General features: G+C 63.4%; 53 protein-coding genes and 1 other RNA gene (1 of these 54 cut by a window edge). 18 read left to right on the top strand and 36 right to left on the bottom strand.

Annotated features, from left to right (window positions below):
• The 4 genes from VNZ93_RS08985 to VNZ93_RS09000 all read right to left on the bottom strand — a co-directional run.
• Positions 1–527 (bottom strand): tripartite tricarboxylate transporter permease (locus VNZ93_RS08985; protein ID WP_325703165.1); only part of this gene is annotated, 527 nt, incomplete at its 3' end.
• A 6-nt stretch (positions 528–533) separates the two neighbouring features.
• Positions 534–1,019 carry a tripartite tricarboxylate transporter TctB family protein gene (locus VNZ93_RS08990; protein WP_325703168.1) on the bottom strand — a complete coding sequence of 162 codons (486 nt, stop codon included), beginning with the start codon at positions 1,017–1,019 and terminating at the stop codon, positions 534–536.
• 117 nt (positions 1,020–1,136) lie between these two features.
• Complete coding sequence (locus VNZ93_RS08995; protein WP_325703171.1) at positions 1,137–1,667, bottom strand: chromate transporter; 531 nt, start codon at positions 1,665–1,667, stop codon at positions 1,137–1,139.
• Complete coding sequence (locus tag VNZ93_RS09000) at positions 1,664–2,242, bottom strand: chromate transporter (RefSeq protein ID WP_325703174.1); 579 nt, start codon at positions 2,240–2,242, stop codon at positions 1,664–1,666. The genes VNZ93_RS08995 and VNZ93_RS09000 overlap by 4 nt, the downstream gene beginning before the upstream one ends.
• 206 nt (positions 2,243–2,448) lie before the next feature.
• Here VNZ93_RS09000 and ssrA point away from each other — a divergent pair.
• From ssrA to VNZ93_RS09025, 5 genes are all read left to right on the top strand, one after another.
• Positions 2,449–2,815: a transfer-messenger RNA gene (gene ssrA, locus VNZ93_RS09005) on the top strand.
• A 109-nt stretch (positions 2,816–2,924) separates the two neighbouring features.
• Entirely contained in the window at positions 2,925–3,461 is a 537-nt protein-coding gene (locus tag VNZ93_RS09010; RefSeq protein ID WP_325703175.1) for an SspB family protein, read from the top strand.
• 71 nt (positions 3,462–3,532) lie between these two features.
• Entirely contained in the window at positions 3,533–4,969 is a 1,437-nt protein-coding gene (gene fumC / locus VNZ93_RS09015; RefSeq protein ID WP_325703177.1) for a class II fumarate hydratase, read from the top strand.
• Between the two features lie 211 nt (positions 4,970–5,180).
• Positions 5,181–5,429 (top strand): DUF4169 family protein, encoded by a 249-nt coding sequence (locus VNZ93_RS09020; protein WP_325703180.1) that lies wholly within the window; start codon positions 5,181–5,183, stop codon positions 5,427–5,429.
• On the top strand, positions 5,365–5,604 hold the full coding sequence (locus tag VNZ93_RS09025) for a ribbon-helix-helix domain-containing protein (protein ID WP_325703183.1): 240 nt from the start codon (positions 5,365–5,367) through the stop codon (positions 5,602–5,604). The genes VNZ93_RS09020 and VNZ93_RS09025 overlap by 65 nt, the downstream gene beginning before the upstream one ends.
• A gap of 163 nt (positions 5,605–5,767) precedes the next feature.
• Here the strand turns inward: VNZ93_RS09025 and VNZ93_RS09030 are convergent, their stop codons facing one another.
• Positions 5,768–9,403: an AsmA-like C-terminal region-containing protein gene (locus tag VNZ93_RS09030; protein ID WP_325703186.1), complete on the bottom strand. Its 3,636-nt coding sequence runs from the start codon at positions 9,401–9,403 to the stop codon at positions 5,768–5,770.
• Positions 9,404–9,582: 179 nt separating this feature from the next.
• Entirely contained in the window at positions 9,583–11,004 is a 1,422-nt protein-coding gene (locus VNZ93_RS09035) for an FAD-binding oxidoreductase (RefSeq protein ID WP_325703189.1), read from the bottom strand.
• Between the two features lie 244 nt (positions 11,005–11,248).
• Between VNZ93_RS09035 and VNZ93_RS09040 the strand changes: the two genes are divergently transcribed.
• Positions 11,249–11,752, top strand: a complete 504-nt coding sequence (locus VNZ93_RS09040; protein ID WP_325703317.1) for a thioesterase family protein — start codon at positions 11,249–11,251, stop codon at positions 11,750–11,752.
• A gap of 12 nt (positions 11,753–11,764) precedes the next feature.
• Here the strand turns inward: VNZ93_RS09040 and VNZ93_RS09045 are convergent, their stop codons facing one another.
• Entirely contained in the window at positions 11,765–12,187 is a 423-nt protein-coding gene (locus VNZ93_RS09045) for a hypothetical protein (RefSeq protein WP_325703192.1), read from the bottom strand.
• Positions 12,188–12,345: 158 nt separating this feature from the next.
• On the opposite strand from VNZ93_RS09045, the gene VNZ93_RS09050 reads away from it, so the two are divergent.
• The 4 genes from VNZ93_RS09050 to VNZ93_RS09065 all read left to right on the top strand — a co-directional run bounded on the left by VNZ93_RS09050 (position 12,346) and on the right by VNZ93_RS09065 (position 18,265).
• Positions 12,346–13,290, top strand: a complete 945-nt coding sequence (locus VNZ93_RS09050; RefSeq protein ID WP_325703195.1) for a virginiamycin B lyase family protein — start codon at positions 12,346–12,348, stop codon at positions 13,288–13,290.
• 32 nt (positions 13,291–13,322) lie between these two features.
• The gene (locus tag VNZ93_RS09055; RefSeq protein ID WP_325703197.1) at positions 13,323–14,054 is read left to right on the top strand and encodes a dienelactone hydrolase family protein; all 732 of its coding nucleotides are present in this window, start codon (positions 13,323–13,325) and stop codon (positions 14,052–14,054) included.
• 286 nt (positions 14,055–14,340) lie between these two features.
• Positions 14,341–15,327: a tripartite tricarboxylate transporter substrate binding protein gene (locus tag VNZ93_RS09060; RefSeq protein ID WP_325703200.1), complete on the top strand. Its 987-nt coding sequence runs from the start codon at positions 14,341–14,343 to the stop codon at positions 15,325–15,327.
• 163 nt (positions 15,328–15,490) lie between these two features.
• Positions 15,491–18,265: an ATP-dependent helicase gene (locus tag VNZ93_RS09065; protein ID WP_325703203.1), complete on the top strand. Its 2,775-nt coding sequence runs from the start codon at positions 15,491–15,493 to the stop codon at positions 18,263–18,265.
• A 6-nt stretch (positions 18,266–18,271) separates the two neighbouring features.
• Here the strand turns inward: VNZ93_RS09065 and VNZ93_RS09070 are convergent, their stop codons facing one another.
• Entirely contained in the window at positions 18,272–19,948 is a 1,677-nt protein-coding gene (locus VNZ93_RS09070) for a CHAT domain-containing protein (RefSeq protein WP_325703206.1), read from the bottom strand.
• 132 nt (positions 19,949–20,080) lie between these two features.
• Between VNZ93_RS09070 and VNZ93_RS09075 the strand changes: the two genes are divergently transcribed.
• Positions 20,081–20,380, top strand: coding sequence for a ParB N-terminal domain-containing protein (locus VNZ93_RS09075; RefSeq protein ID WP_414710025.1), 300 nt, complete (start codon positions 20,081–20,083; stop codon positions 20,378–20,380).
• 18 nt (positions 20,381–20,398) lie between these two features.
• On the opposite strand, the gene VNZ93_RS09080 is transcribed toward VNZ93_RS09075, so the two are convergent.
• Complete coding sequence (locus VNZ93_RS09080; RefSeq protein WP_325703210.1) at positions 20,399–20,572, bottom strand: hypothetical protein; 174 nt, start codon at positions 20,570–20,572, stop codon at positions 20,399–20,401.
• A gap of 270 nt (positions 20,573–20,842) precedes the next feature.
• Here VNZ93_RS09080 and VNZ93_RS09085 point away from each other — a divergent pair, with 270 nt between their 5' ends.
• Positions 20,843–21,055, top strand: a complete 213-nt coding sequence (locus VNZ93_RS09085) for a hypothetical protein (protein WP_325703213.1) — start codon at positions 20,843–20,845, stop codon at positions 21,053–21,055.
• Positions 21,056–21,174: 119 nt separating this feature from the next.
• On the opposite strand, the gene VNZ93_RS09090 is transcribed toward VNZ93_RS09085, so the two are convergent.
• Positions 21,175–21,363 (bottom strand): hypothetical protein, encoded by a 189-nt coding sequence (locus tag VNZ93_RS09090; RefSeq protein ID WP_325703216.1) that lies wholly within the window; start codon positions 21,361–21,363, stop codon positions 21,175–21,177.
• A 164-nt stretch (positions 21,364–21,527) separates the two neighbouring features.
• Positions 21,528–21,860 (bottom strand): hypothetical protein, encoded by a 333-nt coding sequence (locus tag VNZ93_RS09095; RefSeq protein ID WP_325703219.1) that lies wholly within the window; start codon positions 21,858–21,860, stop codon positions 21,528–21,530.
• Between the two features lie 390 nt (positions 21,861–22,250).
• Here VNZ93_RS09095 and VNZ93_RS09100 point away from each other — a divergent pair, with 390 nt between their 5' ends.
• Positions 22,251–22,988 carry a L,D-transpeptidase gene (locus tag VNZ93_RS09100; RefSeq protein ID WP_325703222.1) on the top strand — a complete coding sequence of 246 codons (738 nt, stop codon included), beginning with the start codon at positions 22,251–22,253 and terminating at the stop codon, positions 22,986–22,988.
• Positions 22,989–23,075: 87 nt separating this feature from the next.
• A complete protein-coding gene (locus VNZ93_RS09105; protein WP_325703225.1) occupies positions 23,076–24,080 on the top strand; it encodes a YidB family protein in 1,005 nt (334 codons plus the stop codon).
• Between the two features lie 184 nt (positions 24,081–24,264).
• Here the strand turns inward: VNZ93_RS09105 and VNZ93_RS09110 are convergent, their stop codons facing one another.
• A complete protein-coding gene (locus VNZ93_RS09110; RefSeq protein ID WP_325703228.1) occupies positions 24,265–24,564 on the bottom strand; it encodes a hypothetical protein in 300 nt (99 codons plus the stop codon).
• A gap of 183 nt (positions 24,565–24,747) precedes the next feature.
• Complete coding sequence (locus VNZ93_RS09115) at positions 24,748–25,056, bottom strand: polyhydroxyalkanoic acid system family protein (RefSeq protein ID WP_325703231.1); 309 nt, start codon at positions 25,054–25,056, stop codon at positions 24,748–24,750.
• A gap of 295 nt (positions 25,057–25,351) precedes the next feature.
• Here VNZ93_RS09115 and VNZ93_RS09120 point away from each other — a divergent pair, with 295 nt between their 5' ends.
• Positions 25,352–26,251 carry a 50S ribosomal protein L11 methyltransferase gene (locus VNZ93_RS09120; RefSeq protein WP_325703234.1) on the top strand — a complete coding sequence of 300 codons (900 nt, stop codon included), beginning with the start codon at positions 25,352–25,354 and terminating at the stop codon, positions 26,249–26,251.
• Positions 26,252–26,308: 57 nt separating this feature from the next.
• Here VNZ93_RS09120 and VNZ93_RS09125 read toward each other — a convergent pair whose 3' ends face one another.
• The gene (locus VNZ93_RS09125) at positions 26,309–26,551 is read right to left on the bottom strand and encodes a hypothetical protein (protein ID WP_325703237.1); all 243 of its coding nucleotides are present in this window, start codon (positions 26,549–26,551) and stop codon (positions 26,309–26,311) included.
• Between the two features lie 392 nt (positions 26,552–26,943).
• On the opposite strand from VNZ93_RS09125, the gene VNZ93_RS09130 reads away from it, so the two are divergent.
• Positions 26,944–28,779 (top strand): aminopeptidase P family protein, encoded by a 1,836-nt coding sequence (locus VNZ93_RS09130; protein WP_325703240.1) that lies wholly within the window; start codon positions 26,944–26,946, stop codon positions 28,777–28,779.
• 40 nt (positions 28,780–28,819) lie between these two features.
• On the top strand, positions 28,820–30,019 hold the full coding sequence (locus tag VNZ93_RS09135) for a multidrug effflux MFS transporter (protein WP_325703243.1): 1,200 nt from the start codon (positions 28,820–28,822) through the stop codon (positions 30,017–30,019).
• Between the two features lie 7 nt (positions 30,020–30,026).
• On the opposite strand, the gene VNZ93_RS09140 is transcribed toward VNZ93_RS09135, so the two are convergent.
• On the bottom strand, positions 30,027–30,242 hold the full coding sequence (locus VNZ93_RS09140; protein ID WP_325703246.1) for a hypothetical protein: 216 nt from the start codon (positions 30,240–30,242) through the stop codon (positions 30,027–30,029).
• A gap of 154 nt (positions 30,243–30,396) precedes the next feature.
• On the opposite strand from VNZ93_RS09140, the gene VNZ93_RS09145 reads away from it, so the two are divergent.
• A complete protein-coding gene (locus VNZ93_RS09145) occupies positions 30,397–30,528 on the top strand; it encodes a hypothetical protein (protein WP_325703249.1) in 132 nt (43 codons plus the stop codon).
• A gap of 7 nt (positions 30,529–30,535) precedes the next feature.
• Here the strand turns inward: VNZ93_RS09145 and VNZ93_RS09150 are convergent, their stop codons facing one another.
• From VNZ93_RS09150 to rsmH, 21 genes are all read right to left on the bottom strand, one after another.
• Positions 30,536–30,772 (bottom strand): hypothetical protein, encoded by a 237-nt coding sequence (locus tag VNZ93_RS09150; RefSeq protein ID WP_325703252.1) that lies wholly within the window; start codon positions 30,770–30,772, stop codon positions 30,536–30,538.
• 253 nt (positions 30,773–31,025) lie between these two features.
• Entirely contained in the window at positions 31,026–33,155 is a 2,130-nt protein-coding gene (gene ligA, locus VNZ93_RS09155) for an NAD-dependent DNA ligase LigA (protein ID WP_325703255.1), read from the bottom strand.
• Between the two features lie 118 nt (positions 33,156–33,273).
• Complete coding sequence (gene recN, locus VNZ93_RS09160; RefSeq protein ID WP_325703258.1) at positions 33,274–34,944, bottom strand: DNA repair protein RecN; 1,671 nt, start codon at positions 34,942–34,944, stop codon at positions 33,274–33,276.
• A gap of 156 nt (positions 34,945–35,100) precedes the next feature.
• Positions 35,101–36,006, bottom strand: coding sequence for an outer membrane protein assembly factor BamD (locus VNZ93_RS09165; RefSeq protein ID WP_325703261.1), 906 nt, complete (start codon positions 36,004–36,006; stop codon positions 35,101–35,103).
• 206 nt (positions 36,007–36,212) lie between these two features.
• On the bottom strand, positions 36,213–37,157 hold the full coding sequence (gene lpxC / locus VNZ93_RS09170; protein WP_325703264.1) for a UDP-3-O-acyl-N-acetylglucosamine deacetylase: 945 nt from the start codon (positions 37,155–37,157) through the stop codon (positions 36,213–36,215).
• Between the two features lie 419 nt (positions 37,158–37,576).
• Positions 37,577–39,277 carry a cell division protein FtsZ gene (gene ftsZ / locus VNZ93_RS09175; RefSeq protein WP_325703267.1) on the bottom strand — a complete coding sequence of 567 codons (1,701 nt, stop codon included), beginning with the start codon at positions 39,275–39,277 and terminating at the stop codon, positions 37,577–37,579.
• A gap of 88 nt (positions 39,278–39,365) precedes the next feature.
• Positions 39,366–40,688: a cell division protein FtsA gene (gene ftsA / locus VNZ93_RS09180; RefSeq protein ID WP_325703270.1), complete on the bottom strand. Its 1,323-nt coding sequence runs from the start codon at positions 40,686–40,688 to the stop codon at positions 39,366–39,368.
• Positions 40,685–41,584, bottom strand: a complete 900-nt coding sequence (locus VNZ93_RS09185; RefSeq protein ID WP_325703273.1) for a cell division protein FtsQ/DivIB — start codon at positions 41,582–41,584, stop codon at positions 40,685–40,687. The genes ftsA and VNZ93_RS09185 overlap by 4 nt, the downstream gene beginning before the upstream one ends.
• Positions 41,585–41,910: 326 nt before the next feature.
• Positions 41,911–42,828 (bottom strand): D-alanine--D-alanine ligase, encoded by a 918-nt coding sequence (locus tag VNZ93_RS09190; RefSeq protein ID WP_325703276.1) that lies wholly within the window; start codon positions 42,826–42,828, stop codon positions 41,911–41,913.
• Positions 42,825–44,027, bottom strand: coding sequence for an FAD-dependent monooxygenase (locus tag VNZ93_RS09195; protein WP_325703279.1), 1,203 nt, complete (start codon positions 44,025–44,027; stop codon positions 42,825–42,827). The genes VNZ93_RS09190 and VNZ93_RS09195 overlap by 4 nt, the downstream gene beginning before the upstream one ends.
• On the bottom strand, positions 44,024–44,941 hold the full coding sequence (gene murB, locus VNZ93_RS09200; RefSeq protein ID WP_325703283.1) for a UDP-N-acetylmuramate dehydrogenase: 918 nt from the start codon (positions 44,939–44,941) through the stop codon (positions 44,024–44,026). The genes VNZ93_RS09195 and murB overlap by 4 nt, the downstream gene beginning before the upstream one ends.
• 17 nt (positions 44,942–44,958) lie before the next feature.
• On the bottom strand, positions 44,959–46,362 hold the full coding sequence (gene murC, locus VNZ93_RS09205; protein WP_325703286.1) for a UDP-N-acetylmuramate--L-alanine ligase: 1,404 nt from the start codon (positions 46,360–46,362) through the stop codon (positions 44,959–44,961).
• 71 nt (positions 46,363–46,433) lie between these two features.
• Positions 46,434–47,570: an undecaprenyldiphospho-muramoylpentapeptide beta-N-acetylglucosaminyltransferase gene (gene murG / locus VNZ93_RS09210; protein WP_325703289.1), complete on the bottom strand. Its 1,137-nt coding sequence runs from the start codon at positions 47,568–47,570 to the stop codon at positions 46,434–46,436.
• 77 nt (positions 47,571–47,647) lie between these two features.
• Entirely contained in the window at positions 47,648–48,802 is a 1,155-nt protein-coding gene (gene ftsW / locus VNZ93_RS09215; protein WP_325703293.1) for a putative lipid II flippase FtsW, read from the bottom strand.
• A 146-nt stretch (positions 48,803–48,948) separates the two neighbouring features.
• A complete protein-coding gene (gene murD / locus VNZ93_RS09220) occupies positions 48,949–50,319 on the bottom strand; it encodes a UDP-N-acetylmuramoyl-L-alanine--D-glutamate ligase (RefSeq protein ID WP_325703296.1) in 1,371 nt (456 codons plus the stop codon).
• On the bottom strand, positions 50,316–51,404 hold the full coding sequence (mraY, locus tag VNZ93_RS09225; RefSeq protein ID WP_325703299.1) for a phospho-N-acetylmuramoyl-pentapeptide-transferase: 1,089 nt from the start codon (positions 51,402–51,404) through the stop codon (positions 50,316–50,318). Before mraY ends, murD begins: the two co-directional genes overlap by 4 nt.
• Before the next feature lie 7 nt (positions 51,405–51,411).
• Positions 51,412–52,851 carry a UDP-N-acetylmuramoylalanyl-D-glutamyl-2,6-diaminopimelate--D-alanyl-D-alanine ligase gene (locus tag VNZ93_RS09230; RefSeq protein WP_325703302.1) on the bottom strand — a complete coding sequence of 480 codons (1,440 nt, stop codon included), beginning with the start codon at positions 52,849–52,851 and terminating at the stop codon, positions 51,412–51,414.
• On the bottom strand, positions 52,848–54,293 hold the full coding sequence (locus tag VNZ93_RS09235) for a UDP-N-acetylmuramoyl-L-alanyl-D-glutamate--2,6-diaminopimelate ligase (protein ID WP_325703305.1): 1,446 nt from the start codon (positions 54,291–54,293) through the stop codon (positions 52,848–52,850). The genes VNZ93_RS09230 and VNZ93_RS09235 overlap by 4 nt, the downstream gene beginning before the upstream one ends.
• Positions 54,294–54,451: 158 nt before the next feature.
• Positions 54,452–56,146, bottom strand: coding sequence for a peptidoglycan D,D-transpeptidase FtsI family protein (locus VNZ93_RS09240; RefSeq protein WP_414710026.1), 1,695 nt, complete (start codon positions 56,144–56,146; stop codon positions 54,452–54,454).
• A 44-nt stretch (positions 56,147–56,190) separates the two neighbouring features.
• Entirely contained in the window at positions 56,191–56,568 is a 378-nt protein-coding gene (gene ftsL, locus VNZ93_RS09245) for a cell division protein FtsL (protein ID WP_414710027.1), read from the bottom strand.
• Positions 56,565–56,671 carry the 3' end of a 16S rRNA (cytosine(1402)-N(4))-methyltransferase RsmH gene (rsmH, locus tag VNZ93_RS09250; protein ID WP_414710028.1) on the bottom strand. It continues 925 nt past the right edge of the window, so 107 of the gene's 1,032 nt are visible here — the last part of the coding sequence; its start codon lies off the right edge, out of view; it ends in the stop codon at positions 56,565–56,567. The genes ftsL and rsmH overlap by 4 nt, the downstream gene beginning before the upstream one ends.

Here is a 56,671-nt window from a genome sequence, read left to right on the forward strand (position 1 = left end):
ACCAGGATCATGGCGATCGCCTTGACGACAGATCCCTTCGCCAACACGACGGCAAAGATCAGGCCGAGCACCATCAGCGAGAAGTATTCGGCCGGTCCGAACAGCAACGCGATGCTGGTGAGCGGAGCCGCCGCCGCAGCGATGACCACCGTCGCAACGCAACCGGCAAAGAACGAACCGATCGCAGAGATGGCCAGCGCAGGGCCGGCACGTCCCTGCAACGCCATCTGGTGACCATCGAGCGTTGTCACCACGGATGCTGACTCGCCCGGTATGTTGACGAGAATCGCGGTGGTCGAGCCGCCATACATCGCGCCGTAATAGATGCCGGCCAGCATGATCAGCGCGCCAACCGGCGGCAGACCATAGGTGATCGGCAGCAGCATCGCGATGGTCGCGACCGGACCAAGGCCCGGAAGCACGCCGATGAGCGTGCCGACAAGCGCACCGATCAAACACAGCAGCAGGTTCTGCGGCGTTGCCGCGACGCTGATGCCGAAAGCAAGGTTGTTAAGAAGATCCCACATGACAGATCACCGCGGCCAGAGCTGGAGTGGAAGGTTGAGGCCGTAGATGAACAGCGCCACGCAGCCAACCGTCAGGACGGCCGACCAGATGGCGCTCTCGACCCAGCGCACTTCTTTCGAAGCGGCAGCGGCAATCATCAGCGTGAAGAAGCTCGCAATGATCAAGCCCAGCGGTCGCACCGTTGCGCCGAAGAACACCACGGACGCGAGGAACAGCACCGGCGCGCGTATTCCCCATCTTTCCAGCGGCGGTCCCTGCGTGATGAGACCATTGACGGCAATGATCAACGAAACGCCGACCAGCAACCATCCGAACAGCCGCGGTGCCGTTCCCGGCCCGAATGCAAACCCGCGAAGTCCCGGAAGATCGCTGCCCGCCCATAATGAAAACAATGCAAAGACTGTGAGCGCTACCCCGCCCCAGAAGTCTTGCGGATTGCGGATGAGTCCAGTTGATTGCCCACCCGTTGGCTGTCCGATGCCTTCGGCCATACGCCCTCCCACGCCCGTAAAACTACAGTGGTCCCCGCGTTGGGTCTTTCGCCCAAGCTGAGCCTCTTGTCTAGCAAATCGCTGACAGGAACCTAGAGAAAAACTGCGTCCGGGCGATTAGATCAACCCAATTGCGCCCATTATCGCGGCAATCGCGAAAACCCAAAGGGGATTCAACCTGCTGAAGTAGCCAACCGACGCAGAAACCACGGTGATGCCGGCGGCAATCCATGTTGAGTCGGTTGTCAACGCCATGATCCAGGCGCTTGCGGCAAGCAGACCGATCGAAACGGGAACCAGGCCGAGCTGGATCGCGATGCGCAATGGTGCATCGCGAAAACGATCCCAGACCTTCGTGATGAAATAGGTTGCAATGCATGTCGGGCCGACCATTGCAGCTGTCGCAACCAGCGCGCCCGTGATGCCGGCGACCTGATATCCGATCAGCGTGGTGATAATGACGTTCGGGCCAGGCGTGACTTGTGCAATCGCGAACAGGTCGGAGAATTGTTGATCGGTCAACCAGCCCTCGAGCTGGACTGCGATCCGATACATTTCCGGGATGGCGGCATTCGCCCCGCCAATCGCGAACAGCGACAGCAATGCGAAATGACTGGCCAGAACGATGAGCGGATCGGACGCTTTCATCGCCGTTGCCACCAGAAGGCCAGTGCGATGCTTGCGGGTGCAAGCACGAGGAGCGTCGACACCAGCGGCCAGCGTGCGACCCCAACGGTCAGGAAGGTTGCGATCAGCACCAGCGGCGCGGGCGCGAGCAGTTTGCGCAGCAGCGGCTCGGCCATCTTTACGATGACGGCGATCATCAGGCCGATGGCCGCGGCAGCAATGCCGGTCAGGATACGGCGCAGCACATCGACATCACCATAAATCGCGTAGAGCGCGGACAAGGCTGTCGCGATGAGTGCGGGCGGTCCGATCAGACCAAGCAGAGCGACGGCTGCGCCGGCGGGACCGCGCATGCGCGATCCGAACACGACCGACATGTTGACCACATTCGGTCCCGGCAAGAACTGCGCGAGCGAGTAGGTCTCGTTGAACTCGTCCGCGGTCAGCCACTTCTTGTCCTCGACGATGAGGCGTCGCGCCCAGGGCAGGATCATGCCGAAGCCGGTCACCGAGATCTTCGCGAAGCCGAGGAACAGTTCGAGCAGCGGAAGGTCGGGGCGTTTGGTCTGCGTCGGGTCGTGCGGGGTGTCGTGCATCCGTTAAGGATAGCAAGAGTCGCGCGCGGCGCTTCCGCCCCGCCGCGAACATGCGGGATGCGTTTTTGCCGAGGTTGCCGCCGATCAGCCGCGCAGGCTGATATTCACGGCGCGAGGAAGGCGCAGGGCAGCTTCCCGGTCTTAGGAATCAGGCCGGGGCCGAAGCCTTCGCCCGTTTTGGGATTTTTTTCACATGAAGCCGCTTCGCCCTTCCCTCCGGGGAAGCCTGAACATATATTCCCCAGCGCCGGCGCAAGCCGGCTATGGCGATAAACGGACTTCGCAATAAACCTTTCGGACCCGGGGGCAGTGCCCGGCGCCTCCACCACCAGCGGCCCGATCTTCGCGGGGCCGTTGCTGATGGGGGCGAAACAGGATCGACGAGGGCGTAAAGGTTGTTCTTTCGCTCGGTATGGTACCCGCCGTTATCGGGCCAAACGTATAGTTGCCAACGACAACTATGCTCCGGTTGCTCAGGCTGCGTAACGCGGTCTGTAATACCGAACTAAAGCCCTGACGGGTTAAGCTCCGTCAGGCGGGGTTCGGAGGCACCTGGCAACAGAAGCCTCCACTCATCTTCGGCCCGCCAGAATTGGTCACGCAGAGCCCTGCCCACGGGCTGACGGACCGATCCCGCCGGGCTACCATTGCTTTTCGATTCTGGCTCTTTGGCACGACCACAATGGCGACCGACCACATCCGCTACGACCTCCTCGCGCAGGACGCGCTGCGCGGTCTCGTACGCAAGGTCCTGGCCGACACCGCCAAGAGCGGGCTGCCGGGCGAGCATCATTTCTCGATCTCGTTCAAGACAGACGCCGAGGGCGTCAGGATGTCGCCCCGCCTGCGCGAGCAATTCCCGCAGGAAATGACGGTTATCCTTCAATATCAATTCTGGGATCTGAAGGTCACGGACACCGCCTTCGAGGTCGGGCTCTCGTTCGGCGGTGTGCCTGAAAAGCTCACCATCCCGTTCGCGGCCATCAAGAGCTTCTTCGACCCGTCCGTGCAGTTCGGCCTGCAATTCGAGACCATCGAGGCGGAACCTGCCGCCAGCGGGGACGTCGTCGTCGCCAAGACCGCAGGCGAAGCCAAATCCGCTTTGCCGGCCGATGCCGATCCGGCCGCTGCGTCGGCGACCGAAGGCAAGCCCGCGGACACAGGCGGCGACAAGCCGTCCGGCGAAGTCGTCCGGCTCGATCGCTTCCGGAAAAAGTAGTTTCGATCAATTCCGGTTCTTGTCCGGTCTTGCGGCTTTGGCGCGCGTCCGTGTGACGCTAAGGTCCCCACATGGCCAAGACATCAAACAAGACATCGAACAAGACATCGAAGCCCCGAACTAGCACCCGCAGCGAAACCGACAGCTTCGGACCGATCGACGTTCCGGCCGATCGCTATTGGGGCGCGCAGACGCAGCGCTCGCTGCAGAATTTCAAGATCGGCGGCGACCGCATGCCGGAGCCGCTGATCCGCGCCTTCGGCATCGTCAAGCGCGCCGCGGCGGAAACCAACATGGCGCTCGGCACGCTCGACAAGAAGCGCGGCAAGGCCATCGTGAATGCGGCGCAGGAAGTGATCGACGGCAAGCTGTCGGACGAATTCCCGCTCGTGGTCTGGCAGACAGGTTCGGGCACCCAGACCAACATGAACCTCAACGAGGTTATCGCCAATCGCGCCAACGAGATGCTGGGCGCGCCGCTCGGATCGAAGACGCCGATCCATCCAAACGACGCCGTCAATCTGGGCCAGTCGTCGAATGACAGCTTTCCTACGGCGATGCATATCGCGGCCGCGCTCGAGATCACGAATGCGCTGCTTCCGGCGCTCGAGCATCTGCACAAGGCGCTGCGCGCGAAGGAAAAGGCGTTCGCCAGGATCGTGAAGATCGGCCGCACGCATACCCAGGATGCGACGCCGCTCACGCTCGGCCAGGAATTCTCCGGCTACGCGGCGCAGCTCAAGTCCGGCATCGCGCGCATCAAGCTCGCGGTGAAGGAACTCTATCCGCTCGCGCAGGGCGGCACCGCAGTCGGCACCGGGCTCAACTCGCATCCGAAATTTGCCGGCATGTTCGCCAGGCGTGCCGCGGCGATCACGGGACTTCCCTTCGTCAGCGCGCAGAACAAATTCGAGGCGCTGGCTGCACACGACGCCTATGTCTTCGTACACGGCGCCCTCAACGCGATGGCGACCGGCCTGTTCAAGATTGCGAACGACATCCGGTTGCTCGGCTCCGGTCCGCGCTCGGGTTTTGGCGAACTCATCCTGCCGGAAAACGAACCCGGCTCTTCGATCATGCCGGGCAAGGTCAACCCAACGCAGGCCGAAGCACTGACGATGGTGTGCTGCCAGGTCTTCGGCAACGAAACGACGATCACCGTGGCCGCGAGCCAGGGGCACTTCGAGCTGAACGTATTCAAGCCCGTCATCGCATTCGCGATGTTGCAGTCGATCCGGTTGCTCGCGGACGCATCGCGCTCCTTCACCGACAATTGCGTGGTCGGCATCCGCGCCAACGAGGCCCGTATCCGCGAGCTCATGGAGCGCTCGCTGATGCTGGTGACCGCCCTCGCCCCCAAAATTGGCTACGACAACGCGGCCAAGGTGGCCAAGAGCGCACATCTCAACGGGACGACGCTCAAACATGAGGCTGTGACCGGCGGCTTTGTCAGCGCAGAAGAATTTGAGCGGCTGGTTCGTCCCGAGCGCATGATTCGGCCGGGCTGATCGAAGCTCAAAATTCGCGCGAATATTTTCCGGGGCAGGCGCCAAATACGACTTTCTGAGATCGACTTAAGCTTGCGAAAACTCCAAATTCTGTTCGTTGCCAATTCCGCCTTGCCACTGCCACGCTAAAGGCGCAATCAACAGCCGGTATGCGTCAATAGATTTGGGCCCGTGGGGGTCCAAAGATAGCCGGTAAGTGACCGGGTCTTTGATGGGCGACGTCTTGAATCTTCGGCTGGCGCGGAAGAAACGCGATCGGCAGCGTGAAGCGGATAACGCTGCTGTGCGTCGACTAATCCATGGTCGTTCAAAGGCGGATCGCAAACTGGAAGGGGCGCAACGTGACAAGTCTGCAAGCAATCTCGACGGCCACCGGATTGGAAACGGAGAGGCCAATGAAGTCGCCGGTCGTGAAGCGATCGATCGTGATCGCCGGCCACAAGACGAGCGTGAGTCTTGAGGACGCTTTCTGGAAGGGCCTTAAGGAAATTGCCGATGCGCGCAACATGACGCTGTCGGACATCGTCGCGAGCATCGATTCACAAAGGCGGCACGGCAATCTGTCGTCCGCGATCCGTCTGTTCGTGCTGGACCATTATCGTGGTCAGTCTCTCGACAGGGATCTGCGTCGTTAGTCGATCGGAGCCGGTCGGCTCCATGTGAACGAAATATGCGAACGAAATCGATCGTCATTTCGGGGTGTCGGGCACGCCAGGGCCTGGGGGACATCTCGAAATGGCGAACCCCGCCGCGGGGTTCAGTCAGCGTGTTCTGAGTTTCGTTCAGTACATCCAACGTTCAGAAAATCGGTCTCACGGTCTGCGGGCTCGTTGGCCGCGCGACCGGAGATGAAGGCGCAGGCGGCGAACCAATCGGCGTCGGGAACGGATTTGCTCCGCCCGGCCGCTGTGGTTCGACGCGTTGCGGCTCCGCACGCTGCGGAGGCTGCGGCAACACACGCCGGAGATCGCCGGGTGCCGGCCTGATTTCGACTGCCGGCGGCAACGGCTGCGCGGCAGGCTGTGACGGCTTGCGACGTGGCCCGACTGCTGCATCGGGCTTTTCCGGAGCGGCTTCCTTTGCGGCCGGCGCAAGCGTCTCCTCGACCTGACGTCCCTGCTCGATCGCCTCGATCTTTTTCGTGTGACGATCGACCGAACGCAACGCCAGCCATCCGGTGAACGCGGAAATATCCAGATTGCGTTCGGGCTTCGCGGCCAGTCCACGCAACTGCACCGAGATTTCGGGCGGAAGCGATCCAGCGGGCGCAGGCCCGGACATCGCGAACCGCAAATCAACGCGCGCATCGGAGAAATCGTAGGAGCCGGTGACCGCCAGATCGGCCGCCTCGGCCTGGGCCTTGAACGTATCGATGCGCGCGACGCCGGCAGCGATCGTCAACGTGGCTTCCGCGTGGGGCACGACCAGCGGACCGATGCCGAGTCCGCGGTTCGCAATCTCGCGCACGCGCGGCGCATCGATCGGGAGCCCCTGATCAACACTCTGCATCGCGACATCGAACACCTTGGGATCGAGCGAGGCGATGCGCGCCTGATCGAGCACAATCGTACCGGAGCCGTTGAGCGAGCCGATCAGCGCCCGCGGACTGCGGCCCATGCCTTCGAATTGCGCGGTCAATGCGGCCCGGCCGGTCAGCGGCGCGGCGCCATCGCCGAACAGCAATTGGGTGGCGTCGGCATCCGCAATCGCGACCTTCCCCTGCAGGCCGAGGGCATCGGGAGCACGGCGAAGCGTGACCTCAGCGGACAATTGTCCCCCGAGAAGCTCGCCGGCGATGTCATCCATTCTGACACCGGAATCGGTGAAGCGCAGAGCGGACCGGAACTTCGTCGCCTGCAGGGACGGCGACAGCACGGCCTGCGCTGCGCTCAGTGTCAGTCCACCGGACAGCCTCGGCAAGGCCGGCAGCGCGAACGGCGTCTCGCTCCAGCCCCTCTCGTTTTTTCCGGATCGCGCAAGGCCGGTCGCGACACCAAAAAGGGCCGCGATATCGATCGTGTCCGTGCGAAGTTCGCCATCGATTGCAGGAACGTCGCCCGACGCCAACGCAATCCCGCCACGCACCGAGGACCCTGCGATGGACCCCGCCAGATCCTCAAACCGCACGCTGAGCGCATCGCTCTGAAACTTGGTCTTGATCGCAACAGGAATGGCTTTTGCGGCCATGCCTTCCAGCGTGATGTCGGCCCTGCCGATGGTGATATCGAGCGCCGTCCGCCGGGCGTCGTCTGCGAACGGCCGAACGCTTCCCGTGGCGCGCGCATCGAGGCTGCCCGAACCGATCCGCGTGTCGATCGTCATGTCGCCCCGCGCCTTGCCTTTAAGCACGAGCGTATAGGTCCCGGGCTGACGCGGTGCGGCGACGAACCGCTCGACCGCCGCAAGCTTCAGCAGTGAATTCACGTCGGCTGCGTTCAGGAAGGCGTCGACCGATACATCGGCCTTGTCGAGATCGCTTAAGCGGCCTGTCAGCGCAGCGTCCATCTTGAGATCCACCGCCCCGACCGGTCCGGAGACGGAAATGAGCGCCCGGCTGTTGCCGCTGCCGGCAGGCTCGACATTCACCGTGCCGGTCAGCTTGCCGGGGACCGCCGAGCGCACTGCGCGCTGCAATGCATCGGACAATACCGGAGGCGCGCGCTTCGCCAGCGTGGCGAGGCCGTCTGCGTCACGCACCGCGATGTTGAAGGAAACCGAACCGCGTTGCGCCTGCGTGTCGAACCGGCCCTTGCCGTCGATGCCGAGGCCGGCAAGATTGCCGATCGTCAGCGTTTCGATCGCGAGCGCTCCTGCCTTCATCGACAACTGGACATTGGCAGCGTGGGCGTCGAGCCCGCCGAAGCGCACGCGCTTCAGGGCCAGGGCCAGCGAAACATCATGAGGCTGCTTGATGTCGGGAAGGACCTTCACCGCCTCCGCGGTTTCCATCCAGGCATCGAGATCGAGTTCTTCCGCGCGCAGACTGGCCGTGAGTTGTGACGGGTCCGAACCATGCGCGAACACATAGACGAGGTCGCCGTCGAAGCTTTTGCGGTCGAAGTCCGCCTGCATGCCTTCGACTGCAACCTTGTCCGCACCTAGCGTCACCTCGCCGCGAAACCGGACCGGCCGCGCCGGCAGCCCGCTTGCGCCCGCCTTGCCCTCCAGCCAGTCTGCGAACGCGCGCGGATCGGTCGAAGTCACGGCAACAGGTCCGGCGAATGACAGATGATCTCCGGCCTTTTCGATGCGGCCACTCGCCTGCACCTGCGTGAAGCCCGGTGCGCGCGCCTCGAACGCGCTGAGCACCATCTGGCCGCGTCCGAACTCGATGTCACCCCTGATATTCTGAATGCTCGCTCCGCCGAGCGTCAGCGCGTCGACACCAAATCCGAGCTGTGTCGGGATCGGCGGCCCGATGATCCGTTCGGCCGCGGAGACGAGCGCGGCAAGCGCAGCGCGCGGCGCCTTCGCTCCATCGGCACCGCCAAGCAGCTTGTCGGCATCGAGCGTCCGCGCCGTCAGCACCGCATCGAGCCGCGGATGCGCGCCGAACTTCGCTTCAGCCGTGCCGTTCAGCTTCAGCGCACGCTCGTCCGGGCCATATTGATACTCGACCTGCTCGAACAGAGCCGACACCGCATTGGCTTTTACACGCGAGGTGATGCGCCAGGGCTCGGCAACATCGCCCTTGTCACCCTTCGGCGGAACCCGCCGTGCGACTGTCGCCGTTCCTTCGAACTGGGGGGCGCCATCGGCGGTCGTGACGAAGCCCTCGGCCTCGGCAAAAACCGGCCTGTCGGCGGGATCGACGGTGAGCTTGATGCGCGATCCGTTCGCTTCGGGACGCCCCGTCGAGATGCGGTAGCCATAAAGAGCGCCATCCATCACGAAGGCGCCCTCGCCCCGGATCGGTCCGGGCAGCGCACGGACCTCGCCGTTGAACCAGAGCTTGCTCAGGGTGGCGCTGGTGCCGCTTGCGGCATCGGCCAGTTGCAGGCTCGCATCCTCGACGGTGAGTTTGTCGATCGACAGCGCCTGCGTATCGATGCCCGCCAGAGCATTGGGCAGCATGGCACGCCCGTCCGCAGTCAGGGAGACGCGCATTTCCGGAGCGATCAGCCGAAGCTCCACGGCCTTCAGCTTCCCGGACAGGAGCGGCGGCAACGCGAACTCGATCCCGAGCGCTTTTGCGCGCAGCGCCTGTGCATCGCCGGGCCTGCCGATCTCGACCCCGGACAGAACCAGCGACGGGGACGGCAGCAGGCGCACGTCCATGTTGCCGGTCACGCGGACCGGCAGGCCTATCGCCTGGCTCGCCTGCTCCTCGAACGTGGCGCGATGGGCGTTCCAATCCACAAAATGTGGCCCGAGCAGCGCTGCAAGCAGCGCCAGAATCGCGGCAATCGCCAAGGTCAGCAGTGTTGCCTGCACGGGTCCACCTGAATCGTAAGTCGCAAATGATGAGCCCGGCCATTCCGCACTGCAAGGCGGAGGCTGTCGCAGGCCGTATCCTTTGTGAGTACCGACCCTGTTACCGCGGCTCGGCGGCAAATCTGTGGTGCGCGCCCTCCACCGTTCGGTGAGGGGGACGGGCAGCGATGAAGTGCCGGCTATTCCGCCGGCACCAGCTTCCCCGGATTCATGATGTCATCGGGGTCGAGGGCCCGCTTGATGGCACGCATCGCGGCGAGCGCCGGCGCGCCGTGCTCGGCAAGCAGGTATTTCATCTTGCCCTGCCCGACCCCGTGCTCGCCGGTGCAGGTTCCGCCCATGCGGAGCGCGCGATCCGCAAGGCGCGACAGGAATTTCTCGGTTGCCGTGACTTCGCCCGGGTCGTTGCCATCGACCAGCAGCGCCACATGGAAATTGCCGTCGCCGACATGCCCGACAATCGGGCCCAGCAGCCCGGTTTCCTGAAGATCGCGCTGCGTCTCCGTCACGCATTCGGCAAGCCGGGAGATCGGCACGCAAACATCGCTCGCCAGCGGCAGCGACGAGGGCCGCAGCGACTTCGCCGCCCAGTAACCGTCATGCCGCGCCTGCCAGAGCCGCGTGCGGTCCTCTGCCTTCGCCGTCCACTCGAAGGGTCCGCCGCCGAGATCGGCTGCGATTTCCCCGAAGCGCTCGGACTGCTCGGCGACGCCAGCCTCGGTGCCGTGGAACTCCAGCAGCAGAAGCGGGCTCTCCGGCAAAGTCAGCTTCGAATAGGCATTGCACGCCTTGACCTGCACCTCGTCGAGCAATTCGATCCGCGCGACCGGGATGCCGGACTGGATCGTCAGGATGGTCGCATTGCAGGCGGCCTCGACCGTGGGGAACGGACAGATCGCGGCTCCGATCGCCTCCGGAATGCCGTGCAGCTTCAATGTCAGCTCGGTGATGATGCCGAGCGTGCCCTCCGAGCCGACAATCAGGCGGGTCAGGTCGTAGCCCGAGGACGATTTGCGCGCGCGCGTGGACGTGGTCATCAACTCGCCATTGGCGAGTACGACCTTCAGCGCCATCACGTTATCGCGCATGGTTCCGTAGCGCACCGCATTGGTGCCGGATGCGCGCGTCGCCGCCATGCCGCCGAGCGAGGCATCCGCGCCCGGGTCGATCGGGAAGAACAGGCCCTGATCGCGCAGGTGCTCGTTCAGCATCTTGCGGGTGACGCCGGGTTCGATCACGCAGTCCAGATCCTCCGCGTGGACGGCGATGATCCGGTTCATGTCGCGGAAATCGATCGAAACGCCGCCGCGCGGCGCGTTGATGTGCCCTTCCAGCGAGGTGCCGGTCCCGAACGGAATTATCGGCACCTTGTGGCGCGCGCAGATCCTAACGGCCTCCTGCACATCCGCGGTCGATTGCGGGAAAACCACCGCGTCCGGCGGCTGGTTCTCGATCCAGGTGGTGGTGTGGCCGTGCTGCTCGCGGACGGCCTGCGAGGTCACGAGGCGGTTGCCGAAGCTCTTGGCCAGATCGCCGATGGCGGCCTCGATCGCCCGCTCATCACGCTTTTCGTTGGAATATTTTGCAGCGGCAACGGCCATCGGCGCCTCTTGGAATTGGCCTTTTGGGATTGAAGGACGCGGACCCTAGCAGAGAGGCGGACTGCTGCAAGCAAGTCGGAAGGAGCGGTGTCCGCCGCAAACAAGACGTCTTCCGGCGGGATCGGAGTTGCAAGGTTGCCCGAAGCGGCGAGCACTCGCTCGTCGTGACGCAATTTTGCCTAAAATCAAGTAATTTCAAACGTTTTTGATTTACACGATGTGCGCGCTGCCGCACTATGACAGCATGCTCGACCGCAGCGATTTCGAACCTGTCTTTTTCGCACCGTTTGTCTCGTCGGTGATGACCGTCGATCCGGCATGGATCGATCTCAACGGCCACATGAACATGGCCTATTACAACGTGTTCTTCGATCGCGGCATCGACGAGATGTACAGCCTCGCCGGCTTTGGCTGGGACTATCTGAAACAGCGGAACCACTCCTTCTTCACTGCCGAGGTCCATCTGCGCTACCTGCGCGAGCTGAAGCAGGACGATCCGGTCCGCGTGACATTTCAACTGCTCGACTACGATTCAAAGCGGCTGCACTTCTTCCAGCAGCTGTTCCACGCCACCGAGGGCTGGGTGTCGGCGACCAGCGAAAATATGTCGCTTCACATCGATATGGCCGCACGCAAGGTGGCGTCCTTCCCGTCCGACATCCTCGGCCAACTCTGCGAGATTAAGAAGTCGCACGGACGGCTGCCGCGCCCGGAAGCGGCTGGCAAGCGGATTGCGATGCCGGCCTGACGCCGCCGCGGTCTAGTCGCGAAAGAATGGATCGTTGTCGCGTCGCTTCGGAGCCGCACTGAGCGATGGTCCCGCTCGTTCAGGCTCGTCGTGAGCCACGGTGCGGCGGCGGTGCTCCCGCGCCATCGCTCTCGCCGCAGACCCGCCGATAACCTGCGTGCGCTTGGGAGAGGGATCGACCGGTACGGGCGTGTACTCATACTTCGCGGTCGGCACGATCCAGACCGGAACCCGGTTCGGATCGTCCCGTATCGCTTCCTCTCTCGCGCGCTCCGCTCCAGCCGCACGACCATCGGTCCCGCTGTCGACGCCCTTGGCCAGCACGGGCTGTTCTGGTGACTGGTGGTATTCAAGCGACGACACACCCAGGAGCACGGCCGCGACAACGGCGGTCACGACCGACAGATACGCAACGAGACCAATGAGGAGTTTCATGCTGGCCGAACGCCAGACGATTTCGCAGCGTTCCATCTCCTGATGAATTGTTCGTCACTTTCCGGTGACGCCCTCACGCTTGACGGAACAGGTCGCACCGATACGATTCAACATCACAACGACGTGTACCGAATCCTGGTACATGCACGGGAGGATCCATGACGGCGGCAACAACAACGCATTCGCAGCGCTCACGTTTCGACGAAGCGCCGCCGCTGATCCGCGCGCACAAGATCCCGTCGCAGAAGTCCGAACCCTATATCTGCATGGAAGGCCCCGACCGGGCGCTCTGGTTCTGCGAGAGTGGCGCGTCGAAAATCGGCCGCTTCGACCCAACGGATTCGTCCTTCCGTGAATTCGCGCTGCCGATCAACAATGCCATGCCGATCGGCATCACGATCGGCGGCGACGGCAATATGTGGTTCTGCGCCAAGAAGGCGAGCAAGGTCGGCCGTATCACCATGCGCGGCGACATCACCCTGTTCGATCTGCCGACGCCGAATGCGGGACCGGACGGCACACTTGTCGGACCCGACGGCAATGTCTGGTTCTCGGAAACCGAGATCAGCAGAATTGGCCGCATCACGCCGGACGGCAAGGTCACGGAATTTTCGGAAGGAATTTCCAACGGTGCGCGCCCGCTATCCATCGCCGAGCGCGACGGCGCGCTGTGGTTCTCCGAAGCCGCCGGCAACCGGATCGGCCGCATCACCCTCGATGGCACCGTCACCGAATTCCCGATCCCGAGCCATGACAGCCAGCCGCGCGCGATGACCACACACCCGGACGGCTCGATCTGGTTCGTGCAGACCTCCACCAATTCGCTCGGCCGGATCGACCGGCAGGGCCACATCACCGAACACAAGGTGACGACACCCAACTCCTCGCTGCGCGGCGTCTGTGTCGGGCCTGAGGGCGACCTCTGGTTCACCGCGAACGCGGCCAACAAGATCGGCCGCATGCGTCCGGATGGACAGATGGTGGGCGAATATCCGATACCGGTCCCGAATGCCGGCGCTCGCTGCATCGGGCCGCATTCAAACGGACGGATGTATGTGACATTGTTCGATGTCGGGATGATCGGCGAAGTCATCCCGCAATAGTTTCTGGTGACTTTTCGTTCTTGGAGGAACGCGTGGCAGTCGAGAGAATCAAATATCAAGCCGGCAATGTGGTGGGCCACGGCGCGCTGGTGTGGAATGACAAGATCACAACCAGGCGGCCGCTGCTGCTCGTGATGCCGAACTGGCTGGGCGTGACCGAAACCATCATCAAGCGCGCCGAGAAAATGGCCGGTGACAAATACATTGCCTTCGTCGCCTGCATGTACGGCGAGGGCAAGACCGCGGAAGGCCCGCCTGAATCGCAGGACCTGATGATGGCTGTGCGCGCCGACCGCGTGGAGGGCCGCAAGCGCGTCAACGCCGCCCTGCAGACGATGATCGCGGAAGCTGAAAAGCGCGGCATCGGCGATTCATCGAAGAAGGCGGCTGTCGGCTTCTGCTTCGGCGGCGGCAACGTGCTCGAGCTGGCGCGCAGCGGCGCCGATCTCGACGCCGTGGTCTGTCTGCACGGCGACCTTGCGACCACCATGCCGGCGAAGAAGGGCGACATCAAAGCCGCCATCTTCGTGATCCACGGCTCGAAGGACCCGGTGGCGCCGAAGGCGGATCGCGACGCGCTTGAAGCCGAACTCGATGGCGCGGAGGCGAACTGGCAGTTGCTGGATTTCGGCGGCCGCCTGCATTCCTTCTCCGAGGAAGAGACCGACATGCCGGGCTTTGCGAAATATCATCCCGGCGCTGCGCACCAGACCTATCGCATGCTGGACGATTTCATCCAGGACGCGTTCGCGAAGCGGCTGTAAGCAGCATCGCAGGTGAAAGCATTCGGGCTCCTCGCAGACGCGGGGAGCCCGAAGTCTTTCAGATCGGCCTTAGGGCCGGAGAGCCGCGCACGCAGCAGCTGCGCGAGTGCGCTTACGCGCTTCTCGGCACCACTGACCACGACGCCTCCGCCCGCGCGATGATCGAAATTTTATTTTGCGCCCCTGTACCGCATCGCGGTCGGCGCGGCTTGAAGCGGCGAGCTGCGCCGCTATCATTGAGCAAACGACAAAAAGCCGAAAAGACGTCGTTCAGGGAGATAACGCCATGTCATGGCTCGCGCGCCTGTGCGCCGGCGCTTGCATCGTTGCCACGTCTTCGCTTTCACCTCTTCACGCACAGACCTATCCCGACAAGCCGATCCGCGTGATCGTTTCGATCGCCGCCGGCAGCGTCACCGACGTGATCGTGCGTGCGGCGGCGAAAGACCTCGAAGCCAAACTCGGTCAGCCGCTGGTGATCGAGAATAGAGGCGGCGCCGCGGGCATTCTCGCCGGGCAAGCCTGCGCGCAATCGGCGGGTGACGGTTACACGCTGTGCGTCATCTATCACTCGACGATGTCGTATAATCCGGTGCAGTTCGACAAGTTGCCCTACGACGCCGACAAGGATTTCGTACCGGTGACGCGACTGTTCTTCCTCACCGAAGGTCTGTTCGTGAACGCCGATGTACCTGCGAAAAACGTCGCCGAGCTGAAGGCGTTGGCGCAGGCGAAGCCAGCCGGCCTGAATTTCGCGACACTCGGCAACGCATCCTTCCCGGATCTGTTTCGCGTGTGGCTCAACAACCAATGGGGCACGAAGATCGTCGGTGTCCCCTACAAGGGCGGCGGTCCGGCGGCGCAGGCGCTCGCGGCCAACGAAGTGCAGCTGACGCGCTTCGGCGTCGGAAACTTCCGCGGCGCGATGGACGCAGGAAAGGTACGCATGATCGCGATCGCAGCGGACCAGCGCTCGAAGCAGTTTCCGGATGTGCCGACGTTGAAGGAAGCCGGACTCGATTATCCGGGTCAGGGTTGGTGGGGCCTTGCGGCGCCGAAGGGCACGCCCGCGCCGGTCGTCGAGAAGGTGAATGCGGCTTTCGTGGCGGTGTTCTCCGATCCGAAATTCGCCGAGTTCCTCGACAAGCAACTGGTCGTGCCGGCGGCGACCGGGCCCGCGGACTTTGCAAAGTTCCTGAAAGAGGACCGGAAGGCGGCCGAAGATCTGGTCAGGACCGCCAACACGCCCAAGCAGGAATACAAGTCGCAATAGGCGGCCGGAACATCGGCGACGATCACAGACGCTCTGGCGATCGGAGGGCCGACCTTCGCCGGAGAAAGGGCCGGCGAGGCCGCATAACGGCGCCGTCCACAAACGCGCGGCGGCCCCCTCCCGTTTTGCCCTCTCAGGTGCCATGTTGGGCCTTGAGATTCGCATGGCAGAACAAGCAAAAAGTCCCGAAAAATCAGGCCAGAAGCTGGGCATCGCCGCGCGCGCGATGCAGGCGATGCAGGGCGGGCCGGCGCCCGACTACCTCAACGCGCTCAATGCGGAGCAGCGGCTGGCGGTCGAGACCCTGGACGGCCCCGTACTGGTGCTGGCCGGCGCGGGAACCGGAAAAACGCGCGTATTAACAACGCGGATCGCCCATATCCTGCGGCTCGGGCGTGCGCATCCCTCGCAGATCCTGGCGGTGACCTTCACCAACAAGGCTGCGCGCGAAATGAAGGTCCGCATCGGCGACATGGTCGGCCAGATTGTGGAGGGAATGCCGTGGCTTGGCACCTTCCACGCGATCGGCGTGAAGATCCTGCGGCGCCACGCCGAACTGGTCGGTCTCAAGAGCAATTTCACTATTCTGGACGTCGACGACCAGATCAGGCTGATCAAACAGCTCCTGGAAGCGGCGAACGTCGACGAAAAGAGATGGCCAGCACGGATATTCGCCGGGATCCTCGACGGCTGGAAGAACCGGGGATTGACCCCCGACCAGATACCCGCCGGCGAGGCGATGGCGTTCGCGAACGGCAAGGGCAAGGAGCTCTACGCGGCCTATCAGGAGCGGCTGAAGACGCTCAACGCCTGCGACTTCGGCGATCTGCTGCTCGAGCAGCTGCGGCTGTTCCGCCATCACCCGGATGTGCTCGCCGATTACCAGCGCCGCTTCCGCTACATCCTGGTCGACGAATATCAGGACACGAATGTCGCGCAGTATCTGTGGCTGCGCTTGCTGGGACAGCCGCGGCCGGCGCGCCCGGCAACAGGTGCTCTCACCTCTCCCCTCGGGGGAGAGATCGATCCGCTGGAGCGAACCGAAAGAGGATCGGGTGAGGGGGAACTGCACGACCGCGAGACCGATGCCCCCTCACCCCAACCCTCTCCCCCGAGGGGAGAGGGAGCCGCACCAAGTCTGCCGCATCTGCCGGCGCAAAAGAACATCTGCTGCGTCGGCGACGACGACCAGTCGATCTATGGCTGGCGCGGGGCTGAGGTCGACAACATCCTGCGCTTCGAGAAGGACTTCCCCGGCGCCACCGTCGTTCGTCTGGAACGAAATTACCGAAGCACCGGCCACATCCTCGCGGCCGCCTCGCATCTCATCGCGCACAACGAAGGCCGGCTCGGCAAGACGCTGCGCACCGAGGACGTGCCCGGCGAGAAGGTCACCGTCACCGGCGCCTGGGACTCCGAGGAGGAAGCGCGCGCCATCGGCGAGGAGATCGAGCAGCTCCAGCGCAAGAAGCACAAGCTGAACGAAATCGCGATCCTGGTGCGCGCGTCGTTCCAGATGCGCGAATTCGAAGATCGCTTTGTCACGCTCGGCCTGCCTTATCGCGTGATCGGCGGCCCCCGCTTCTATGAGCGCGCCGAAATCCGCGATGCGCTCGCCTATCTGCGCGTCATCAACCAGCCGGCCGACGATCTCGCCTTCGAGCGCATCGTCAATGTGCCGCGCCGCGGACTTGGCGACGCCACGGTGAAGCAGCTGCACGACTATGCGCGCATGAGCCGTGTGCCGATGACGGAAGCCGCGCTCGCCATCATCGAGACCGACGAACTGAAGCCGAAGCCCCGCGCCTCCTTGCGCGATCTCATGACCGCTTTCGACCGCTGGCGCACGCAGGCCGAACACCTGCCGCATACCGAGCTTGCCGAAATCGTGCTGGACGAAAGCGGCTACACCGAAATGTGGCAGAAGGACCGCTCGGCCGACGCCGCGGGCCGGCTCGAAAACCTGAAGGAGCTTGTGCGCTCCATGCAGGATTTCGAGAACCTCAATGGCTTTCTCGAACACATCTCGCTGGTGATGGACCGCGACGCCGAGGGCATCGACGACGCCGTCAGCATCATGACGGTGCATTCCGCCAAGGGTCTGGAATTCGACACCGTGTTTCTGCCCGGCTGGGAGGAAGGCCTGTTTCCGCATCAGCGCTCGCTCGACGAAAGCGGTAGAGCCGGCCTCGAGGAAGAGCGCCGCCTCGCGCATGTCGCAATCACGCGCGCGCGCAAACGCGCCAAGATCTATTTCGCCACCAACCGCCGCATGAAGGGCCTGTGGAATTCCACCATCCCCTCGCGCTTCCTTGACGAATTGCCGGAAGCCAATGTCGAGGTGACGGAGGCGAAGGGCGGCTTCGGCGGCATGGCCGGTTATGGCGGCCTTGGCGCTGCCTTCGGCGGCGGGCGCGGCATGGGTGGCTCCTACGGCGCATCGCGCTTCGACAACTTCACGCCGGCCGCGTCGAGCTATTCGACACCGGGCTGGCAGCGCGCGCAGAAGCGCAAGCGCGACGACGAGTTTGAAGGCTTCGGCGACGAAGGCTCGGACTATGAGCGCGAAGCGCGCTACGCGAACGACGATGACAACGTCGACTCCGCGTACTCCTCTTCACCTCCCCCCTTGCGGGGGAGGTCGGCCGCCACCGGCGGCCGGGAGGGGGTCGGCAGCGCCCGCCCGGGCTCTCATTCCTCGCGCGGCACCGGCACATCGAAGGGCCGCTTCGCCGCGCGGCGCGAACCGCTCACCATCGAGGGCGAACTCGTCGCCAAGTCGACCGGCGTGTCATCTCCTTTCAGCAAGGGCGACCGCGTGTTTCACATCAAGTTCGGCAATGGCAATGTCGTCGCGGTCGACGGCAACAAGCTGACCATCCAGTTCGACAAGGCCGGCGAAAAGCGCGTGGTGGATAGTTTTGTAGAGAGGGTGTGAGCCTTCTTATCTTTCGATCAAACGAATATGGTCTGACGCGTAATTTGCGAGCTTAACTGCAGTTATACCTTCCTCGTAAGCTTGCTTAACACTCATTCCACGAACTAAAGCATCATAAAATCCCCTAGTAAATTCCAGCGCAGCATCGTCGTCGACAGCCTCCTCCATTCCCACGGTCGCAGGCGAGATCGGCGCATCTAAATTTCTTGCGGTTTCACACGCGTTCAGAACAACTCCTTTGATGGACTTCCTTCGATTGATCGCATCTCTAATGGCGTCGAGTGGCACCTCAGCCGCCTCGCCTCCTTCCTTCTCAAATATTAGATTGTGCCCATCCGAGTGCCCAGCGAAGTGCACTAGATCGTAGTCCTTATCCAACAGACCTCTACGAAAGTCGGTTACGGTTGCTGCGGGCAGATGATCCACATCCAATTTTACGGACCGGTTCTGGGCGGCACATTCACGAAGTATTCGCAACTCACCGTTGACCCTAAGGGCGTCAACGTCGACCGGATTGCACGACACAAACAGAACGTGGATTGTGTCAAGCATCTCCCCCAAATTGCCGACAAGCCCCTCAGTCTTCTTAATGTCCGCTTTGAAGGCGCTGTCGAGGTCAGCCCAAGCCAACTTCAATTCAGTAAGCAGGCCTTCGACGTCAAATGGCTTCTTGCGTGTGCCAATTTCCTGCGCGTTCGTTGACGCCTTGACGGCTTCAACCCTCAGGGCTTCAGCTAAGTCCGGACGGGTACTCTCGACAGCTCCAGATATTCGCAAACATAGCTCAACTATTGCCCTGTTGGCGTCACCACGATCGAACGGAAGCTTTGTGCTTAGTCCTGCGTGGCCACCAAAACTCTCAAGCACCTCATGCGCTACCCGTTTTCCCTCTTTAGAGAACTCCTCGATCGTTTCAAAGAACGGCCGCTCATTGGCCCCGATCTCCAACTCTTTTGCCATCCGACCGACCGTCGCCTGCGGCACGCCTGGGCAAACACAAACTTTGGAGCCACACTGTCCACAAAGACCCGGATAGCGCGCCAAAAATTCCTTTTCGAACGAAAACTCCAAACTATCTTGAGCTAGTTTGATTTGATGCTCGTTTGCGATTCCCATCAAATACGAAAATGTATCGGCAGCCTCCCCGAGAAAATAACGTGGGTGGATCTCAAAGACCCTAATCGCTTCAGCTAGTTCTCCGAGTTCCTCCAATAACCCAATTGTGCTTCTGCCATGCTCTTCAAGCGAACGTGGATATATCCTCTGGAACATCTGCTGCCACTCATTTAGTCCTCTCGGGCGAGTGTCCCAGTTTGCTTTGAAGTGCCGCGAAACCTCTTCGTGAGAGACGGTCGGGTTAGTGCCCTTCACAAGCTTGCATTCTGCCTCCCGATGCGGCGATGATCTGCAATAGGGACACACGTTCGGAAACTTTCGAAACACCAACTCTTCAACACTATTGACCCGCATCTTTGCCAAGAGTGGGAAATACCAACCAAGCGCTTTGCAAAGCGCATCAGTTACATCCAATCCTTCTCGCTTCTTTTTCCGATCATGTATTGTTAACATCCCGCACACTTCAACGAAGTGCGAAAAAGTAGCCATGCTCGTACGCGACATGTTCTTGTCGGCGTAGATGTGGCCCAACATTCGGTAAAGATCATCCAGAGCGAATTGGGTCATATCGACGGCCCTCCCACTGAAGAGTGCTTTAATACCGCCCACCATTGCAACCCTAGGATGAGGAATCCAAGCAATTTCGCGCACCCCCTGTCGCCTTCGCGCCGAACAGCGTTTTCCGGCAGGAAGCGATCTGTGGAATCTCGCCTTTGCGGACACGCTCACCGGCATTCGTCGCATGCGCACAAATCACGAACGCGAGGAACGGACATCGCCCGCATCTACGTGCCGGTGAAGCAGCGCGCGACGCTGGAGCAGGCGAAAGTCGATGCGCTGGCCGCCGACATTCTGGCCAACGGCATGACGATGCCGATCCTCGTGCGGCCGGACGGCGAACGCTTCGTGCTGGTCGAGGGGTTGCACCGGCTGGAAGCAGCGAGGTCTCTCGGCGAAACAACGATCGCGGGCTATCGCGTCAGCGCCCGAAAGCACTGAGCAGCCACGCGGTCTCCGCTACGTCCATTGACCGAAGCGCTTCATCGCGAACGCCCAGATGCCGGCGATAGCCACGCCGATCACCGACAGGATGAGGATGTTCGCGGTCGAGCGGTCACCGCTCCACCAGACCATGAAGGCGATCCAGAATGCGGCGAAGAAGGCGGTGAGGACGATCTGACGGATGGTCATTGCGGATACTCCCTTTCGCATCTTTAGTATCCGCAGCAGGGCGACAGGTTCATATCGCGGGAGACATAGCAGCCGCGTTGCGCGAACCTCTCGCCTTCCGACAATTGCGGCGCCATCCGCTGAACGTGTCGATCGAGCCGTTCTCGCCCTGACCCTCATGGGTCGTCACCAGCAATTCGTCGTCGAGATCTGTCTGTCGAGATTTGTCTATTGAACAAACGCTGCTAGTCTGCCGCAAACGTGCCGAGGGGCGCGAAGCGGGAGGATGACATGCCTGGCTTGATTCTGCTGGTGACGTTTCTGGCGACAGCGGCGGTTTCCGTTGTGGTCGCCGTGGTCGTGGGCGTGGCCATCGACAACCTTCCGCGGGTCCACGACCTGCTGAGCGTGATGGGCTTTTTCGGCACGCTCGTGGTCCTGCTCCCGGTCGCCTGGGTGATGGCAGTCCGCTTCACCGAGCCCAAGCACCCGACGGCCGCGTAACACCAGCCTGTTGCCGGCTCACGTCCTCGACGCCGGCAACACCGCAGATCCAGTCGCGCTTGCGCTCCGCCCAGTCCATGCGCTGCGGCGGGAGCGCTGTGGCATCCACGTTCGCGCCGTCACGCCTGATCCTTCCACGCTCCGTATTTCTTCATCCAGAAGCCCCAGACGATCGCGATCGCAATGCCGATGACAAGCATCGTGGCGACGCGCGCGGTGCCGTAATCGCCATTCCACCACAGCATGAAAGCCGTCCAGAAGATCGCGAACAGCGCGATCATGAACATCTGCCGCTGGTTGAATGGCATGGTGGTCCCCCCTCTCCGGTCAGTGGCTCAAGGTCACATGCCGGGTGCCCCGTGTAAACGGGATCGCTCGCCGCAGGCGCGGAGCGTCTCACAAGCGCGAGGCGCAAAACGAAAAGCCCCGGCTTTCGCCGGGGCTCCCGTCACGCGGTGTCCGCGTTCCGCAGTCACTCCTCGTCGGAGCCGATCGCAGGTGCTCCACCGGAGCCGTAAGTCTCACCACCCGTCGCTGGCGCAAACGGACCGTAGGTCATGCCGGATTGCGGCGCGTAGGTGTTGAAGCCCGGCGCATAGGTCGGGGCCGGCGAGCCGTAAAGCGGAGTGCTGTAATAGGGGCCGAAGCTGCGCGGCTGGTTTTCCGCGCCGGTGTCCTCCGCGCCCGAATTGAGCGAGCCGGGATTGACGTTGCCGGGAGGAGGCAGATTCTGTGCCGAAGCCGGAGCAATCGCAAAGCCGGCGGCAAGCGCGCCAGCGGTGAGAGTGGTGATGAGTCGGTTCATGACTGAACTCCATTTCTTGGGTACTGGCTGAGCGTGATGACGCCTCGCGTCGATTACGCGCCCGGCGGGCAATGCTGCACCGCACCTGAAGGTTCCGAAGCCGGGCGCGATGCAATGGCGAAGGTTTCGTCACGTTCCCGTGTGGTAATTTCGTCGCGAATAAAGCTTCGGCACGCGATACGCGCTCTCATTCCCCGCATGCAGAACAGCTTTGCGTCGATGGAGATGACACGGACGTGAAGCGGAGCAATGCGTCACGCATTTGTGCGTAATTGAAGCATTCGCGGGCACGCCTGGTTAGCCTTTCGGCTTAAGCACGTGCGCAATTGCGCCTTAATTCACTGCCGAAACATGCGTATGGTTATGGCGAAGCATTCAAGGTGGCAGTCCATGCGTTCCCGCGTTTCGTTCGTCCTTGCGTCGCTGGCAGCGTTCTCCGCCACGCCGGCATCTGCGGATCTCCAGATCACCGTCGACAAGGCGGCGCAGACCCTGACGGTCGCGCGCGATGGCCAAGTGCTGCACAAGTGGCCGGTCTCGACCGGCCGCGTCGGACGCTTTACGCCCTCGGGAAGTTATCAGGCCTTCCGCATGGAGAAGGATCATTACTCGCGCGAATTTGACGACGCGCCGATGCCGCATTCGATCTTCTTCACGAAGCGCGGCCATGCGATCCACGGCTCATATGAGACGCGCAAGCTCGGCCGTCCGGCGTCGGGCGGTTGCGTACGGCTCGCGCCGGAAAACGCCAAGGTGCTGTTCGACCTCGTGAAGTCGGAAGGCGTGCTCAAGACCAAGGTTACCGTCGCAGGCGACGAACGCATCGCGCTCGCGCGCGCCGACCGGCAGCTGACCCAGCGCGGCGGTCAGAACGAACGCGGCGCCGGGCTGCCGCCGACCTATTCGCCGCCGATCGATGATGAGCCGCGCGCGCAACAGCGCTACGCCGCGCCGCGCGACGGCTACGGTCCGCAATACGGCTATCGCCAGCCGCAACAGCAGCAACAACATTATTACGATGGCTATCAGTGGCGGCCGATGCAGGGCCAGCGCGTACAGCCCCAGCCCGCTTATGGCGGATATGCGCAGCCGCAATATTACTATCAGCCGCGACACTATTACGACTGAGCGCAACCGCGCGGTGTCGTGATCGGTTGTGCCTTGATCGCGTGAACGCGATGCCGCAGGCTCGCGGCATCGATCGGGAGAAACACCATGGGCATCCTCGATATACTTCTCGGTGGCGCGGGCGCACGCGGCGGTGCGCAGGGAGGCAGTGGCGGCGGCAACATGACCAAGATCGGCATGGCGCTGATCGCGTACATGCTGTGGCGCTGGTATCAGAATTCGCGCGCAGGCGGCGGCGCAGAGCCCGCGCCGGTGCCCGCACCGGGAGGCGGCGGCCGCGCGCGCATGCCGCAGCAGGAGCCGCCGGCGCAATTACCCCATGGCGATCCTCTCGATATTCCCGCGCCGCGCTCCGGTTCGCCGAGCGACAGCGACTTCGGTCCGCTGATCGAATCCACACAGCGCATGCCCCCCGCGTCACGTGGCGGCGGCCGCGACATGGATGACGGTGGCGGTATGGGAGGAGGCATGGGCGGCGGGCTCGGCGACATCCTGAACGACATCCTGAATGGCGGCCGCGGCATGCCCGGCGGTCAACGCGGCGGACCGTCCGGCGATCCACGCGGTGGCGGGGGGCTCAACGATGTGCTCGGCGAGATTCTGGGCGGTGGCCGTAGCGGCAATCCGCGCGGTGGACCCGCCGGTGGCGGTCGCGGCGGCGGCCTCGAGGACATTCTCGGAGACATCCTCGGTGGCGGGCGCGGCGGCGGCATTCCCGGATCTCGTGTCGCGGGTCTGCAGGGCGATCCGTTCAGCGGGCTCCTGCAGGGCGCGGGCGTTGGCGGGCTTGGCGGTCTGCTTGCCGGCGGTGCGAACGGCGGAATGCTCGGCGACCTGATGCGGCAATTCGATCAGGCTGGCGCGGGCGATGCCGCGCGGTCCTGGGTATCGCAGGGCGACAACGTGCCGGTGACACCGCAGCAAGTCGAAAGCACGTTCGGTTCCGACGTCATCGACCAGCTCGCCGACCAGTTCGGATTGAGCAAACCCGAACTGCTGCAGGGACTGAGCGAAGCCCTCCCCGACGTCGTCAATCAGCTGACGCCGGACGGACGGCTGCCGACCGAGGACGAGATCTCGCGCTGGCGTTGACGCTTCGGCGGCAAGCCGCACACAAAGAGGCCCGGCACAAGGCCGGGCCAAGTTGCGCAGGCGGAGCGTCCGACGTGACCCGGTGCTCCGCCACGGGAAACCGCCTGCTCGGCGATCTTTGCAAAGCTAGACGCGCTCAGCGGTCCACGATTTGATCCGGATCAATCCAGAAATGTAACGGCCGCTATTTCGGCCCCTGTGGCGTGGCCGGCCATTTGCGCTCGAGCCATTCCAGCACGCGTGCGAGCGGCGGCCGCAGTGAGGGCATGTCGACGGCAAGCAGCAACAACCCGAGCGGCAGCATCCAGATCCCAAGTACCGGCAGGAAGCTGAAGATGCCGCCGAGGATCAGAAGACCTGCGGTCGGAATGCGGACCAGCCTGGCGCGAGGCTCGCGCAGCGAGCGCGATCTGCGCGCGATCCACAGCGGCAGCCGCTCCTCGAAGCGATACAGAAGCGCATCGAAATCACACTTTTGCGGCATGGTCACTATTCTGGATCCACTCCTGTTGTCCTCGCGGTGATCCGGATTCAATGTCAGACTCCCAAGGCCGTTATGTGTCGGCTGTGGACTGAACCTCGTTCACCGGTCTCTTTTGCGCGCAAAGAAAATCACGCGCCGCCGAGACGAAGTCTTTGATACAGACCGCGAAGAACAGCGGGCCGGTCATTTCTTCTCCAGCAGCAGTTTGCCGCGTGCGCGAATGACCGACTGAGCCGCCTCCGCAAATTTCTGCAAGAGCCAAGGCAGCGTCACTTCGAGACGCACATGGTCTTCCGCGACATCGACAGTACCGGCGGCGGATTGCCCAAGGGCGCGAACGCGAAATGTCAGCCGGTCGCCCGACCAGAATTCCTCGTCGACCTTGAGAACCGGAACCGACTGCGCTGCGCCGGACAGGCCGGACTTCAGGCGACGCAACGCTTCGTCCTTGCCAAGCTTGTGCGGGATGGAAACAACAATCGGCTGCGACATGGCCTCGTCCGGACAGGGCACGTTTCGGCGGGCGTCAGCGCCCGCGATCCGGGATGTAGGTAGTCCCGCCGCTTTGCGCCAATGCCATGCAGCCGATGGCAGCAAGTTTCGTGGTGAGCGGCAAGTGTGGAAAATATGGGGAGAAAGGCACATGGACGCGCAAAATAAGGGCTTCACGGCTCTTGCTTCCCGAGATTTGCAGTGCAAAGCGTGTGCATAACCTCTTCACACAAAACGGTCCGCCACCTGTGAGTTCCCTCCTGTGAAGTTCGGGGTTCCCACCACAAGACAGAACATGACGACCCCTCCCCCGCATTCCGAAACGTTTGTCGCGCGCATCGCAATGGACCGGGCGTCCGCCTACCGCATTGCGGATGCGCTCGCAGACGAACTCGATCCCGACACCACCGCGGTGTCCCTGTTCGAAGATGGTGATCGCTGGACCGTCGAGGCCGCGTTTCATGACGATGCCGATCGCGCATTGATTTCCCAGATCATGACGCGCGCGGCAGGATCCGAAGCAGCAAGCGACATCGTGTTCTCGACAATCGGCACCCGCGACTGGGTTGCCGCAAGCCTCGAAGGGCTCGCTCCGGTGCATGCGGGGCGCTTCGTCGTTCACGGTTCGCATGACCGCGACCGCGTCCGCTTGAACGAAATCGGAATCGAGATCGAGGCGGCACTCGCCTTCGGCACCGGGCATCACGGCACGACGCGCGGCTGCCTGCTCGCCTTCGAGTCGTTGCGCAAGGCCGCGCCTGCGGCGAGGACCTGGCGCATCCTTGATGTCGGTACCGGGACCGGTCTGCTCGCGATTGCCGCGGCCCGCTCGCTCTACCTGCCCGTTCTTGCCAGCGACATCGATCCGACCGCGGTCGCAGTCGCGCGCGACAACGCACGGCTCAACCGCGTGGCCCCGCTGTTTCGCGCTTTCGCCGCCAATGGCGTGGACGCGGCCTGGATCCGACGGCATCGCTATGATCTGATCTTCGCGAATATCCTGGAGGCGCCGCTCCGCCGCATGTCGGCGCCGATGGCCGGCTTACTTGCGCCCGGTGGGCGGCTGATCCTGTCGGGCTTGTTGCCGGCGCATGCCGCAGGGGTGATCGCCGCTTACCGGCGCCAGGGGTTGCGCCTTCAATCCCGGCTGATGCTGGATGGCTGGGTGACGCTGGTGATGCGGCGCGGGCGTTAGATAAAAACAAAAGCGCCCCGGATTACGGGGCGCTTTGAAACTCGAATCGTTGCGTGCTCAGCGAGCGAACGGCAGGTCTTTCTCGCTGCGCGGTGCAAGGCGCTCACCGACCGCCTCGAGCTGGCCCGGAAGCAGATGCCGGTGGCGCGCGATCTCGCGCTCAGCCTGACGCATCCGCGCGGCAACAAATGCGTCTACGACGCGCGCGAACAGGCCTTTGCCGGCCACGGGGGCCTTCGTGGCGGGCGACTTGGCAGCTGCCGACTTGGCAGGAATGGTTCCGACGGTAATGGCGGTCATGGCGTGTCTCCTTCTCGAAAATCAACGGACACCCAGGGTCATCCTCAAGACTTTCTTGCAACGCAACATAGTTTGAGTCTGCTCTTTTTGCAGTCGCGAATAACTCATAGCGGACCCTCTAAGTATGCATAATCGCTTCACATTTTTGAAATGAATGCGGCGCTTCACACCGATTGATAACGGCCTCGGCGCGGAAAATTACTGCATTGCACAAATTTCTGAAAGCGGAGTTCCCGCGACAGAAAATGTCCCGCGCGGGGCCGTCCCCGGCGCATCCTTTAGTCGGGAGTCGCGGATGGATGCGGTGACCGGGGCGTACGCGCGCGTGTTGGTGGGCTTTCTTCAAACGAGCCGGTATCCACTCTGCCTGAAATCGCTTTAAGGTCGCTTCGATGTTTTCAGCCAAATTCCAGACCTTCGATGAGACGGCCGATCCGGCCGCCGCGGCGCCCCGGATCGCGGCGCTGCGCGCCGTACTGAAGCGAGAGGGTCTCGACGTCTTTGTGGTGCCGCGCGCCGACCGGCACCAGAACGAATATGTGCCGGACAGCGACGAACGCATCGCCTACCTGACCGGCTTCACCGGGTCGGCCGGCTTTCTGATCGTGCTCGCGGAAACGGCCGTGTTGTTCACCGATGGCCGCTACACGCTGCAGGCGCGCGAGCAGACCGATCCGGCCATCTTTACGTTGATCAACAGCACCGAGACGTCCCCGAGCACCTGGATCGAACAGAACCTGTCGCAAGGTGCGAAGCTCGGATACGACCCCTGGCTTCACACCGCCGAGGGAGCCGAGAGGCTGGGAAAAGCCTGTACGAAGGCGGGCGCGGTGCTCGTTCCTGTTGCAGAGAATCCGGTCGATTCGATCTGGACCGATCGCCCGGCTCCGCCGCGCGGGCCGATCGCGCTGCATGATCCGCGCTTTGCCGGCGAGGCTGCCGAGAACAAACTGACGCGTATTTCTGCGGAGATCGGCAAGCAGCGCGCCGACGCGCTCGTCATCTCCGATCCGCACAACGTGGCCTGGACCTTCAACATCCGCGGATCGGACGTTGCGCATACGCCGCTGCCGCTCGCCTTCGCTCTCGTTCCAAGGGATGGGCGTCCATCGCTCTATGTCGATGGCCGCAAGCTTTCGAACAGCGTGCGGGACCGGCTTTCGACGCTGGCGGAGCTGCATGAACCCGATGCGCTGATGACCGACCTGTCGAGGCTTGGAGCAACGCACGCGACCGTGCTGCTGGATCAGGCCACCGCCGCCGATGCACTGGCGAGGCTCATCGCCAATGCTGGCGGCAAGGTCACGCGCGTAGCCGATCCCGTCTCGGCGCTGAAGGCGGTGAAGAACGAGACGGAGATTGCCGGTGCCCGTGCTGCGCAGGCGCGCGACGGCGCGGCGATGGTTCGTTTCCTCGCCTGGTTCGATCGGGAAGCGCCGCACGGAAAGCTGACGGAGATCGCGGCGGTCGAAGCGCTCGAGACCTTTCGGCGCGAGACCGGCCTGCTGAAGGACGTGTCATTCCCCAGCATTTCCGGCGCGGGACCGAATGGCGCGATCGTCCATTACCGCGTGACAAGGCGAACCAATCGCCCGATCAAGCCGGGCGAACTGTTCCTGATCGATTCCGGCGGGCAATACGAGGACGGCACCACCGACATCACGCGGACGATTGCTGTCGGTACGCCGACCGGGGAGATGCGCAGGCGCTTCACGCAGGTGCTGCGCGGACACATCGCCATCGCGCGGGCCGTATTCCCCGATGGCAGCACCGGCGCGCAGCTCGACACACTGGCGCGACAATATCTGTGGCAGGCCGGCGTCGATTTCGACCACGGAACCGGCCATGGCGTCGGCAGCTACCTGTCGGTGCATGAGGGGCCGGCGCGGATCGCGAAGCTTGGCACGGCGCCGCTGAAACGCGGCATGATCCTCTCCAACGAGCCGGGCTACTACAAGGAGGGCGGGTTCGGCATCCGGATCGAAAATCTCGTTCTGGTGATCGCGGCGCCGCCAATTCCGGGCGCCGAAAAGCCGATGAACGCATTCGAGACCATCACGCTCGCGCCGATCGACCGGCGGCTGATCGATGTCGACCAGATGACGGGGGCCGAGATCGCGTGGCTCGATAGCTACCATGCGCGGGTTGCAGAGACGGTGACGCCGCTTGTTGATAAGGACACAGCGAACTGGCTCGCGGCTGCGACCCGTCCGCTCCTGAACGCATAGAGTCTGTCCTTTCGTGGATGCGCAAACGCCTAAATCCCCCGTGGCGTCCGATCAGCGCCCCGCGCCGCTCGGCCTGATCATTCTGCTGATGGCGATGAGCGCCATCGGACCGGTTTCGCTCAACATCCTCGTGCCTGCGACGCCCGCCATGGCGGTGTTGTTCAACACCAGCCTCGGGACCGTACAGCTCACCCTGTCGCTCTATCTGTTCGGACTGGCGATATCGCAGCTGTTCCTCGGCCCATTGTCCGACCGGTTCGGGCGCAAGCCCGTGCTGGTGACGGGTCTTTGCATTACCGCGGTGGCGAGCTTCGGGGCGATGTTCTCGACCTCTATCGGGATGCTGATCGCATTCCGCACACTGCAGGCGCTCGGCGCCTCCTCCGGTCTGGTGATCGGACGCGCCATTATCCGCGATCTTTATTCGCGCGAGCGCGCTGCCGCGATGATTGGTCTTGTCACGACCGTGATGGTGGTAGCGCCGATGCTCTCGCCAACAATCGGCGGCGCGATCGATACGCATCTCGGCTGGGAATACACATTCGCGCTGGTCGGCGGCGCGGCCGCATTGGTGACGCTCTGGATCCTCGTTGCGCTGCCCGAGACGCGCCCGGATCACGTCACGGGTGGGGGTCTGCGCTACATCCTCGGCGAGAGCCGGGAATTGTTCGCGAGCCGCCGCTTCCTCGGATACGTGCTGGTTTGTGCGCTCGGCACGTCGAGCTATTTCGCCCTTCTTGGCGCCGCCCCGCACATCGTGGTCAGCCTGATGGCCCGCACTTCGGCCGAATTCGGCCTGTGGTTCATGCTGACTGCCGGCTCCTTCATGGTGGGCAATTTCATCACGACCCGCACAGTGCAGCGCTATGGCATCGACCGCATGATCGGCGTCGGCCTCGCGTTCCAGATGGCGGGCGCAATCGCGACGATCGCGGCGGTCGGGCTTTTTCCCGACGCGGGCCCCTGGACGGTCTTCGTGCCGCAAATCGCGATGTCGGTCGGCAACGGCATCTTCCTGCCGAACTGCGTTGCGGGCGCGGTCAGCGTGCGGCCGCAGGCGGCCGGCACTGCGTCCGGTATCACCGGGTTCCTGCAGATGGCGACGGGGGCCGCTGCGGCACAGGTGATGGGCTACCTTGTTGCGACCGCAACGACCGCCATGCCGCTGGCAATCGTGATGGCCGTCGTTTCAGCCGCGGCAACGGGCGCCTTCTTCGTGTTCTTGCGCCGGCGGATCTGAGCGCCGGTCACTCCTCCTGTCCGTGGCGCGCCATGCAGGACTTGTAGACATAGTACTCCGTCGATCCGAAGGTCATCTCGTTGTATCGCCCTGCCAGTACGCTGCAGTCATGGATCGCTGCGGCGCGTACCGCACTCGTGGCACCGTCCTGGGCGTTCGCCGGCGAAAGCGGCGCCATCGCAGCCGCGCTCACCAATATTGCCGCAAGGTAATGTTTCAGCATGGTCGGGAATCCTTCCTATGTGCTGTTTCAGAGCACATAGGAAGGAATGGTTCAGACCGATGGAGCAGTGGCACCAAACCAGCCATGCGATTTCGGATGAACGCAGGGCCATCGCAGTTCGTTCTCATAAGAGTACACTGACCGGCTTATGCAGATGGCGATCAGTGCCACTGTCGCGCAGGTGATGAACTACTTCGTCGCGACCGCGGCGATCGCCATGCCGCTGGCAATCGTGACGGCCGTCGTTTCAGCTGCGTTCTTTGCGTTTCTGTGCCGGCAGATCTGAGCGCCGGTCACTCGGCCTGCCCGTGGCGGGCCATGCAGGCGCGGTAGACTTCGAATTCCAGCGAACTCCAGGTCGTCTCGGGATAGCGCTGGGCCTGCACACTGCATTCACGGAGTGCTGCAGCGCGCGCAGCACTGATGCCGTGCGCGGCGATTGCGCCATTCACTTCCTGTGCGCTGGCCGCAGGAGCCGTGCCAAGCACGGCAATGCCAACCAGAATTCCGATGATGTGACGTATGGTCATGACGGTGTCTCCTTCTGCTCTTTGCATACGCTTCGCGCTCTCGTGAGGGAGATCGCAGAGCCGGCGCAGCCGAACCCGTCGGACCGGCAAAAGCCCGATCGCATCCATGCAACCGCGGCCTGCCTTCCGACGTCGCTGCAGATGAGAGCTAAGGATAAACCGCCGCGCGCGCTTGACCGGCCTTGCCGGAAAGCACCGCAATATGGGGCAACCTCGCAATGTGCCGGTGGCGGTCAGATTGCTTTTTCGCGGACTATTGCCCGGCCATTGCGAGCCACTCGTCTTCGGTGAGGACGGTGACGCCAAACTTCTGCGCGTCCGCGAGCTTCGATCCCGCGCCCGGACCTGCAACCACGTAATCCGTCTTTTTCGAGACTGAACCCGCAACTTTCGCGCCCAGCCTTTCGGCCTGCGCCTTCGCTTCGTTGCGTGTCATCTTTTCCAGCGAGCCGGTGAACACGACGGTCTTTCCCGCGATCGCGGAGTCCGACTTCACCTTTTCCATCGGCTCGATCTCGATCTGCTCGAGCAGGCGGTCGAGCGCCTCGCGATTCTTCTTCTCCTTGAAGAACTCGACGATGGCCTCGGCGACTACTTCGCCGATGCCTCCGATGTTGTTCAGCTCCTGAAAGGCTTCGCTATCGTTCCCCTTCCCTGCGGCCTTCATACCGTCGAGGAACGAAGCGATGTCTCCATAATGCCGCGCGATCAGCTTCGCGTTGGTCTCGCCAATGTGACGAATGCCGAGCGCATAGATCAGCTTGTTGAGCGGGATCTTGCGACGGCTTTCGATCGCCGCGAACAGGTTGCGCACCGAGGTCTCGCCGTAACCCTCGCGATCCGCAAGCTTCCTGGTCGATCGCCGGTCACGCTCCTGCAGCGTGAAGATGTCGGCCGGCTCCATCACAAGGCCGTCGGCGTAGAAGGCCTGCACCTGCTTTTCGCCCAATCCCTCGATGTCGAAGGCGTCGCGCGACACGAAATGGCGCAGCCGCTCGACCTGCTGCGCCGGACAGATCAGCCCGCCGGTGCAGCGGCGCACCGCTTCGCCATCCTCGCGCACCGCGTGGCTGCCGCAGACCGGACAGGTTTCCGGAAACTTGTAGGGCCTGGCATTCTTCGGCCGCTTCTCCAGCACGACGTCCAGCACCTGCGGGATCACGTCACCCGCCCGCTGGATGATCACGGTATCGCCGATCCGGATATCGACGCCGCCACGGATCGGATTGCCGTCGTTGCCGATGCCCTTGATGTAATCCTCGTTGTGCAGCGTTGCGTTCTGGACCACCACGCCGCCGACCGTGACCGGCTCAAGCTTCGCCACCGGCGTCAATGCACCGGTGCGGCCGACCTGAATATCGATGTCGTTGACGATCGTCGTCGCCTTCTCGGCAGGGAATTTGTGCGCAATGGCCCAGCGCGGCGAACGCGAGACGAAGCCAAGCCGCTGCTGCCAGTCCAGGCGATTCAGCTTGTAGACGACGCCGTCGATGTCATATCCGAGCGTCGCGCGCCTCTGTTCGATGTCGCGATACATGTCGAGCATCGCCTCGACCGACTTGCACAACCTGAACAGCGGATTGATCACAAAGCCGCGCTCGCCGATCCATTCAACCATGCCGACCTGCGTATCCGCCGGCATCGCGCTCATCTCGCCCCAAGCATAGGCGAAGAATTTCAGCTTGCGCGACGCGGTGATTGCGGGATCCTTCTGCCGCAGAGAACCGGCGGCCGAGTTGCGCGGGTTCGCATAGACCGGTTCTTCGGCTTCGGCCTGCCGCTTATTGAGCGCGATGAAGTCGTCATGCGTCATGTAGACTTCGCCGCGGATCTCGACGACATCCGGAATGTTGCGGCCCTTGAGCGTCTGCGGAATGTCGTGCAGCGTCTTCACGTTCGCGGTGACGTCCTCACCCTCCGCGCCGTCGCCGCGTGTCGCGCCAGTCACGAGCGCGCCGCCCTGATAACGCAGCGACAGTGAAAGCCCGTCGATCTTGGGTTCGGCGGTGAAGGCCGGCGGCTCGTCGAGCTTCAGAAACCGCACCACCCGATCGACGAAGTCGGTGACGTCCTGATCGCTGAACGCATTGTCCAGCGAGAGCATGGGCACGGCATGCCGCACCTTCCTGAAGCGCCCTGTCGGCGCTGCACCAACCTTCTGCGACGGCGAATCCTTGCGGATCAGTTCTGGGAACCGCGCCTCGATCTCGTTGTTGCGCTGGCGCAGCGCGTCGTATTCGGCGTCCGTGATCTTCGGAGCGTCCTTTTGATAATAGAGCTTGTCGTTCTCGGCGATCAGCTTGGCCAGCCGCGCGAGTTCACCGGCGGCCTGTTCCTCGGTCAGCTGATCTGTCGGAGTGAAGGGGTACGCGCGCTTTGCCATGGTCCGGTAGCCATTATGAGCCGGCGATCTTTGTGTCATTGCCTGCGAAAGTGGGCAATCCGGTATCCACACCGACGGATGGAATGAGTTCCCCGCATTCGCGAGGCACGGCGCCGGACTACCCCGCCGCCTTGATCAGGCGCTCGGCAGCGGCGCGTGCCTCGTCGGTGATCTCTGCGCCGGCGAGCATGCGCGCGATTTCCTCGCGCCGGCTCTCGGCCGCGACCTCGCTCACCCGCGTCGCCACACGCTTGCCCTTGTCGAGCGCTCCTTTGGCGATCACGTAATGCCGGTTGGCGCGCGCAGCGATTTGCGGCGCATGTGTCACCGCGATCGCCTGCACGCGAGACGCAAGTTTCGCGAGCCGCATGCCGATAGCGTCTGCGACCGCGCCGCCCACCCCGGTATCGATTTCGTCGAACACGAGCGTCGGCGCGGATCCCTTGTCCGCCAGCACGACCTTGAGGGCCAGCAGGAAGCGCGCGAGTTCGCCGCCGGATGCGACCTTCATCAGCGGGCCCGGCCGTGTCCCCGGATTGGTCTGCACCCAGAACTCGACCCGGTCGAAGCCGTGCGGGCCGGCGGTCTCCGGATCGGTCGTGATCGAAGTTGAGAACACCGCGCGATCCAGCTTGAGCGGCTTGATCTCGGTGTTGACCGCCTTGTCGAGTTTCGCCGCCGCCTTCTTGCGCGCGTCCGACAATGCGGCCGCCGACTTTCGGAAACGCGCCTCGGTCTCCGCCGCAGCTTTTTCCAGCGCGGCGAGCTTCTCGGCGCCTGCGTCGATCAGCGCAAGGGCCTCCGCGTATCGCTCGGCCAGTGCCGCAAGATTGTCGACCGGCGTATTGTATTTGCGGGCGGCCGCGCGCAGTGAAAAAAGCCGCTCCTCGATTCGCTCGAGTTCCGCCGGATCGTAATTCGCGGCCCGCAAGGCATTCTCGAGATGGACCCGCGCCTCCTCGATGGCCGTCAGCGCGGTATCGAGCGCCTTGATCGCGGGATCGGCGAGGCCCGGCGCCTGCGCCGTCCGGCGCTCAAGCCTGCGGATCGCGGATGCGAAGCCCGGCACCGGCGATGCATTTCCTGCCACGGCGTCGTAGGCATCGCGCAAGTCGCCGGCGATCTTTTCCGACTGCATCATCGACGTGCGGCGCTCCGCGAGCTGCGTTTCCTCGCCAGCTTCAGGCCGGAGCTTTCCCAGTTCATCGACCGCGTGCCGCAGATAATCGGCCTCGCGCTGCGCGCGTTCGGTCTCGGCGCGGTGGGATTCGACCGCCTCCGCCGCAGAGCGCCGCTCGTCCCATAGCGCCGCGACATCGGCCGCTTGGTCTTCGAGACCCGCATAGGCATCGAGCAGCGCGCGGTGCGTGGCGGCATCCACCAGCGCGCGGTCGTCATGCTGACCGTGAATTTCGACGAGCGCTGCGCCAAGGCTCCGCAGCGCCTGCACGGATACCGGCTGGTCGTTGATGAAGGCGCGCGTTTTGCCGTCGAGCGACTGCGTGCGGCGCACGATCAGGTCGTCGTCCGCCTCGATCCCCTGCTCCCTGAGCAGCGCGCGCGCCGGATGTTTTGCCGGCACATCGAAGACCGCCGTGACCTGCCCCTGCTCGGCGCCCTGGCGCACCAAGCCCGCATCCCCCCGCGCACCGAGCGCGAGAGCAAACGCATCGAGCAGGATGGATTTGCCTGCCCCGGTCTCGCCGGTGAGGACGGCAAGTCCGTTGGCGAATTCGAGATCGAGCTTGTCGATCAGAACGATGTCGCGAATCGACAGACGGACGAGCATGCGAAATCTTTGTGAAATCAGTGTCTGTAGAGCAGCAAACGGCACCCCCAAATCAGCGCCGTTCTCGTTTTATTCTAGCACGATGCGACGCGTCGACAGCCTTAAAATTACCTGTCCTGGAAGGGATGGGAGCGGATGGCCGCCATCGGCCATCGATCAGCGCACGACCGGGGTACCGATTCGCACTTCGCCGGTGGACGGCTTCTGCTGGAACAGCTTGCTGATCCAGGACTGCTTGTTCTCGGCCGGCTCAAGCCCGCCGCTCTGAACGAGCTTGTACGCGTTCTGATACCAGGGGCTGTCCGGGAAATTGTGCCCCAGCACGGCCGCCGCGGTCTGTGCTTCCTGCACGATACCGAGCGCCATATAAGCCTCGGTCAGCCGCATCAGCGCTTCCTCGACATGGCGCGTGGTCTGATATTGCGTCACCACCAGCTTGAAGCGATTGATCGCGCCGGTGAAGTCCTTCTTGTTCAGGTAGAAGCGCCCGATCATCATCTCCTTGCCGGCGAGCTGGTCGCGCGCGACATCGAGCTTCTTCCTGGCGCTGTTGGCGTATTCGGTGTTCGGATAGCGGCGGATGACCTGCTCCAGCTCCTTCATCGCCGCTTCGGTGCGCTGCTGGTCGCGCGTGACGTCCGGGATTACCTCATAATAGGACGAGCCGATCAGGTATTGCGCGTAAGCGGCATCCGGACTGCCGGGATGCATCGCCACATATCGCTTCGCGGCGGTGATCGTATCGTCGTATTCGCGCGCTTCGTAGTACGCGTAGGCCTGCATCAGCAGCGCCTTGCGCGCCCAGTCCGAATACGGATGCTGGCGATCGACCTCTTCGAATTTCTTGGCCGCCTCCTTGAAGTCCTTCTTCTGCTGCAGCAGGTAGAGGCCTTCGTTGTAGAGCTTGTCGGCCGGCTCGTCCGGGATCGTAAGCTCCTTGTCGCTCGCGCAGCCCGCGAGCGCGGCAGCGACGAGAGCAACGGCAAATCCACGCGACAGCGCGCGGCCTGCCTGCCTTGCGGTCGGCACCCATCTCGCGACGATGCGTTTACTCGCTGTCATACTCGCGCAACGTTCCTTACCGAGGGGGAAGGCCGCTGATCGCGTAACCCCGTCCCACCCTTCCTAGCCGGAAAAGCGGTGATCCCCCAAGTCGACCCTGTTGGGTTTCTTACGATATTGGGCCGGGATTAAGGCGACAGTTAACCTGCACCCCAGGCCAGCGCGGCGTGAACGCGAAACCGAGGATAAGGCGCGTGTCCGCGTCGTCAGGAAACGTCCGGACCGTACGCCGGGGCGACCATGCCAGCGACTTCGGCATGTCCGCGGACGCGGCGGGTTTCGCCGGCCTCGACCACAGCATAGGCCGACGGGTCCGACATCAGCGCGACCAGCACGGCATGATTGAGCCGATGACCGCCGCGGACCGACCGGAAGGCGCCAATGATCGGCGCACCAGCAAGCGCCAGATCGCCGACTGCATCCATCGCCTTGTGGCGCACGAATTCGTCCGGATAGCGCAACCCTTCGCTGTTCAGAATACGATTCTCGCTCAGAACCAGCGTGTTTTCAAAAGATGCACCGAGCGCCTTGCCCGCGCTCCACAGCGCCGACACATCCTTCATGAAACCGAAGGTGCGCGCGCGCGACAGTTCGCTGCGGAACGCTTCGGGCGTGAGATCGAGGGCAAGCGACTGCCGGCCGATCAGGACGGAGTCGAAATTGATTTCCACGTCGAGGCGGAAACCGCTTTCGGCGGGGCGCAGTTCGCCGAAGGATTCGCCCTTAGCGACGGAAACCGGTTTAAGAACCTTGATGTAGCGGCGCGCGCTGGACAGCGTCTTGATGCCGACCTGGTCGATTGCTGCCACGAATGGTGCCGCGCTGCCGTCCATGATCGGCACTTCGGGTCCGTCGATCTCGACGAGCACGTTATCCACGCCAAGGCCGCGAAGAGCCGCGAGAATATGTTCGGCGGTCGAGCACAGGATGCCCGACTCGTCGCCAAGAACCGTTGCCAGTTCCGTCGCCGTTACAGCGCGATAGTCGGCGCGGACTTCGCGCTCACGACCATCCGGATCCGTCCGGGAAAAAACGATGCCCGTGTCGGCATCGGCAGGATTGAGAGTGAGGTTAACGGGCAACCCGGAATGAACCCCAATTCCGGAAACCGTAACCTGTTCACGCAGCGTGGTCTGCCTTGCGGCTCTCATACGCTCGTTCCGTCTTGTTTTTCGGCTGACGCCACGCGATGTGCTGCGCAGCGCAATCCCCCGAAGTGACCCCAAGCGACAGTGTTTTGCCCGGAACTTTTCGTCAGGTAGTCGTTACCGACTATCCCCCCTGCGCGAATCTCCTGAGGCGAAAACCCTCGTCGCATTCAGACCTTAGACCCGGTACCCCATCCTCCAAAGTCACGCTTTTTTACGTTTTGTTACCTTGATCCGGCCGCATTCGTGTCCGCGATGCGCCGCATTTCCCGACGACCTGTCACTTTCTTGCAACACCCGGCTTGCACGCGATTTTTGCATCGTCGGGATTTGCTCGAAAGGCCAGCAACTTAGCGAACGGGCAAAACAAAAAGCCCCAGCCGTCCGGCCGGGGCTTTCCGATTTCATGATCAAAAGAGCGGTCAATTGGCTTGCCGGCGCAGGAAGGCCGGAATCTCGAGTTGATCGTCCTCGGGCGAATTATTCACAGGAGCCTGCCGCCCGTGCATGTCGAGGCCCTGCGGTCCCTGAGGACGGCGCGCATATTCGGATACCGGATCGCGGCCTTCCGTCGGCCGGGGCGCCGCACGCTGCGGCATCGGCGGTACCTGGGGCATCCGCTGGGCCGGTGCCGGGTGCGATTCGCGATGCGAATCATCATCCGTCTTCAGGCCAAGACCGGCCGACGCCAGACGCTTCAGCAATGACATTCGCTGCTTTTCGGGTTCCTGCGGCGGCAGTTCCCCGCGCTGAGCCTGGATCTCACGCTGTGTTTGGGGCGGCAATTCATCGATTCGCGGCATCCGCGGACGCTGCGGCACTCGCTCGGCGTTCGGCGGAATGAAGTTGCCGAACGTCTCGGGCTGAGGAGGCGGCGGTGGCGCAACCGGCTCGACGAAAAGCGAGGGCTTCTGCGGCGTCGGACGGATGGTGACATCGTCGAACGCATCGTGCGGGGAGTCCTGCATGTCCTGGCCGAGAGCGGCGGCGACGGCGGCAGTTGCAGCGGCATCGATAGCCGGGCTGTAAGCCGCGGCCGGTGCGGGTGCCGGAGCAGGCGCGGGCGCGGCGGCGGCCGGCTTCGGGCGCTCGATGGGGCGCGGGATTTCGTGCGAAGCACGTTTCGCGGGCTCGGCCGCCGGCTTTGCTCCAACGGCCGGACGATCGACACCCGTGGCAACCACGGCGACGCGGATGATGCCCTCGAGGCTGTCGTCGAAGGTCGCTCCGACGATGATGTTGGCATCCTTGTCGACTTCCTCGCGGATGCGAGTCGCGGCCTCGTCCACCTCGTAAAGGGTCAGGTCCTTGCCGCCGGTGATCGAGATCAGGAGGCCCTTGGCACCCTTCATCGTGTTGTCGTCGATCAGCGGATTCGCGATCGCGGCTTCCGCGGCGGTGATCGCACGCTTTTCGCCGGACGCTTCGCCGGTACCCATCATCGCCTTACCCATCTCGCGCATCACCGCGCGGACGTCGGCAAAGTCGAGATTGATCAGACCTTCCTTGACCATCAGGTCGGTGACGCAGGCGACGCCCGAATAGAGCACCCGGTCCGCCATCGCGAAGGCGTCGGCGAAGGTGGTCTTCTCATTGGCGACCCGGAACAGATTCTGATTCGGGATGATCAGCAGCGTGTCGACATTTTTCGACAATTCTCCGATGCCGGATTCGGCATAGCGCATGCGCCGATCGCCTTCGAACTGGAACGGCTTGGTGACGACGCCGACCGTGAGAATGCCCATGTCGCGCGCGACCTTGGCGACCACCGGCGCAGCACCGGTTCCGGTACCGCCGCCCATGCCCGCCGTGACAAACACCATATGCGCGCCGCTCAGGTGATCGCGGATCTCGTCCATCACCTCTTCGGCCGCGGCCTTACCCACCTCGGGCTGCGAACCGGCACCGAGGCCCTCGGTGACCTGCACACCCATCTGGATCTTGCGCGGCGCCTTCGACGATGTCAGGGCCTGAGCGTCAGTGTTGGCGACGACGAATTCGACGCCCTGAAGCCCGGCCGAGATCATGTTGTTGACCGCGTTGCCGCCGGCCCCACCGACACCGAAGACGGTGATCCTGGGCTTCAACTCGCGGATGTCCGGAGCTGTGAGATTAACTGTCATGGCTGCCTCTTCCATACGCGGGCGTGAGTAGCGTCCCCGAAAAGACCGGTCCGCCGCCGGCCGTCCCGGAGATCCTGCATTCGGGTCATCAGAAGCCTTCTTTCAGCCATCGACCGACCCTTGCGAAATAACCGCCTGTTCCTGTCATCATTTGCCGCGTTTTCCGCGGTTCGAAGTGTTCGAGATGCGCCGCCTGGGGATACACGAGCAGCCCCGCAGCGACGGCAAAAGCAGGCCCCTTGGCTGCTTCCGGCAGACCGGACACGCCCAAGGGCCTTCCCACACGCACCTGACGCCCCAGAATGCGCGACGCGATGTCCGGCAAGCCTGCAAGCTGGCTGGCGCCGCCTGTCAGCACCACAGTCCCCTGCGGTTCGGCCGCGAACGGAGACGCCGAAAGCCGGTCGCGAACCATCTCCAGGATTTCTTCGACGCGCGGCCTGATAAACGGGACCAACGCGGCGCGGGAGACGACTTGCGGCGGCTCACGCGAATCCGAACCAACTGAGGGCACCGGAATCATATCGCGTTCGTCGCTCATTCCAGACGCGACTGTGCCATAGAACGTCTTGATTCGCTCGGCGTCTGCGACCCTCGCGTTCAGTCCACGCGCAAGGTCCATGGTCACGTGATAGCCGCCGACCGCGAAGCCATCGACATGGACGAACCGGCCGCCCGAGAACACCGCGATCGTCGTCGTTCCAGCGCCCATATCGACGATTGCAGCGCCGAGATCGGACTCGTCGTCCGCGAGAGCTGACAGCCCGGCCATGTAGGGCGACGCGACCATCGCCTCGACCGACAGCTGGCCCCGCTCGATCGCAAGCATAAGGTTTCGCGGCGCGGCCGTGTCGGCAGTCACGACATGCATGTCGAGGCCGAACCGGCGCGCGAGCATGCCGCGCGGGTCCCTGATCCCGTGAACGCCGTCAATGGCATAGCCCAGCGGCAGCGAGTGAAGGACGACCCGCCCCTCCCGGCCGGAATGTTGACTGCCGGCCTGCAGCAGCCGGGCGATGTCGCTGTCGCGAATCGACGGACCTGCCACGTCGACCGACGCCGTGAACCGCTCGCTCGCAAGCCGTCCGGCCGAAATCGAGACCGCAACGGACTCCAGATGCACGCCCGCGGATTGCTCGGCGAGCTCCACCGCGTGCCGGATCGCGCGATCGGCGGCCTCAAGGTCCGCGACGCTGCCGGCCTTCATGCCGCGCGCCTCGGTGTGCCCGAAGCCGATGACTTCGATCGCATGGCTGCGGCGTCGCAGCACGTCGTGGCCCGGCTTCGGATCGAGCCGCGCGATCACGCAGACGACCTTGCTGGTGCCGACATCGAGCGCGGCGACGAGAGCCGTCCGCTTCGGAGAAATCGGCTTCATCTTGGGAGCGACGCCGGCTTGCAGGAGGCTCATGCGTCACCTGCCTTGCGCTTGGCTTTCTTTTCTTTAAGCGCCTCCGCACGCGCGGCCGCAGCTTCGTCGGACAGGCGAACGGTCACGCGGTCGTGGATCCGCAGATCGATGGCGAGGATGTCGCGGGTCAGTAGCTTCTTGTCGCGATCGAGCTCAAGCAGCGCCTCGATCGCTTCGACCGGATCGGCTTCCGGCAGGCGGATATCGATGCCGTTCTTCAACCGCAGATTCCAGCGACGGTCCGCCACCAGAACGTAGGCGTGAACCTGATCGCGCAACTCCGGATAGTTATTCATCACGCTGAGAAACTCGGCCGCCTTGACGTTTGCGCCTTCGCCCACGACCAGAGGCAGATGGGCGACATGCGGGGCGACGAAGGGCTCGACCGTCACGCCATCGCGGGAGACGACGCCGACACGGCCGTCCTTCTGCCAAAGCGCAAAGGCGCGCCGTTCGGTGACGGCGATGTGCAAGCGGTCCGGGAACAGTTTCAGGATCGTGGCGTCCGCGATCCAGGGATTGGCCTTCAGCCGGGCACGAGCCGCATCGGCATCGAGAAACAGCAGCGAGGCACGCCCCGAAATGCCGGCGATGTTGAGAATCTCTTCGCGGGTGAGCTGCTTCTCGCCGGTCAGCGCGATCGAAGCGATCTCGAAGCCGACAGAGTTCGCCGCCGCATCGCGGATATCGGCAATCTGGGCCGCGACCGCCTCGGTATGGCCGCCCTTGACGACGCCATAGCCGACGCTCGCAAGCACGAGCGCCAGTGCCGACAGCGTGCCCGCGCCGCGCGGCACGAGACGGTCGATGCGCATCGCGAGCCGCTGCATCCTGCTCGTGCGGCGCTGTCCGGCGCTGCGCGTCTCCGATTGAGCGATGCGTACCCGATCAGCCATCGGCCAGCCCCTCACGCCTGCCCGGCGCTGCAAAGCCAGCAGCGGCACGCGATCCGATTGAGCTTGCGATGGCGTCGTCCGAAAGACACCAAGACCTCCGTCCCCCTCGCTGCGGTTGCAGCGAACATTCCGTGCGCGTCACAGCACGGCGCCCCGAAAGGCAGCCTAGAGCGTGATGAGCCTCGTCGGGTCAGTCTTCGGCGCGTTTGGTAAAGTTTTGGTAAATGTTTAACAAATCGTCGCTGCGAACCGGCCGGTCGTTGCCGCGGCCGCGACACGCCACAAGTCCCAGGTCGTCAGGCCGGCTTCCGCCGGGGCAACCGGCCTCACCTGTTCAGCGACGCATCCTCGATCATCCAGGTAATCAGATCCTCGAACGAGATACCGGCATGCGCGGCAAGTTCGGGTACAAGCGAGGTCCGCGTCATGCCGGGGATCGTATTGACCTCGAGGCAGACCAGCCCATCGACCCCGCGGGTGTCGTCGTAGCGGAAATCGGCGCGCGACACGCCACGACAGCCGAGCGCGTTGTGCGCCATCACCGTGAAGCGCTGCACGGCGCGCGTGATTTCGTCAGGGATCACCGCCGGCAGCACGTGTTCGGAACCGCCGGGCGCATATTTCGCCTCGAAATCGTAGAACCGGACCTTGGGTACGATCTCGATCACGCCGGTGGCCTCGCCCTTCACCACCGCGCAGGTCAGTTCCTTGCCGGGGATATAGGTCTCGCACAGCACCATCTCGCCGAATGTCCAGTCCTCACGGAACAATTCCTGCGGCGGATGCTCGTGATTGTCGGTGACGATGAACACGCCGACGCTCGAGCCTTCCGCGATCGGCTTGATCACATAGGGACGCGGCAGCGCATGCGCCTTGCCGGCTTCGAAGCGCGAAATCACCTTGCCCTGCGGCACCGGCACACCGGCCGCGGCAAGCATCACCTTGGCCGCGTCCTTCTTCATAGCAAGCGAGGACGCCTGAACGCCGGAATGCGTGTACGGGATGCTGAGGATTTCGAGGATGCCCTGGATGGTTCCGTCCTCGCCCGGCCGCCCGTGCAGGATGTTGAACGCAACATCCGGCTTCAGTTCATCGAGCACGGTCGCGATGTTGCGCGCGACATCGACGCGCGTGACGCGATAGCCCGCGCGCTCGGCGGCATCAGCGCAAGGGTTGCCGGAGTTCAGCGAAACCTCACGCTCCGACGACCAGCCCCCCATCAGGAATGCGACGTGCTTGGTCATGCAGCCTCCTGCTTGCCGGGTAACTTGAAGCCGTCATAGAGCCAGGCGACGCAGTCGAACATGTCCTGCTCGCTCTTCTTCTCCCAGATCTCACGCATGACTTCGCGTTCGATACCGCCAACATGGTACCAATTGTCCCAGAGATAGCGGGACTCGTATTGAACCCGGGCTGTCCGCAAATAGCGGGCGTTCACATACTGCCTGAAGCTGGCTTCGACCTGATTTCCGGAGGTATCGCTGAGCAATTCGGCGAGGCACACCGCATCCTCGATCGCCATGCAGGCGCCCTGCGCGAGGCTCTGCAGCGTCGGATGCGCGGCATCGCCCAGCAAGGTGACGCGGCCGCGGCTCCAGTGCCGGATCGGGTCGCGATCATGGGACACCCAACCGCGCCGCGACAGATCCATCATCGCCCAAAGCTTCTTCATGGTCGGATGCGAGTCGCGATACACGCGCGCTAGATCTGGATGCGGACTGTCGGTATCGGTCGGCGCCATGTCCAGCGTCTTGAACACGGTGACGACATTGAACAGGGTATGATCCCGAAGCGGATAATGGACGATGTGGAAGCCGTCGCCGGACCACATCACCACGTTGTCGGTGTCCACGTCGAAATTGACATCGTCCATCGGCACGATGGTGCGGTGGGCGACATAGCCGAGCGTACGCGGCGGCCCCTCGTTGGTCATCTGCTGGCGGATGATGGAGCGGATGCCGTCGGCGCCAATTAGCGCCGCGCCTTCGTATTGGCGGCCGTCGGTGATATCGACCCGCACGCGGTCACCGAGATCCTCAAACGACTTGACCGCGGTATCCGCGATCATCTGCACGTTCGGCATCGCGCGGCACGCATCCAGCAGGACCCGATGAAGATCGACGCGATGAATGACGACATAGGGCCTCTTGAAACGCTGCAGAAAGGATTCGCCGGTCGGGATGCGCGCAATCGCCTTGCCATCGATCCAGTCGTACATGACGATCGACTTCGGCCGCAGCGCAACCGCCAGAACAGCATCCGTCACGCCGAGCCGGTCGAGCATCCAGAACACGTTGGGCCCGAGCTGAATGCCGTAGCCGATGACCCCGAACTCTTGCGCCTCCTCGAGCAGAAGAACGTCGAACCCCTTCCGCCCGAGCGCCAGCGCCGCCATGGCGCCACCGAGCCCGCCACCGACGACAATGACAGGGTCCTTTTTCACGCACTCACTCCAATCCGCTTGATTTCCCATTCGAGCGTCACGCCCGATGTCGCTTTCACGCGCTCGCGGACGGTCTCGCCTAGCGTCTCGATGTCGGACGCAGTTGCATTGCCGCGATTGATCAGAAAATTGCAGTGCAGCTCGGACACCTGCGCATCCCCCACGACCAGTCCGCGACAGCCGGCGGCGTCTATCAGTTGCCACGCTTTCTGACCGGGCGGGTTCTTGAAGGTCGATCCGCCGGTGCGGCTCTTGATCGGCTGCGTCGCCTCGCGCGACTCGGTGATTTTGTCCATTTCAGCCGCGATCGTCGCGCGATCGCCACTGACACCTTCGAACAGCGCTTGCGTGAAGATCATGTCCTCCGGCGCTCCGCAATGCCGGTAAGTGTAGTTCATGTCGGCCTTGCTGTAGACGCGGACGTTGCCTCTCCGGTCGACGCCACGCGCCTCGACCAGCGCGTCCTTGGTCTCGCGGCCGTAGGCGCCGCCATTCATGCGCAGCGCTCCACCGATGCCTCCGGGAATACCGCGATAGAAAGCGAGACCGGAGATACCCGCCTCCTGCGCCGCGCGCGCGACTTTCACGTCCGGCACGGCCGTGCCGGCGCGAAGGCGCGTTCCTTCGACATGCATTTCGTTAAAGCCGCGACCAAGCCGCACGACCACGCCCGGCACGCCGCCGTCACGGATGATCAGGTTCGAGCCGAGCCCAACGACCATCACCGGAATGTCGTCGGAAAGGTTCGCCAGGAAATAGGCGAGATCTTTCTCGTCCTCCGGCATGAACAAGACCTGCGCAGGACCACCGACGCGAAACCATGTGAGTTCAGCAAGCGGCTGGTTGGCGAGCAACCGGCCGCGCAAAGCCGGCATACGCGATTTCAGGTCGGGAGTGATGTCGGGGAAAGTCATGCGGCCGTGTTACGCGCTCACCCCAGCGACTGCAACTCGCCGGGCAGCGCGTAGGCCCATTGCGTGATGTTGCCGGCGCCCAGGCAGACCACCATGTCGCCGGGCTTGGCGATACCGCGGATCATCGACGCCAGCCGCTCCGAGCTTTCCAGCGCAGAGACATTGCGATGGCCGCGCGCACGCATGCCCGCGACAAGATGATCGCGGTCGACATTCTCGATCGGCGCTTCGCCGGCCGAATAGACGTCTGCAACGATCACGGCGTCCGCATCGTTGAAGCAGGTGCAGAATTGCTCGAACAATTCCTTCAGCCGGGTATAGCGATGCGGCTGCACCACGGCGATCACGCGACCTTCGCTCGCTTCCCGCGCGGCCCGCAACACGGCGGCGATCTCGACCGGATGATGACCGTAGTCGTCGATCACGGTCACGCCGTTCCACTCGCCTGTGCGGGTGAACCTGCGCTTCACGCCGCCGAATGACGCAATCGCGTTACGGATCTGCTCGTCGGAGACCAGCAATTCGTGGGCAACGGCGATGGCCGCCGTCGCATTGAGCGCGTTGTGCCGCCCCGGCATCGGAAGCGAAAGATTGTCGATGACATGCTCGGCCTGCGCATCCTGGCCGCGGAACACCACCGAAAATCGCGACACACCGCCCTTGTGCGTGAGCCCGACGAGACGAGCATCGGCCTGCGGATTCTCACCATAAGTGATGATGCGGCGGTCTTCGATGCGGCCGACCAGCGCCTGCACCTGCGGATGATCGGTACACATGACGGCGAAACCGTAGAACGGCACGTTCTCGACAAAGGCCTTGAACGCCTCCTTCACCGCATCGAAGGTCTTGAAGTGATCGAGATGCTCCGGATCGACGTTGGTGACGATCGCAACGTCGGCCGGCAGCTTCAGGAACGTGCCGTCGGACTCGTCCGCCTCCACCACCATCCAGTCGCCGGCACCGAGCCGCGCATTCGTGCCATATGCATTGATGATGCCGCCGTTGATCACGGTCGGGTCCAGCCCGCCCGCATCAAGCAGGGTCGCTACCATCGACGTCGTCGTGGTCTTGCCGTGCGTACCCGCAATCGCGACCGCCGACTTCAACCGCATCAGTTCGGCCAGCATTTCCGCGCGCCGCACCACCGGCAACCGCTTGGCTCGCGCGGCGATCAGTTCGGGATTGTCGCGCTTGATCGCAGACGACACCACGACCACGCTCGCGCCATCGACATTCTTGGCGTCATGGCCGACGGCAACCTTGATGTTCTTGTCGCGCAGCCGCTTGACGTTCGCGCTTTCGGACACGTCGGAGCCGGTCACCGTATAATCGAGATTGGCAAGCACCTCCGCAATCCCGCTCATGCCGATGCCACCGATCCCGACGAAATGGATCGACCCAAGATTGCGCGGCAACTTCATGCGGTGAATCCCCCGAACACTAGCGTCGATTTTGGTTTCGTCGCGCCCGGCCTTGTGCCGGCCATGACGGCCTAGTCCACCCGATCCTGGGCCGCAACCCGGGCGACCTTCAGCACCAGATCAGCCAGCCGGTCGGCGGCGTCAAGCACCCCTATGCCCTTGGCCCGCGCCGCCATTGTGGCAAGGCGATCCGGATCGGCCGCCAGCCCGTCAATTTCCGTGGCAAGACGGTCCGGAGTGAAATCCTTCTGTAGAATGCGGATTGCGCCCCCGGCCTTTTCCAGCACGGCCGCATTGGCCGCCTGGTCCTGATCCAACGCATGTGGAAGCGGCACCAGGATGGACGGCCGGCCGATCGCAGATAGCTCCGCAACCGTTCCCGCCCCGGATCGCGACACCACCAGATGGCTGGCGGCCATGCGCGCCGGCAGATCGGTGAAGAACGGCGCGATCTCATGCGTGACCTGTGCGCGCGTATAGACCTCGCGCACGCGCGGCATATCCTCCTCGCGCACCTGCTGGGTGATCTTCAACCGCATCTGCAGATGCGGCTGGAGTTTGGCCACAGCGGGCGGAACAATATCAGCCATGATGCGCGCACCCTGGCTGCCGCCAAATACGAGCATGTGCAGCGGGCCGTTCGGCTCAATCGGTGCGAACGGCGTGCCGGTGGCCGCAAGCACCGCCGGCCGCAGCGGATTGCCTATGCAGGTTGTCTTGATTGCGAGCGATTTGTCCTTGTCGGTCACGCCGGCAAAGCCGGTCGCGATCGCGCTGACGCGTGAGGCGAGAAATCGGTTGGCACGACCCATCACCGCGTTCTGTTCATGCAGGACGGTCGGGATTTTCATCAGGCTCGCGGCGAAGACCGGCGGCACTGACGGATAGCCGCCAAAGCCGACGACAACCGACGGCTTCACGCTACGCACCATCATGATCGCCTTGACCAGGCCGTGGGTGAGCGTGGCCCCCGAGCGGATGATCGAAATCGGATCGCGTCCGCGAAAGGTTGCGCTCGGCACGACGACCATCGACTTGAAATGCTCGCCGTATTTGGCTGCACGGTTGTCGGTCGCGAGCACGGTCGGCACACCACGTTTCGCCAACGCCGCGCTCAGCGATTCAGCCGGAAACAGATGCCCGCCGGTCCCGCCGGCGGCGACCATGACGAGCAGATTGGAGCGGGGAGCAACCTGGCTTTCAGTCATGAGGTCAGTCTAGAGGGCGACGCAGAAATACAGAAGCGTCACATCTGCGCCCGTGCGCCCGATTCCGGATTGCGCGGCTAGGCGGTGCGTGGCAGCGGCATGGCGCCGCCATGGCGGCCGAACTGCTCGGCGCGCGGACGCTCGCGGGTCAGCGCCAGCACCATGCCCATCCCGAACGCCAACGACAGCAGCGATGAGCCGCCATAGGAGATGAATGGCAGGGTCATGCCCTTGGCCGGAATGAGGTGGAGATTGACCGACATGTTGATCGCGGACTGGGTGCCGAACAGGATCGCAAGACCGGCAGAGGCATAACGCGCAAACGGATCCTGCGCCGCCATCGCACGCGACAGCACCCGGATCACGATGAAGGCGAACAATCCGACCACGATCAGACACAGGACGATGCCGAACTCCTCGGCCGCCACCGCGAAGATGAAGTCTGCATGACTGTCAGGAAGGATGCGCTTCACCGTACCCTCGCCCGGCCCCTGGCCGAACCAGCCGCCTCGCAGGAATGACTCGACCGCGTTATCGACCTGAAATGTGTCGCCGGAGGACGGATCGAGGAAGCGCTTCACGCGACGCGCCACATGCGGCACCGTCAGATACGCCGCGCCGAGGCCTGCCACGGCGGTGCCGGCAAGGCCGACGACCCAGATCACCCGCATGCCCGCCATGAAGAACAGCGCGCCCCAGACCATCGCGATCAACATGGTCTGACCGACGTCCGGCTGCATCATCAGCAGAGTGACGACCAATCCCAACAGCGCCAGCGCCATCGTATTGGCCGGCATCTCCGGCTTGCGTGCGGATTCCGCGAACAGCCAGGCGATCAGGATCACAAAGGCGGGCTTGACGAATTCTGACGGCTGAATGTTGACGCCGAGCAGCACGATCCAGCGCCGCGCGCCCTTGATCTCGGTGCCGAACACCAGCGTCCCCGCCAGCAGCACGATGCCGACAACGAACACCGCAAGTGCCAGCCGCCTGATCTGCTGCGGTGACAGGAGCGAGGTTCCCAGCATGATCACGATCGCCGGGATCAGATAGAGGATCTGCCGGTTCACGAAATAGAACGGGTCGAGCCCGAGCTTGGTGGCAACCGGCGAACTCGCGGCGAGCAGCAGGATGATGCCGGCGAGCATGAGCGCGCCGAGCGCCGCCAGCAACAGGCGGTCGATCGTCCACCACCAGACGGCAAATGGCGTAAGCTGCGTGCGCGAGATCATGAAACCCCCGAAGGTTCAAAGTCACCTGTCGGGGTTTAGGTTTGATTAATGAACGCCCTATCGACCGTCACGCCCGCGCTTGTCGCGGGCATCCATGTCCTGGCCAACGCAGGCGTGGATGGCCGGGACAAGCTCGGCCACGATGATCACAACAGTGCCTGCACTAACTCGCGGAACCTGTTTCCGCGCACTTCGAAATTCGGAAACTGATCGAACGACGCGCAGGCGGGTGAGAGCAGCACCGCAGCCGGTTTGCCGGCGGCCACCGCATCGCGGGCCGCATGCTCCAGCGCCACATCCAGCGTCTCCGCCATGTCGTAGGCGACATGCCCGTCTAACGTCCTTGCGAAATCCGGCGCTGCCTTGCCGATCAGATAGGCCTTGGCGATGCGCGGAAAGAATTCCGCAAGGCTCGCGATGCCGCCCTCCTTCGGAAGGCCGCCCGCGATCCAGTAGATGTTCTCGAACGAGGCTAGCGCCTTCGCCGCGGAGTCGGCGTTCGTCGCCTTGGAATCGTTGATGAACAGCACCGCGCCCTTCTTCCCTATCTCTTCCATGCGATGAGCAAGGCCGGGAAACGTGCGCAAACCTTCCTGCAAGGTCTTGTCGTCGACACCCAGCGCCGAACAGGCCGCGAAGGCCGCCACCGCATTCTGCATGTTGTGGCTGCCGCGCAGCGAACCGATGCCGGTCAGATCCGCGATATCGTCAGCTTCGCTGCCGCCGGTGCGATAGATGTTGCGTTCGCCGCCGACATAGCCATGCGGGATGATCTGCTTGATCGAGATCGGCACGATCGGCCGCTGCATCGCGGTGAAATTCTTCGCCATGCCGCGCCCGTAGTCGTCGTCGACGCCGATAATGCGCACCTTGGCGCGGCCGAGGATCCGGCTCTTCACCGCCGCGTAATGCTCGATTGTGCCGTGCCGGTCGATGTGATCCGGCGTGACGTTGAGCATGATGCCGACGGTCGGGGCGATCGATGGCGCAAGGTCGATCTGATAGGACGAGCATTCGATGACGTAGTTGCGCTGCGGGCCGGGCGGATCGAGCTGCAGCACCGGCACCCCGATATTGCCGCCCATCTGCACATCACGTCCCGCGTGGCGGAGAAGATGCGCGATCAGCGCGGTGGTGGTCGATTTGCCATTCGTGCCGGTGATGGCGACGAACGGCGCGTCCGGAGCATGGGCGCGGCGCTCGCGGCAGAACAATTCGACATCGCCGATGATTTCGACGCCCGCAGCCGTGGCAAGCTTCGCCGACCAATGCGGCTCCGGATGCGTCAGCGGCACGCCCGGCGTGAGAACCAGCGCCGCAACCTTCGACCAGTCGACATTGTGCAGGTCCGCGGTGTTGACCTTCGCGTCGGCCGCCTGCGCCACCTTCTTCGCATCATCGTCGAAGGCGATGACATCCGTCCCGCCCGCAATCAGCGCGTAACACGTCGCAAGCCCCGATCCGCCGAGACCGAAGACGGCGACGCGCTTTCCGGCAAAGGTGGTGACGGGGATCATCGCAGCTTCAGCGTCGACAGCCCGATCAGCGCGAGCATGATCGAGATGATCCAGAACCGGATCACGATCTGCGGCTCGGTCCAGCCCTTCTGCTCATAGTGGTGATGGATCGGCGCCATGCGGAACACCCGCTTCCCGAACATCCGGAAAGAGACCACCTGGACGATCACCGAAACAGCCTCGAGCACGAACAGGCCGCCGATGATCGCGAGCGCGATCTCGTGCTTGGTCGCAACCGCGACGGTACCGATCAGGCCGCCGAGCGCGAGCGATCCGGTATCGCCCATGAAGATCGAGGCCGGTGGCGCGTTGTACCAGAGGAAGCCTATCCCCGCCCCTATGACAGCGCCGCATAACACCGCTAGTTCGCCGGTGCCGGCGACGTAATGGATCTGCAGATAATCCGCGAACAGCGCATTGCCGGCGAGATAGGCGATCAGTCCGAAGCTGAGCGCCGCGATGATCACCGGAACAATCGCAAGGCCGTCGAGACCGTCGGTCAGGTTCACCGCATTGCCCGCGCCGACAATGATGAAGGCGCCGAACACGATGAAGAACCATCCGAGATCGAGGATCAGGTCCTTGAAGAACGGAAAGGTCAGCGAAGTGGCGAAAGCCGGCCGCCCGAGTTGGGAGATCGCAAGACAGGCAAGGATCGCAACCACGGTTTCCGCCGTGATGCGCAGCTTGCCTGAGAAGGCCGTGTAGGCTTGCTGTTTGGTCACCTTCAGATAGTCGTCATAGAAGCCGATCATTCCGAACGCGACGGTCACGCCGAGCACGATCCAGACATACGGATTGTAGACATTAGCCCACAGGATGGTGGAAACCGTCACCGCAAAAATGATCATCAGCCCGCCCATAGTCGGCGTGCCGATCTTGCTCTTCAGATGCGATTGCGGGCCATCCTCGCGGATCGGCTGTCCCCGGCCTTGCGCGGCGCGCAACCAGTCGATGATCGGCGAACCAGCGATGAACATGAACAGCGCCGCTGTCATCAGCGCGCCGCCGGTGCGGAAAGTGATGTATCGGAAGATGTTCAGAGCCTGGAAGGACTCGGAATAGTCGGCAAGCCAAGTGAGCATGCGGCGATCAACCTTGCGCTGTATCCATCGCGGCGCGAGACGCGAATTTGCGCTGCAGCGCCTTGACGATTGGCGTCATTTTCGAGCCGAAAGAGCCCTTGATCATGATGGCGTCGCCGCCCGAGACCGCGTCGAGAACCTGCGGTTCGAGGGCGCCGGAGTCGTTTGCATAGCCGCCCCGGCGATTGGAGGGAAGCGCCTCCCACAGATTTCGCATGGCGGGACCGGCGCAAAACACCAGATCCACCGCGTGATCCACAATCGGCTGGGCCAATCCAGCATGCAACGCCCCCGATTGCGGGCCGAGTTCGAGCATGTCGCCCAGCACGGCGATCCGTCGCCCGCGCGGCCCGGGCTGTGCTTGCCCCAGCAGCGCAATGGCCGCCGCCATCGAAACCGGATTGGCATTGTAGCTCTCGTCGATCAGCAGGGCCTGCCCGCCCGGCACATCCAGCATGATGCGCGTGCCGCGTCCGCTGGCCGGCTGCAAATCGGCAAGTGCGAGCGCCGCCATCGCAAGGTCGGCGCCTGCAAGCTTTGCGGCCGCGAGCACGGCGAGCGAATTCATCACAAGATGCCGTCCCGGAGCGCCGAGCTTGTAGGTCACGTCATCACCGAGAATGCGCGCCTGAACCGTGGAGAAGTCCGGCTGCAGCACGCATCTTGTCAGCTGCGCGTCGGCCCCCGCCTCCTCGCCGAACGAGACAACGCGCGACACCCGCGCGTCGAGCGCGCGATCGGCCAGGCGGTTGAATTGCTCATTATCGCGATTGAGGATTGCGATGCCGCCCTCGATCAGCCCCTCGAAAATTTCAGCCTTGGCATCGGCAATCGCATCGATCGACGGGAAATGTTCGAGATGCACCGGGGCGACGGTTGTGATGATCGCAATATCTGGCTGCACAAGGCGCGACAGCGGACCGATTTCTCCCACATGATTCATGCCGAGCTCGAACACGGCAAAACGCACATCCGCCGGGCAGCGCGCGAGCGACAGCGGCACACCCCAATGATTGTTGTACGATGCGGCCGACGCGTGTGTCTCGCCTTCACGCGACAACACGAGCCGCAAGGCCTCCTTGGTCGAGGTCTTGCCGACTGAACCCGTCACCGCGATGACCTTGCCAGTGAGGCGTGCGCGTCCTGCGCGCGCAAGATCGCGCAATGCGTCGAGCACGTCATCCACGACAAGCAGCGGCACATCTGTGGGAAGCGTATCGCGCTTGTTCTTCGCGACCACCGCGAGCCCGGCGCCGGCCTTGAGCGCGGCTTCGACGAAGGCGTGTCCGTCACGGTTGTCTCCGGCGATCGCGAAAAATGCATCGCCGGGGGACAGCGTACGGCTGTCGATCGAAATGCCACCAATTGTCTTCGGCAACGGCCCCTCGCCGCGCGCCTGCATGGCGGCCGCCATTGCATCGACGGCCCACAACGCCTTCGCGCTCATGCCTTCAGTCCCCCCAGCACCGCAGCGACAACCTCATGATCGCTGAACGGCAATACCCGGTCGCCGACGATCTGGCCACTTTCATGGCCTTTGCCCGCAATCACCAGTACGTCACCGCCCTCAAGCTCGGTGATGGCGCGCCGGATCGCCTCCCCGCGGTCGGCGATTTCCACCGCCCCCGGTGCAGCTTTGAGGATTTCAGCACGGATCGCGGCCGGATTTTCGTTCCGCGGATTGTCATCGGTGACGATCACGCGCTCCGCGTTCTCGGCAGCGATGGCGCCCATGATCGGCCGCTTGCCTTGGTCGCGATTGCCGCCGCAGCCGAACACCACCACAAGCCGCCGCTTCACATAAGGGCGCAACGCCTCGAGTGTTTTCGCGAGCGCGTCCGGCTTGTGGGCATAGTCAATGAAGACGGGCGCGCCGCGGTTCTGCCCCGCAAATTCCAGTCGGCCCTTGGCGCCTTCCAGATCCTCAAGCGCAGCGAAGACCGCATCGGGCGGCGTGCCGGTGACGATCGCAAGCCCCGCCGCGACGAGCGCATTCTCGACCTGGAATTCGCCGACCAACGGAAGATGCAATTCGTATCGGCGCCGGTCGAACCGAAGCGTGAGCTTTTGCGCATATCCGTCGATGCGGCTCTTTTCCACGCGGATGTCATCGCCGTCGCGGCCGACTGTGAAGACCCGCAGGCCACGCTTCGACGCCGATTCAATCACGCGGTTCGCCTCCGCGTGATCTGCGGAAATCACCGCGGCTCCGCCGGGCACGATCAGGTCCTCGAAAAGGCGCAGCTTCGCCTGCAGATAGGACTCGAGATCGGGATGATAATCGAGGTGGTCGCGGCTGAGATTTGTGAATCCGCCGGCGGCAACGCGCACACCGTCAAGTCGGTGCTGATCGAGACCGTGCGAGGACGCTTCCATCGCAAGATGCGTCACGCCATCGCCTGCGAGTTGATCGAGCGTGCGATGAAGATCGACCGGATCGGGCGTGGTTAGCGATCCATAGGTCGCCCCCTTCGGCGACACCACGCCGATCGTGCCGACGCTTGCCGCTGCATATCCCGCCGCCTCCCAGATCTGGCGCAGGAAGGCCGCGACCGATGTCTTGCCGCTGGTGCCGGTCACTGCCGCAACGATCTCGGGCTGTCGCGGATAGAGCTTCGCAGCCACGAGCGAGAGCGCGCGCCGCGCGCTTGGCACAACGACAATCGGAACTCCGGACGCAGCGTCGTTCCGCTCCGCGACGATTGCCGCAGCGCCCGCCTTCGCCGCATCGGCAGCGAAGCGAAGGCCATTGTCCTTCGCTCCGGCGATCGCGACAAACAGGTAACCGGGCTTGACCGCACGGCTATCGGCCGTGACGCCATGAACCTCGATCGCTCCGGCCGCATCGTCGATTCGGGCGAATCCTTCAAAGATGTCTGAGAGCTTCATCGCGCGATGTTTCACGCACCCGGGCGGCGGGGCAAGAGGTCAGAAAAAAGAAATGAGAAGGCAGGCATTTGCGTTGTTGCCGCCATCCGCGTCATTCATGTGGCAATGCACAGGGACGCCAGCGAAAAAGCGGCCTCCCAAACGAAAAGCGCCAAAAATCAGCGCGCGCGCGCGGATGCCGTGGCCGCCAGGATCTGCCGATCCGCCGGCGGCAGGTCAAAGCGCGGCTCGATGCCCAGCATCGGCGCAACCTTCGCGATCACCTTGCCCGTAGTGGGCGCCGCGTTCCAGCCCGACGTGGCGTAGCCTTTGGTCTCCGCCGAGGGCTGCGGCTCGTCGAGCATGATCAGTACCAGATAACGCGGCTTGTCGGCCGGCAGCACGGCGGTGAAGCTCGTCAGGAGCTTCGTCTTGGAATAGCGGCCGTTGACCACCTTTTCGGAGGTGCCTGTCTTGCCGCCGACATAGAAGCCCTTGACTTCCGCACGGGTCGCAGAGCCCTTTTCGGCATTGAGCCGCATCAGGTAGCGCATGCGCTCGGAGGTTTCAGGCTTGATCACCTGACGTGCGAGTTTCGCCGCCTCCTCCTCGTTCCGTTTCAGGAATGTCGGCGGGATGAGTTTTCCGCCGTTCACCAGCGCCGATATGCCCATCACCGCCTGGAGAGGCGCAACCGACAGACCATGACCGAAGGCGATCGTGACCGTGTTCAGTTCACTCCAGCGCTTCGGCACGAGCGGCTCGGCGCTTTCCGGAATTTCCGTCCGCAGCCGGTCGAGCTGGCCCATCTTCTTCAGGAAGGCCTTGTGATGCTCGACGCCGAGCGCGAGTGCCATGCGCGCGGTGCCGATATTCGACGAATAGGTGAAGACTTCAGGCAACGTCAGGACGCGACGCTGCGCGTGGAAATCGTTGATCTTGAACCGGCCATATTGCAGCGGAAAGCGCGCATCGACCGAAGAGCCTAGCGTGAACTTGCCGGAATCGAGCGCCATCGCAAGCGTGAGCGCCTTGAATGTCGAGCCCATCTCGTACACGCCGGTCGTCAACCGGTTGATGCGCTCCTTGTCGAGCGCTTCGCGGGGGTCGTTCGGATCGTAATCCGGCACGGACACCATCGCGACGATTTCGCCGGTATTCACGTTGGTGATCAGCCCGGCCGCGGCCTTGGCCTTGAACTTGTCGCGCGCGGCCAGCAATTCGGTGCGGAGGGCATGCTGCACGCGCAGGTCGACAGCGAGTTCGGTCGGCTTCTGCTGACGGTCTTTGGCGAATCCGAGCGAATGCAGATCGGCAAGACCGTTGCGATCAAGCCACTTCTCGATGCCGGCAATGCCCTGATTGTCGATATTCACATGCCCGATCAGGTGCGAGACCGACGCGCCATTCGGATACACGCGCTTGTTCTCGGAGCGAAAGCCGATACCGGGGATGCCGAGCCGATGGATCTGTTGCTGCTGCTCCTTGGTGATTTCGCGCTTCAGCCAGACGAAACCCTTCTTCGAAGACAGACGCTCGCGCAACTCGACCGGATTGAGGTCCGGAACGGTTGCGGTCAGCAATTCTTCCGCCTCGTCCACATCGATGATGCGGCGCGGTTCGCCGAACAACGACGGCATGCGAACGTCGGTCGCAAGCACTTCACCGTTACGGTCGAGGATGTCCGGGCGCGCGGTCGCGACGATGTCGCCGCCGCCGCGACGCGTGTTCTGCCCGTCCGAGGTCGCGGCCAGATAAACGAGACGCCCCGAGATGATGACGTAGAGGCATGCGAAGGCGAGGATGACCAGGCCGACGCGCGCGCGGCTCTTGGTCTCGCGGTCGACATTCTGTCCGTACAGAAGCCGCTGCATCAAAGGCTTCTTCGGCGCCGGCGTTTGCGTTTCAGGGGCCTGCGTCATTGCCCCCCCTGCTCGCTGACGGAGCCGGTCGGAAGCGGGTCTTCATCGCCGATCAGGGCCGCGATGGGATCGGCCGGCTCCGACTGCGGCGGCTTCGGCCGCTCCGGCAAATTCGCGAGCGAATCGATCTGGAATGCATCCAGCGGCTTGAGTGGAAGATGGCGTTGTGCGAGCGCTTCAATGCGGCCAGGCGAAGTGAGGCTTGCCCATTCCGCGCGCAGAGCCGCAATCGCATCGCGTTCACGCTTGATCTCGCCGCGCACCTTCGCGAGGCGCTCGGCCTGCATCGTCGCCTCGAACTTGATGTCGTAGACATAAGCCGCCGCCACAATCAGCGCGACAATGACGAACAGATGGAGAATGCGCATTGTCATCGCGGCCGCATCGCCTCCGCCAGCGTCGGCACTCCCCGCATGACCTCATCCGCATCCCCCTCATGCGCGGGCGCAGCGTTGCGTTCGGCGGCGCGCAGTTTCG

Origin of the sequence: Pseudorhodoplanes sp. (genome assembly GCF_035565795.1) — a bacterium.
Classification (GTDB): domain Bacteria; phylum Pseudomonadota; class Alphaproteobacteria; order Rhizobiales; family Xanthobacteraceae; genus Pseudorhodoplanes.

What these genes read in the sequence shown, in the direction of transcription:
- VNZ93_RS09080 (WP_325703210.1), bottom strand. Translation starts at nt 20,572, where the DNA reads ATGACCATCCGTCAGATCGTCCTCACCGCCTTCTTCGCCGCATTCTGG.
- VNZ93_RS09240 (WP_414710026.1), bottom strand. Translation starts at nt 56,146, where the DNA reads ATGCAGCGGCTTCTGTACGGACAGAATGTCGACCGCGAGACCAAGAGC.
- VNZ93_RS09165 (WP_325703261.1), bottom strand. Translation starts at nt 36,006, where the DNA reads ATGACAGCGAGTAAACGCATCGTCGCGAGATGGGTGCCGACCGCAAGG.
- lpxC (WP_325703264.1), bottom strand. Translation starts at nt 37,157, where the DNA reads ATGAGAGCCGCAAGGCAGACCACGCTGCGTGAACAGGTTACGGTTTCC.
- fumC (WP_325703177.1), top strand. Translation starts at nt 3,533, where the DNA reads ATGGCCAAGACATCAAACAAGACATCGAACAAGACATCGAAGCCCCGA.
- VNZ93_RS09150 (WP_325703252.1), bottom strand. Translation starts at nt 30,772, where the DNA reads ATGACCATACGTCACATCATCGGAATTCTGGTTGGCATTGCCGTGCTT.
- VNZ93_RS09115 (WP_325703231.1), bottom strand. Translation starts at nt 25,056, where the DNA reads ATGTCGCAGCCGATTGTTGTTTCCATCCCGCACAAGCTTGGCAAGGAC.
- VNZ93_RS09100 (WP_325703222.1), top strand. Translation starts at nt 22,251, where the DNA reads ATGCGTTCCCGCGTTTCGTTCGTCCTTGCGTCGCTGGCAGCGTTCTCC.
- ftsA (WP_325703270.1), bottom strand. Translation starts at nt 40,688, where the DNA reads ATGAGCCTCCTGCAAGCCGGCGTCGCTCCCAAGATGAAGCCGATTTCT.
- VNZ93_RS09230 (WP_325703302.1), bottom strand. Translation starts at nt 52,851, where the DNA reads ATGAGCGCGAAGGCGTTGTGGGCCGTCGATGCAATGGCGGCCGCCATG.
- VNZ93_RS09065 (WP_325703203.1), top strand. Translation starts at nt 15,491, where the DNA reads ATGGCAGAACAAGCAAAAAGTCCCGAAAAATCAGGCCAGAAGCTGGGC.
- murD (WP_325703296.1), bottom strand. Translation starts at nt 50,319, where the DNA reads ATGATCCCCGTCACCACCTTTGCCGGAAAGCGCGTCGCCGTCTTCGGT.
- VNZ93_RS09010 (WP_325703175.1), top strand. Translation starts at nt 2,925, where the DNA reads ATGGCGACCGACCACATCCGCTACGACCTCCTCGCGCAGGACGCGCTG.
- ftsZ (WP_325703267.1), bottom strand. Translation starts at nt 39,277, where the DNA reads ATGACAGTTAATCTCACAGCTCCGGACATCCGCGAGTTGAAGCCCAGG.
- mraY (WP_325703299.1), bottom strand. Translation starts at nt 51,404, where the DNA reads ATGCTCACTTGGCTTGCCGACTATTCCGAGTCCTTCCAGGCTCTGAAC.
- VNZ93_RS09050 (WP_325703195.1), top strand. Translation starts at nt 12,346, where the DNA reads ATGACGGCGGCAACAACAACGCATTCGCAGCGCTCACGTTTCGACGAA.
- VNZ93_RS09000 (WP_325703174.1), bottom strand. Translation starts at nt 2,242, where the DNA reads ATGCACGACACCCCGCACGACCCGACGCAGACCAAACGCCCCGACCTT.
- VNZ93_RS09120 (WP_325703234.1), top strand. Translation starts at nt 25,352, where the DNA reads ATGACGACCCCTCCCCCGCATTCCGAAACGTTTGTCGCGCGCATCGCA.
- VNZ93_RS09140 (WP_325703246.1), bottom strand. Translation starts at nt 30,242, where the DNA reads ATGCTGAAACATTACCTTGCGGCAATATTGGTGAGCGCGGCTGCGATG.
- VNZ93_RS09090 (WP_325703216.1), bottom strand. Translation starts at nt 21,363, where the DNA reads ATGCCATTCAACCAGCGGCAGATGTTCATGATCGCGCTGTTCGCGATC.
- ftsW (WP_325703293.1), bottom strand. Translation starts at nt 48,802, where the DNA reads ATGATCTCGCGCACGCAGCTTACGCCATTTGCCGTCTGGTGGTGGACG.
- VNZ93_RS09070 (WP_325703206.1), bottom strand. Translation starts at nt 19,948, where the DNA reads ATGACCCAATTCGCTCTGGATGATCTTTACCGAATGTTGGGCCACATC.
- VNZ93_RS09085 (WP_325703213.1), top strand. Translation starts at nt 20,843, where the DNA reads ATGCCTGGCTTGATTCTGCTGGTGACGTTTCTGGCGACAGCGGCGGTT.
- ligA (WP_325703255.1), bottom strand. Translation starts at nt 33,155, where the DNA reads ATGGCAAAGCGCGCGTACCCCTTCACTCCGACAGATCAGCTGACCGAG.
- VNZ93_RS09190 (WP_325703276.1), bottom strand. Translation starts at nt 42,828, where the DNA reads ATGACCAAGCACGTCGCATTCCTGATGGGGGGCTGGTCGTCGGAGCGT.
- VNZ93_RS09235 (WP_325703305.1), bottom strand. Translation starts at nt 54,293, where the DNA reads ATGAAGCTCTCAGACATCTTTGAAGGATTCGCCCGAATCGACGATGCG.
- VNZ93_RS09040 (WP_325703317.1), top strand. Translation starts at nt 11,249, where the DNA reads ATGCTCGACCGCAGCGATTTCGAACCTGTCTTTTTCGCACCGTTTGTC.
- murG (WP_325703289.1), bottom strand. Translation starts at nt 47,570, where the DNA reads ATGACTGAAAGCCAGGTTGCTCCCCGCTCCAATCTGCTCGTCATGGTC.
- VNZ93_RS08990 (WP_325703168.1), bottom strand. Translation starts at nt 1,019, where the DNA reads ATGGCCGAAGGCATCGGACAGCCAACGGGTGGGCAATCAACTGGACTC.
- VNZ93_RS09035 (WP_325703189.1), bottom strand. Translation starts at nt 11,004, where the DNA reads ATGGCCGTTGCCGCTGCAAAATATTCCAACGAAAAGCGTGATGAGCGG.
- VNZ93_RS09105 (WP_325703225.1), top strand. Translation starts at nt 23,076, where the DNA reads ATGGGCATCCTCGATATACTTCTCGGTGGCGCGGGCGCACGCGGCGGT.
- murB (WP_325703283.1), bottom strand. Translation starts at nt 44,941, where the DNA reads ATGACTTTCCCCGACATCACTCCCGACCTGAAATCGCGTATGCCGGCT.
- recN (WP_325703258.1), bottom strand. Translation starts at nt 34,944, where the DNA reads ATGCTCGTCCGTCTGTCGATTCGCGACATCGTTCTGATCGACAAGCTC.
- VNZ93_RS09020 (WP_325703180.1), top strand. Translation starts at nt 5,181, where the DNA reads ATGGGCGACGTCTTGAATCTTCGGCTGGCGCGGAAGAAACGCGATCGG.
- VNZ93_RS09045 (WP_325703192.1), bottom strand. Translation starts at nt 12,187, where the DNA reads ATGAAACTCCTCATTGGTCTCGTTGCGTATCTGTCGGTCGTGACCGCC.
- VNZ93_RS09185 (WP_325703273.1), bottom strand. Translation starts at nt 41,584, where the DNA reads ATGGCTGATCGGGTACGCATCGCTCAATCGGAGACGCGCAGCGCCGGA.
- VNZ93_RS09060 (WP_325703200.1), top strand. Translation starts at nt 14,341, where the DNA reads ATGTCATGGCTCGCGCGCCTGTGCGCCGGCGCTTGCATCGTTGCCACG.
- VNZ93_RS09125 (WP_325703237.1), bottom strand. Translation starts at nt 26,551, where the DNA reads ATGACCGCCATTACCGTCGGAACCATTCCTGCCAAGTCGGCAGCTGCC.
- VNZ93_RS08995 (WP_325703171.1), bottom strand. Translation starts at nt 1,667, where the DNA reads ATGAAAGCGTCCGATCCGCTCATCGTTCTGGCCAGTCATTTCGCATTG.
- VNZ93_RS09095 (WP_325703219.1), bottom strand. Translation starts at nt 21,860, where the DNA reads ATGAACCGACTCATCACCACTCTCACCGCTGGCGCGCTTGCCGCCGGC.
- VNZ93_RS09025 (WP_325703183.1), top strand. Translation starts at nt 5,365, where the DNA reads ATGAAGTCGCCGGTCGTGAAGCGATCGATCGTGATCGCCGGCCACAAG.
- VNZ93_RS09145 (WP_325703249.1), top strand. Translation starts at nt 30,397, where the DNA reads ATGGCGATCAGTGCCACTGTCGCGCAGGTGATGAACTACTTCGTCGCG.
- ftsL (WP_414710027.1), bottom strand. Translation starts at nt 56,568, where the DNA reads ATGACAATGCGCATTCTCCATCTGTTCGTCATTGTCGCGCTGATTGTG.
- VNZ93_RS09110 (WP_325703228.1), bottom strand. Translation starts at nt 24,564, where the DNA reads ATGCCGCAAAAGTGTGATTTCGATGCGCTTCTGTATCGCTTCGAGGAG.
- murC (WP_325703286.1), bottom strand. Translation starts at nt 46,362, where the DNA reads ATGAAGTTGCCGCGCAATCTTGGGTCGATCCATTTCGTCGGGATCGGT.
- VNZ93_RS09130 (WP_325703240.1), top strand. Translation starts at nt 26,944, where the DNA reads ATGTTTTCAGCCAAATTCCAGACCTTCGATGAGACGGCCGATCCGGCC.